This window comes from Brevundimonas sp. (assembly GCF_031412435.1).
Classification (GTDB): domain Bacteria; phylum Pseudomonadota; class Alphaproteobacteria; order Caulobacterales; family Caulobacteraceae; genus Brevundimonas.
On sequence record NZ_JANODA010000058.1, the window covers coordinates 1 to 56,922 of the forward strand.

A 56,922-nucleotide genomic window follows, 5' to 3' on the forward strand; every position below is an offset into this window, starting at 1 on the left:
GAGCACATCCAGACCGTCGGCGACGCGGTGAAGTTCATCGACGAGAAAACCGCGGCCTAAGCCAAGGTCCCAACGGCATTCAATGGCCGCCCGGCCCTCCTAGCGGAGAGGCCCGGCGGCCATTACTGTTTCTGATTCAGAGTTTCCTGGAGCTGGAGCCCGACATCATGCGTCGCGTCGTCGTCACCGGTCTCGGCCTTGTCACGCCCCTGGGCAACGGGGTCGAGCACAGCTGGAAGGGTATCGTCGAGGGCCGTTCGGGCATTCGGCCTATCACCGCATTCGACACCGAGGGCTATGGCTGTACGATCGCCGGCGAGGTCCCCAGCGTGGACGGGCGTGGCGGCGGTGGTCCCGACATCCCGGGCAGCTTCGATCCCGACGCCATCATGTCCGCCAAGGACCGGAAGCGCGTCGACGACTTCATCCTGTTCGGTATCGCGGCGGCCGATGAAGCCCTGAACGACGCCAACTGGCATCCCGAGACCGACGAGGACAAGGAACGCACGGGCGTGATGATGGGCGCCGGAATCGGCGGCCTGGGTCCCATCGCCGAGAGCGCACAGATTCTGGCGACCAGCGGCCCGCGCCGCATCAGCCCCTTCTTCATCCCCTCGGCCCTGATCAACCTGGCCTCGGGCCAGATCTCGATTCGTCACGGGCTCAAGGGTCCGAACCACGCGGTGGTCACGGCCTGCGCCTCCGGAGTCCACGCCATCGGCGATGCGGCGCGGATGATCATGCTGGACGACGCCGACGTCATGGTCGCGGGCGGGGCCGAAAGCTCCATCGTGCCGATCGGCATCGCCGGCTTCCTGGCCTGCAAGGCCCTGTGCACCGCCTACAACGACACGCCGGAGAAGGCGTCGCGCCCCTATGACCGCGGCCACGCCGGCTTCGTCATGGGCGAGGGCGCGGGCGTCGTCATCCTTGAGGAATACGAACACGCCAAGGCGCGGGGCGCGAAGATCTACGCCGAGGTCATCGGCTACGGCATGAGTGGCGACGCCTATCATATCACCGCTCCGTCCGAGGACGGCGACGGCGCCTATCGCGCCATGAAGGTTGCGGTGAAGCGGGCCGGGATCGCAATCGAGGACATCGACTACGTCAACGCCCACGGCACCTCGACCATGGCCGACTGGATCGAACTGCGCGCGGTCGAGCGGCTCGTCGGCGACCACGCGAAGAACATGGCCATGTCCTCGACCAAGTCCATGACTGGCCACCTGCTCGGCGCCGCCGGGGCCATCGAGGCGGTGTTCTCGGTGCTGGCTATCCGCGACCAGATCGCCCCGCCGACGATCAACCTCGACGATCCGGAACACGAAACCGCCATCGACCTCGTGCCACACAAGGGCAAACCGATGGAGATCGACGTGGCCATGTCCAACAGCTTCGGGTTCGGCGGCACCAACGCCTCCATCATCTTCCGCAAGGTCGTCTGATCGTGACGAGCGCCGGGGGGGCGCCGAAACAGAAGCGTCCGGGTCTCGTCGTGGCGCTGCTGGCGGCGTCCGCGACCTTCAGCCTGTTCCTGATCGCCGCCCTGGCCTGGGGCTGGAGCGTCTATTATTCGCCCGGCCCGACGGCGCGCGAGGGCGACACGACAGTGGTCACCCTGCCCAGCGGCTCGGGGGTCTCGACCATCGCCGCGACCCTGAAGCGCGCGGGCGTGATCCGTTCGGTCGATATGTTCAAGGCCGCCGCCACCCTGACCGGGGCGGATCGTCGGCTGCGGGCCGGCGAGTATGAGGTACCGACGCGGGCTTCGCTGAAGGCCGTCCTCGGCCTGCTGACCGACGGCCGGGTGGTGCGCCATTTCGTGACCATCCCCGAGGGCTGGTCCTCGGCCCAGGCGGTGGACATCCTCAATGGCGAGGCGATCCTGACCGGGACCATCGACGAAGTGCCCGAGGAAGGCTCCCTGTGGGCCGACACCTACGAGATTTCGCGTGGAGAGACCCGCGCCTCGGTCATCGCCCGCATGCAGCGCGACGCAGCCGACAACCTGGCCGCACTCTGGGCCGCGCGCAGCCCCAACACGGTGGTCCGCACGCCCGAGGAGGCCGTGATCCTGGCCTCCATCGTCGAGAAGGAGACGGGTCTGGCGCGGGAGCGGCCCCGGGTGGCGGCCGTGTTTTCGAACCGCATCCGGCTCGGCATGCGGCTGGAGAGCGACCCGACCATCATCTACGGCATCACCAAGGGCCGTCCGCTCGGCCGTGGCATCCGCCTGTCGGAGCTGCAGCGCGATACCGGCTGGAACACCTATCTGATCGACGGCCTGCCGCCGACGCCGATCGCCAATCCGGGCCGTCAGGCGCTGGAGGCTGTGCTCAATCCGCCGGCGACCCAGGACCTGTTCTTCGTCGCCGACGGCACGGGCGGCCACGCCTTCGCCCGGACCTACGAAGAGCATCTGATGAATGTCTCACGCTGGCGGGCGATCGAGGCGGGCAAGGCCCCGCCGGCCGAAACCCTGCCGCCCGGCGCGGTCCCCGGCGCCCCGCCGCCCGGACAGGGCACGCCCGAGGGCGCGGCGGTCGCCCCGCCGACCGTGACCGGCGAGGCTGTCATCACCATGCAGGCGCCGGGAACGGTGACGCCGTCGCGAACCCTGCGTCCCGCGACGCCCGCCGTGCCCGCCACCCCGGCGGCGGGTCAATGACCGTCTTGTCCGGCCCCATCCTCTCCGGAATGACCGGCTTCGGCCGGGCCGATGGCACGCTCGACGGCTGGACCTGGTCGGTCGAGGCGCGCTCGGTCAACGGCCGCAATCTGGAAGTCCGCTTCCGGGGACCGAACGGGTTCGACAATCTGGAACGGCTGGCCAAGGCCGCCGGTCAGGCGCGCCTCAGCCGGGGCCAGGTCACGATCGGCATCCAGGCGCGCAGGGCTCCGGGCGACGCCTCGGCCCTGAAGGTCAACGAGGCCGTTCTGGCCCGCTATCTCCACCTCGCCAACCAGCTGGCGGAGGAGGGGGCGACCCCGCCGTCGGCCGACGGCCTGCTGGCCCTGCGCGGCGTGCTCGACATCGACGAGGAGGCCGAGGATCCCGAGGCCCGCGCCCCGATCGAGGCCGCCATGGCCGCCACGGTGGAACAGGCGCTGGACGCGCTGAAGATTTCCCGCGAACGCGAGGGCGCCCAGTTGCGCCCGGTGATCGAGGACTTCGTCTCCCGCATCGAAGGCCTCGTCGCCACGGCCGAAACCGAGGCCGCCGCCCAGACCGAGGCCGTGCGCGAACGCTTCGCCCGTCGCATGGCCGAACTGGCCCCCGACGCACCGGGGCTTCAGGACCGGATTGTGCTTGAAGCCGCCGCCCTCGCCACCAGGGCCGATGTGCGCGAGGAACTGGACCGGCTGACGGCCCACGTCGCCTCCGCCCGCGCCCTGCTGGATCAGCCGCCCGCCGGCCGCAAGCTAGACTTCCTGATGCAGGAGTTCATGCGCGAGGCGAACACTCTCTGCTCGAAATCGGCTACGACCGCCCTGACCGCCACGGGCCTCGACCTGAAGGCCGTCATCGAGCAGCTCCGAGAACAGGTCCAGAATGTCGAATGAACGCACGCCCCGCCGGGGCGTCCTCCTGATCGTCGCCAGCCCCTCGGGGGCCGGCAAGACGTCGCTGTGCCGTCGCCTGATGGCCGATCACGGCGGGCTGGAGCTGTCGGTCTCCATGACCACGCGCGGCATCCGCCCGGGCGAGGTGGCCGACCGCGACTATCATTTCGTCTCGCCGGAAGAGTTCCAGAAGGGGATCGACGAAGACGCCTTTCTCGAATGGGCCGACGTGCATGGCAACCGCTACGGCTCACCCCGAGGGCCGGTCGACAAGGCCTTGGCCGAGGGCCGCGACGTCCTGTTCGACATCGACTGGCAGGGCGCGCGCGATATCGCTGTGAAATGCCCGGAAGACGCCGTGCGGGTCTTCATCCTGCCCCCCAGTCTTGAAGAGCTGAAGCGCCGTCTGGTGACCCGCTCGCAAGACGCCGACGACGTCATCGAGCGCCGGATCGCCAACGCCAAGGGCGAGATCGAGCACTGCGGGGAGTTCGACTACGTCTTCGTCAACGACGACTTCGACCGCTCCTATGCCGAGCTGGCCCACATCTATCACGCCGAGCGCAGCCGCCGGTTCAGGAACGTCTGGGTCCGCGACTACCAGTCGGCCCTGCTGGCCGAAGACGTCTGACGCGCCGTCAGGCCGGAACGTAGGTCAGCCTGACCACCGACTCCCCGATCAGCTGGTTGCCCACGAGCCGTAGCGGTGGCCTGGCCGCCTTGAAGAAGGGCGTTCCGCCGCCCAGCACCACCGGGTGCAGGTAGATCTGATATTCGTCGATCAGGCCCAGCGGGGTCAGGATGGCGGCCAGGGCCGGACCCGCGACCTCGATCTCTCCGTCCTGTTCCGCCTTCAGCGCGCGGATCGCCGTCTCAAGGTCGCCCATCAGCAGGGTCGCGTTCGGCCCGACCGAAACGTGCGACCGGGACGCGACCCACTTGGGGCTGTCGCGCCACGCTCTGGCGTAGTCCCGCTCGGCATCGCCCCACTCGGGCCGGTCCTCGTCCCAGTAGCGCATGATCTCGTACAAGCGGCCGCCGTAGAGGCTGCCGGTCACGCGGCTCATGTGGTCGATGAAGTGGCGGAACAGCACGGCGTCGGGCCCGAAGCCGTCGTGATCGACGTAGCCGTCCAGCGACTGGTTCAAACCGTAGATCAGCCTCGCCATCTCGCCCTCTCCCTGGGTGGCGAAACAATAGCCCTGGCATTGGCGGAGTCCATGCGAGCGCCCGCCGCGTCACTCAGACGATGGGGGAGTCCAGAAGCGTCGCAGGTCGCAAGATGGGAATTGTCTGCAACCTGTTGTAATTGTTAATTTGCATTCTGTGCACCCAGTCCCTTGGGAGTGCAATTCCAGATCAGCCTGATCTCCCCTCGAACCACGGGGTGATGCGGCCCAGGGCCTCCTCGATTTCCGGCGTCGAGACGGCGAAGCTGAAGCGCATGAAGCGGTGGCCGTCGACGGGATCGAAGTCCACGCCGGGCGCCGTGGCGACGCCCGTGTCTCTCAGAAGCTGCTCGCAGAAGGCCACGCTGTCGTCGGTCAGATGGCCGATGTCGGCCCAGATGTAGAAGGCGCCGTCGGGCGGGGCGATCGACTTCAGGCCCAAGACCGGCAGGGCCTCCAGCATCAGGGCGCGGTTGCGGGCATAGGTCTCGATATGGCCTTCCAGCACCGCGTGCTGGTCCATGGCCACCAGACCCGCGTGCTGGCTCAGCGACGGCGGGGTCAGGAACAGGTTGCCGATATAGGCCCGGGCCGTCTCGATATGGTCGGGCGGGACCAGCAGCCAGCCCAGCCGCCACCCGGCCATGCTCCAGTATTTGGAGAAGCTGCTGATCACCATGGCCCCGGGCGCGAACTGCAGCAGCGAAGGCTGGGGCCCGACGTAGGAGAGACCGTGGTAGATCTCGTCGGACAGGATCTGCATCCCCTTGCGGCCGCAGACTTCGGCGATGGCGGCCAGTTCCCCGGCGGCGATGACGGAGCCGGTCGGGTTCGCAGGGCTGGCGATGATCACCCCGGCGGGCGCCGGCTCCAGCGCATCCAGGGCGGCGGCGGTCAGCTGGTAGTGTTCGTCGGGACCGCAGGCGATCTCCACCGGAATCATCCGCAGCGCCTTCACCGTGTTGCGGTAAGCGACATAGCCCGGGCGGGCCATGGCGATCCGGTCACCGGGCGCGAACCGCGACGACAGGCCCAGGACAAGGGCCGGCGAGGCGCCGTTGGTCAGCAACAACTGGTCGGGTGAGACCGTGACGCCATAGCGCTCGTCGTACAGCCGGGCGATCCGGGCCTTGAGCGGGGCGCTTTCCCAATAGCCCATGCTGTCGGTATCCAGCACCCGGTGGGCCTCGGCGATGGCGGCGGGCGGGGCGCCGGTGGACGGCTGGCCGAACTCCATATGGATGACCGACCGCCCCTCCGCCTTCAGGGCGTGGGCCAGACGGCTGATGGTGATGGCGCGGAACTGGTCGATGTCGGCGGTCATGGTGGGGTGTCTAGGGCCTTCGCTCGCCTTTCGACAGGGCGATGTTCTGCCCCGTTGCCCGCATCAACCCGCGACGGGCGATCGCGTGTGTTCATAGAACCACTGCAGCGTCCGGTCCCAAGCCTGGGCGGCTGTGGTGGGGTTGTAGCGCTCCGGCGTCGCGTCGTTGAAGAAGCCGTGGACCGAGTCCGGCCACAGATGGCCTTCATGGCGAACGCCGTGACGCTCCAGTTCGGCGATCTGGGCCGGATAGGCCTCGGCCAGCCGCGTATCCAGCGCCCCATGGTGGATCAGGATGGCGGCCTTGATCGCGGGCACCAGCTCCGACGGCGTGGCCCCGCCGTAGAAGGGCGCAGCGGCGGCGAGATCCGGGCCCATCAGCCCTGCGAGCAGGTTCGACTGTCCCCCGCCGAAGCAGAAGCCGGTCGCCGCGATCCGCCCGTTGCAATCCGGCCGGGCCTTGAGCCAGCGGGCCGCGGCGACGAGATCCTGGGTCATCTTGTCCCGGTCCAGTGCTGCGAACAGCTGACCGCCCTTGAAGTCATCGCCCGGGTAACCCCCGACGCTGGTCAGGGTGTCGGGCGCGAAGGCCATGAAGTTCGCAAGGGCGAAACGACGCGCCACGTCCTCGGTATGCGGGTTCAGGCCCCGGTTCTCATGGATCACGATCACGCCGGGCAATAGGGCGGGCTCGGCGCTGCGCGAATCGGCGCTGAACGGGCGGACCAGATAGCCCCGGATGGAGCCGTTGCCGTCCGGGGACGGCACGGTCACATAGTCCGCGCGGATGCGCTCATCGTCCCTCGCGACCTGCTGGCCCAGCGCATAGTTGGGCATCAGGGCCTCGACGATCACCGAGGCGCTCAGGCCCGCGACGGCATAGCGGCTGACACCCCGGACGAAGGCACGTCGGTCGATCTCACCGTGAATGAAGCGGGTGTAGAGATCCACCGCCCCGGCCGGAATCTTCCTGTTGTCGTCGCCCATGTCCGCCTCCCGTTCCGTCTCTCCGGAGCGGAGAGGCCCGCAGTCTGGATCAAGGCGCGCGCCGACGCTACCGGGTCAGGAACCGCAGGCGGAGGCCAGCCGCAGGAAGCCGGCAATGTCGATGGTCTCGGCCCGCGCATCCGGGTCGATGCCGGCGGCCTCGCACAGGGCCCCGCCGCCGAGCTGTTTCAGGCTCGACCGCAGCATCTTCCTCCGCTGGCCGAAGGCGGCGGCCGTGACCCGCTCCAGCCGTTTCAGGGTGGCGGCGTCGGGCCGGTCGGGGCGGGGGACCACATGGACGACGGCCGAGGCGACCTTGGGCGGCGGGGTGAAGGCTGCGGCCGGCAGGTGCATCACGATCTTCACCTCGGCCACGGCCTGGGAGATGACCGCGAGGCGGCCATAGGCGTCGTCGCCCGGCGCGGCTGTGATCCGCTCGGCGACCTCCTTCTGGAACATCAGGGTCATGGCCACAGGCGTCCACGCTCCCGTCAGCCAGTCGATCAGCAGCGGCGTACCGACGTTGTAGGGCAGGTTGGAGACGACATGGGCCGGACCCTCGACCAGCGTCCCCTGATCGATCTTCAGCGCGTCTGCCTCGACGATCGTCAGCCGCCCGTCGCCGGTGTCCAGCTCGTTCAGCAGGGGCAGGAAGCGCGGGTCCTTCTCGATCAGGACCACCGTGCCGGCGTCGCTCTCCAGGATCGCGCGCGTCAGGCCACCCGGTCCGGGCCCGACCTCGATCACGGCGCGGCCTTCAAACGGCCCGGCGAGGCGGACGATCTTGCGCGTGATGTTGAGGTCGAGCAGGAAATGCTGGCCGAAGCTCTTTTTGGCCAGCAGGCCGTGAGCTTCGAGGGATTCCCGCAAGGGGGGGAGGTCGGTGGGATTCAAAGTGATTCCGCTCATCCCCGCGAAAGCGGGGACCCAGTTCTTTTTTGAGGCTCGGTGGCCGGGATCGCGGGCCAGACCTAGCACTGACCGGCGTCGCGCCCAAAGGCCTGGGTCCCCGCTTTCGCGGGGATGAGCGGAAATCAGTGGGAACTGCGCCGGGCCGCCATCGCCGAGGCCAGACGGATGGCGGCGATCAGGCTGTCAGGCCGCGCGATTCCCTTTCCGGCGATGTCAAAACCGGTCCCGTGGTCGGGAGAGGTGCGGATGACGGGCAGGCCGAGCGTGGCGTTCACCCCGCCCCAGAAGTCCAGCGTCTTCACCGGGATCAGGGCCTGGTCGTGATAAAGACAGATGGCGGCGTCGTAGCCGGCACGGGCCTCGTCATGGAACATGGTATCGGCGGGCAGGGGGTCTGTGATGTCGATCCCCTCTGCGCGCAGGGCCTCGGCGGTCGGCCTCAGGACCGTGATCTCCTGCAACCCCAGCGCGCCGCCCTCGCCCGCGTGCGGGTTCAGGGCGGCGAGCGCCAGACGCGGCCGGGCGATGCCGAAGTCGCGACGAAGGACCTCGTGAACCACCCGCGCGGTGCGGGCGACCCGTTCTTCGGTCACCAGTTCGGGCACCTGATCGAGGGCGACGTGGATGGTGACGAGGCAGGCACGGAGGTCCTTCGCGGTCAGCATCATCACCGGGCCGCGCGTCCCGGCATAGGGGGCGTCGGCCGTCAGTTCGGCGATGAACTCGGTGTGGCCGGGGAAGCGGAAGCCCGCTGCGTAGAGCGGGGCCTTGGCGATCGGGGCGGTGACGACGCCGGAGGCCTCTCCCGAGAGCGCCAAGGCCACGGCGCGCTCGATCCAGTCGGCGACGACGCCGGCGTTGCGCGGGTCTGGCTTGCCCGGCTCGATCGGCTCAGGAGCCGGGTGGTTGAGGACAGGCAGGGCGCGGGTGAAGAAGGTTCCCGCATCGGACAGGTGGCCAATCTCCCGGACCGGAACGCCTTGCGCCTCCAGCAGCCGCGCATCGCCGATGACAGCGAACGGCGCCTGTTCCGACCGGGCGATCCAGGCCTTGGCGATGATCTCCGCGCCGACGCCGGCGGGTTCGCCGAGCGTCAGAACAAGAGGCGCGGAGCCCACCCGGTCACTTCATTTCGATCAGGGCGTCCGCACGCAGGTCGCGGATGTAGCGGCGCGCCAGCATGGCAAGGTTCTGGTTCTGCAGCCGGCCCTCGACCTCGCGCGCTGACGGCACGTCGACGCCGCCGACCCGACGACCGCAGACGGCCAGCAGGTGGATGCCCAGGGGGGTGCGGACCGGGTTGGAGACCGTGTTCACCTCGGCCGAGCGAGCGACCTGCTGGAACTGGGGCGCGAGGTTGGCCACGTCGCTTTCGCCGAGGTCGGAGCCGAGCAAGCCCGCTTCCGACGTCGCGCGTTGCAGGATGTTGTCGCAGGTCAGGCTGGGGCGGATCGCTTCCAGACGCTGGGTAGCGGCGGCGACGTCGGCTTCGCTGGCCGTCTCCGGCAACTCGATCATGGCCTGTTTCAGCGTGACCAGGCTCGTCGCCGCGCCCGAACGCTTGTCGCGCATATAGATGATGTAGACCCCGCCCTCGACCGGGATGGCGCGCGACAGCTGACCGACTTGAAGGGCGTCGAGCGCGGTCTGCAGGGCGGGCTGCACAGTGCCCTGGACGATCCAGCCGGCGTCGCCGCCGCGTGCGGCCGACGGGGCGGCCGAGAATTGGCGGGCCACGGCCTGGAAGGGTGCGCCCTGGACCAACTGTGCGACAAGCTGCTCGGCGCCGTTCATGGCCGCCTGCTGGCCGCCGACGCGGTTGGCCTCAAGGTAAATCTCCCCGATCAAGTACTGGGGCTTTGACGCAGCTTCGGTCAGCTGGCGAACGGCCTGCTCGACCTGGGCGCGGCTGACGCGGGCGCGGCTGTTGAAGCGACCGCCGACCAGTTCACGCCAGCCGATCTCGGTGCGCAGCTGTTCGCGCATGGAACTGGGGCGGATACCGCCCTGGGCCAGGAAGGCCATGTAGTTCTCGGGCGTCGTGCCGGCATCCTGCGCCATCGCCGCGATTTCCTGATCCACCTCTTCGTCGGTGATCTTCAGGGTCTCGTAATTGGCGATCTCCTGCGCCTGCAAGCGTTCCTCGATCAGGGCCTGCAGCGCCTGCTGCTGGATCGCCGGGATGTTCTCCTCGGTCGGCTGCACCTGGCTCATGGCGATGACCGCCAGCATGCGCTGGCGCAAGTCGAAGCCGGTGATGATCTGATCGTTGACCGTGGCGACGATGCCGTCGGCGAGGGTGAACTCCGGCTCCTCAGCGGCGGCGGTGGCGGGCGCCTGTTCGGCGGCCGGATCCAGTGTGCCTGCCGCCTGACCCGCAGGCGCCGTCTGGGCGATCGCCGAACCCGCGACCAGCGCGGCCATCGCGACCCCGGCCGTAAAACGCATCAAACGCATGGTCAGTCCTGATTCCTTCGAGCCTGCTGCCCCGATTCCCCACCGGGTTGGCGCACGCCTTTACGCGTCATGCCTAACGCAAGCCGTTTGATCCATAGCCTGACCCTCCAAAAGTGGCGAGGTTTAGACGGAAGTAGACGCCTTCCGACGGCCCGGTGGGGCTCACGCGAGTGTTGTCGCGCCGATAACCCACCTCAATGCGGAAACAGTCGTCGTCGAACACCACGCCGACTTCGGAGCGGGTGATCAGGTCGCGCTCCAGATCGGCGATGCCCGCGACGGCCACGCCCCAGTTGCCGGCGACGAACTGCTGGCCGGCCAGCTGGACGAATTCGTAGTTCCGGTTGAGCGGGCCATCCAGCGGATTGGAGCGGTCGACGATGTAGCTGACGGTCGCCAGGTTGCGTCGACCCCAGCGACCGTCGAGGGCCATCTCTGCCCGGCGAATGTCGCCCGATCCGTCCACCGTCGCGTGACCCCAGCCGCGGATACGGTCGGAGGGCTGGAAGCTGCCCTGAACCACCCAGTCGGAGGTCTCGGCGGCCAGGCCGGACGGGTCGTAGAGATTGTTCGGCGCGTCCGGAACGGGAATGCGTAAGGTGTCCTGCTCTGCGTCCCGCATACTGCGTCCCACGAACAGGCTGGCGGTCCGGCCCTCGCTCCAGCGCAGTGTGGTACGCACGCCGGCGGTCAGGCGGACGCCGCCCTCCAGCAGGTCATATCCGGGGAAGCGATCGACCCGGAACAGTGACGATTCGTCGAGTTCCACCGTCTGAGCGTCCTCGACGGGGATCCGGAAATCCAGGTCAGGGTCCGTGGAGATCGAGATCTGGCCGAGCGGCTCCACGATAATGTCCGCCCCGTCGCCCAGGCGGCGGATAAGGGGATAGCTGACGTCCAGACCCACGGTGGCGCGACCGCGTGTGATCGTCTCGTCCTCCAGGCCGAGAACCGGCGGCAGGTCCGCGACGGAATAGAGGTCGACGCGACCGTCGACGAACGGCTCGTAGCGAATGCCCGCCGGGGAGGTGAAGCTGCGGCGCCAGTCGAGCTGACCGCTCACGCGTCGGCTGTCGACGCCGGGCAGGCCCAGGGTGGTCCCCGCGGTCGGAATTATCTCTGGCCGCAGGACCGGGCTGCCGAAATAGTCATCGCGGTAGAGGGAGACGGCGGAGCCGCGCAGACGCAGGCGGCCGCCCAGAACCGGGCTCGAAGGTTCCCAGCGAGCGTCGATCAGGGGTGCGACGAGCGGAAGGGTGCCGTCGGACTCAAAGATGTTCAGCGCCGGTGTCACGTCATTGAACAAGGCGACGCGCAGACTCTGGATCGAGAAGGCTGCGATCGACAGATAGGAGCGCTCGGTCTGGCGCTCGGCGTAGACCTGGCTGATCAGACGGCGTTGGTCGCCGTAGTAGAGGCCGTTGTCCTGATAGGGGTCAATGATGTCGTAGCGGTCGAAAAGGGTCTTGTCCGAGGTCCGCTCGGCCGTAAAGCCCCAGCGCCATGGACCTGCGGGATCGAATTTGCCGTAGCCCAGGAAATAGCTGCGGCTGGTGCGGTCGCCGAAGTCGACGTTCGATTCCGCACGGCCGTCGCCGTTCAGGTCGAAGTCGCCGAAGTTCTGGGCGTAGGTGTAGCCGCCCCGGGCAACGATGGTCCCGTCGGCGAAGCGGCGACGCCATTGCAGGTTCAGGAAAGGCAGTACGCGGGTGTTGAACTGGGGGCTGATCAACCAGTCCTCGGACGGCGAGATGACCTTCAGATAGGGCGTCTCCACCGACACGCCGCGGCCGTCGTCATAGTTGAAGATCGGGACGAGGAAGCCCGACGCCCGCTCCACGGTGGGATCGGGATGGGCGAAGAACGGCGTCCACAGCACCGGTACCCCGCCGACCTTGAACACGGCGTTGCGATACAGGATCGCCCGCAGTTCCTCGTCCTGCACCACCTTTTCGGCCTGGATCGAGATCGAGGGCGTCTTCGGATTGCCCTCGGCGTCGCAGATCGGGCAGGGCGTGAAGAGGGCGTAGTTGAGCTCGTTGACGTTCTCGGACCTCCGCACGGCGGTAGCCGCCATCAGGCTGGCGCCGTTGGTCATGCGAGTGGCGAAGTCGACGGCGACGCCGGCCCGCAGATCCGAATCGAGCTCGAGATGGCTGGCGAATACGGTGTTGCGGTCGGGATCGACCAGTTCGACGTCGCCGTCCGCCGTGCCGATGCCCTGGGCGATGTCATAGGTGACCGCGCGACCGCGCAGGGTGTGGCCCTGGAAGCGGGCATAGACGCGGTCCTGTTCGCCCGTCGCGCTGATGACGTCGCCCTGACGCCCGGCGGCGTCGGCCTCGATATAGATGGCGTCCGGAGTCAGGCCGTCGGCCTGGACTGTGGGGGGCGAGGTTGGCGCGGGCGGAGGCGCCGTCTGGGCGAGAGCGGGCAGGGGCGCGCAGGCCAATGCGGCCGCTCCGGCCAGGAGCCGGTTCCGCAGCCGGGTCTTGCGAGAGACGGCGCCTTCAGCCCGCATCGATTTCAACCGTTCCTTCAGGCCCCCGCCGGAGGTCGCTTAGCCGTCTTCGGTATAGAACAGCAAGGTGAAGGCGGCGAGCGCCGTGAGGATCGCCGGTAGCCAAGCCGCGACGAAGGGCGGCACCACTTCGGCCGAGCCCATGGCGGCCGAAAACTGGTTCAGGAAGAAGAAGGCGAAGCCCAGCACAACGGCAGCCACGGCCATGCGGGCGAGATCGCCCAGCCGCATCAGTCGCAGCGAGAAGGCCGCAGCCAGTATGGTCATGGCGGCGAAGGCCAAAGGCGTTGACAGCAGCGACTGGAGCCTCAATCGATAGGCGGTCGAGGAGAAGCCTGCGTCCTCAATGCGCTGGATCTGGCCGGGCAGGGACCAGAAGGGCGTCGACTGGGGCCGGGCGAACCGCTCGAAAGCCTCCTCGTCGGCAAGGGCGGAGGGCAGGTCGAGGGTGGCGTAGCGGACGGCGCGCTGGCCGGTCTGGGCTCCGACCGCGTCGAACAGCCGCCAGCGGCCGGCGCTGAGGCTGGCCGAAGGGGCGTCGATCCGCTCGGTGAACTGGCGCCGGCCCTGCGGATCGGTTGCGTAGATGAAGAAGGTAACGTCCAGCAGCCGGGCGTTGGCGCGGTCCTGACGGCCGGCGCGGATGACCATCTGGCGGGGGCCCTCGCCCTCGCGCAGCCAGATCGCCTGTTGCTCCTCAGCCCCCAGCACGGAGCCGGAAATTCTGGCGCGCTCGCGCTGGAACAGGCCGTCGGCTGAGGCCGCCACAGGGCCGATCACGGTCACTGTCAGGATGCCGAGCACGAGCGCGGCGCCGGCGGCGGGCAGGACGAAGCGCCAGGCCGAGACGCCGGCCGCGCGCATGGCCACCAGCTCCGATCGCCGGTTCAGGCCGACGAAGGCCCCAAGCGTGCCGAACAGGAAGACGAAGGGCAGCAACTGCACGATCACTGCCGGCGACTTCAGTAGCATCAGTCCGAGGATGCGCAGGCCCGACAGGTCGGTGTCGGATCCCAGGCCGCGTGAAATCTCCACGAAGTCAATCAGCATCACCAGAGCAGCGATGACCGCGAGCGCGACGCCCAGCGAGCGGGCCAGCTGGATCAGGACGTAGCGCTCGATCCGCCCGAGGCGCAGGGCGCTCAGGACATGCCGGGGCGCGTCGGCGATGGAGCCGAAGCCGCTCATGCGAACCGCGCCTTCAACTGGGCCAGAGGCGACCGGCCTTTCGAGCGGCGCGGCTTCAGCGCCCGGAAAAGGAAACGCAGGGCGAAGGCGGTGGCCGCGATGGGCAAAAGATACTGGAAGACGTTCAGCCAGCTGTTCCAGGCACTGGCGGCGACGACCGCGTAGCCGAAGATGCGCACCAGGAGGAATGCGGCCGATGCCTTGGCGATACGCGAGCCATAGCCCGTGCGGCTGAAGGCCCCGCCCATGATGGCGGCCAGGGCCATCGCCATCGCCGTCAGGGCATAGAGGGGCGAAGACAGACGGCTATGCGCCTCTGCCAGCAGTTCGCCGCGCGGGGCGGTGTCGCGGATCAACTCGGGCGTGGGGTCGAACAGCTGGGTGATCCAAAGGTCGGCGGGTTTGTAGCGAATGCGTTCGGTGTCGCTGACGTACTGGCCGAGCGGAAAGACATAGCCGTCGAAGGACAACTGCTGCAGGACGCCCTTGGAATCGTACTGCTGCCACGAGCCCTGTTTCATCGTCAGGACGGGCTGGCCGTCGACGCGGCCGAAGCGCGCCTCGGACGCGTCCCAGGTCGTCACCGTGTCGTCGTCCTCGATGTAGATGAAAAGGTTCTTCAGCAGGCCGTTCTGTTCGATCTGCTGGACGTAGACGGTCAGGCCATTGGGGCCCTGAACGAAGCGGCCTTCCTCCACCAGCAGGGCGGCGAGGTCGGTCCGGATTTCGAATGCCTGTTCGCGCGAGGTGCGCTGGGCCCAGGGCTGGATCACGACGTTGGTCGCGAGGGTCACCAGGGCGACTGCAAGGGCCAGACGCGCTGAGGGTGCGATCATCTGCCAGCGCGACATGCCGCTGGCGTAGGCGGCGGTCAGTTCCTGCTCGCGCTGCAGCCGGGTCAGGGCGATCAGGGCGCCGACGAACAGACCGATGGGCAGGATGACGCCCAATAGCTGGGGCACCGCCAGCAGGGTCAGTTTCAGCATGACCCAGACGCTCTGACCGCGTTCCACGATGACTTCGAGCTGGTCGAGACTCTGGCTCAGGAGGCCGATTCCGGCCAGCGAGCCGCAGGCCGCGAGGACGGGCAAACTGATCTGGCGGAAAAGGTAGCGTTGAATCAGGGTCATGCGGGCGATGAAATCACCCGGTTGCGGGCGCGGACGTTGCGGCGCATCTAATACACGTCCGGGCGCGCCGCCGACAATGGCGGCCGTGGCCACCCACAGTTCAATGACCGGGAGTCTACCCCGGCCGGAGTATGCGTTTCCATGAAGATCGATTTCGTCGCCGAAACCGGCGCAGCCGGCGTTCTCGCCATCCTCGTCCATGACGGCCGCAGCCTGGCCGGCGAGGGCGGACAGCATGACGCCGCCACCGGTGGGGCCTTGGCCAGGGCGATGGGGGTCAGCCGCTTCACCGGCGGCGCCAACTCCAGCCTGATCGTCGCCGCGCCGTCGGGTGTGAAGGCCGACAGCATCGTGCTGGTCGGCGCGGGCGAGGCCGGCAAGTTAGACGACCTGGCGCTCGAGACCGCCGCCGGCGCCGCCTACAACGCCGTGAAGCTGTCGGGCGCAGAGACTTTGACAATCGACCTTGGGCATCTGTCCGGGGCGGAAGCCGCGCGCGCCGCCTTCGCCGTCCGTCTGGCCGCCTACCGGTTCGACAAGTACCGGACCAAGGAAAAACCGGACAAGATTCCGTCGATCAAGACGGTCAACATCATCACTAAGGACGTCGCAGGGGCCAAGGCGGCGCTGGAGCCGCTGAACGCCGTCGCCGACGCCGTCTATTTCTCGCGCGATCTGGTCGCCGAGCCCGCCAACATCCTCTTCCCGGCCGAGTTCGCCCGGCGGGTCAAGGAGCTGGAGCGTCTGGGCCTGAAGGTCGAGATCCTGGGCGAGAAGGAAATGGAAGCCCTCGGCATGCACGTCCTGCTTGGTGTGGGTCAGGGTTCGGTTCGCGAGAGCCAACTGGCTGTGATCCAGTGGAACGGCGGCACGCCGGGTGACCAACCGATCGCGTTTGTGGGCAAGGGAGTCTGCTTCGACACCGGCGGCATCTCGATCAAGCCGGCCGCCGGCATGGAAGACATGATCTGGGACATGGGCGGCGCAGCCGCCGTGGCCGGACTGATGCACGCGCTGGCGGGCCGCAAGGCCAAGGTCAACGCCGTCGGCGTGCTGGGCCTGGTCGAGAACATGCCCGACGGCAACGCCCAGCGCCCGGGCGACATCGTCACGTCCATGTCCGGGCAGACGGTCGAGATCATCAACACCGACGCCGAAGGTCGCCTCGTCCTCGCCGACGCCCTCTGGTACACGCAGGATCGCTTCAAGCCGAAGTTCATGGTCGATCTGGCGACCCTGACGGGCGCCATGATCGTCGCCCTGGGCTTGGACTATGCGGGCGTGTTCTCGAACTCTGACGAACTGGCCGACGCCATTCTGGCGGCCGGTCCCAAGGTCAACGAGAACGTCTGGCGCATGCCGCTGCCGCCGCAGTACGACAAGATCATGGACAGCGTGAACGCCGATGTGAAGAACTCGGCCGGGCGCGACGGCGGGTCGATCACCGCCGGCCTGTTCCTGCAGCGCTTCACCAACGGCGTGCCGTGGGCCCACATCGACATCGCGCCGGTAGCCTGGGTCTCGAAGTCGACGCGGACGACCGTTCCCGACGGCCCGGTGGGCTGGGGCGTGCGTCTGCTCGATCGCATGGTGGCCGACACCTACGAAGGCTGATCGGGTGAGCGGGACCGGTGAAATCTGGTTCTATCATCTGGAGCGGTCCACGCTGGATCAGGTCCTGCCTGAACTGCTGGACCGCACCCTTCAGCGCGGCTGGAAGGCGCGCGTGCGGATCGCGGATGCGGATGCGCGCGACGCCATCGACGAGCGGCTGTGGACCTGGCGGGACGACAGCTTCCTCGCCCACGGCCTGTCTGACCAACCCCATCCCGAGCGCCAGCCGATCCTGCTCACTGCAGGAGACGAGAACCCGAACGGATCTCAGGCGCTGTTCATCGTCGACGGCTCAGCCATGAGCCTCACAGAGGAGTTCGAGCGGTGCTTCATCATTTTCGACGGTCGCGACGAGACCGCGCTGCATCAGGCGCGGGATCGCTGGAAGGCGCTGAAAGGGCAGGGCGCCAACCTCGCCTACTGGAAACAGTCGGACGAGGGGCGTTGGGAAAAGGCGGCCTGATCGCCGCCCTGTTCCTGGCCGCTTGTTCGTCGACGCCGCCACCAGCCAACGAAGCCTCCGGGCCCTCGACGATCGAGAAAGCGGAGGCCAACCAGCCGGTCGGATCGCACATGCCGGACGGCGAGGCCGACCTCTGCAAGGCCGCCGACTTCCAGTACCTGGTCGGCAAACACAGGAACGAGATCCCGGTGCCGGTCGAGGTGGTCAACCGCCGGGTGGTCTGCACGACCTGCCCGGTGACGATGGACTTCTCGCCCCACCGGCTGAACATCTTCTACAACACCCAGTCCGAGATCGTGGAGCAGGTTCGATGCGGATAGTTGCCGGACTGATGCTGGGCGGGGCCTTGCTGGGGGCCTGTGCGCCGACCCCGATGCCGGAGCCGACAGGGCCTCAGCAGTGTAATGCCGAAGCCTCGAAGTCGCTCATCGGGAGCCATCGCGGCGCGGTGGACTTCGCGGCCGGGGCCGATGTGCGGTTCGTATGCACGACCTGTTCGGCGACAGAGGACTATCGCCCCAACCGGCTGAACATCCGCTTCGACGAGGCGACCGGGATCATCCGCAGCGTCGACTGCGGCTGACCCCGGGCCGACCCGGCGCCTACCAGCGCCAGGCGTCGCGGATGACCTCGATGATGTAGCCGTCGTAGCTGTCGATCAGATAGATCGTGGTGTCGACGGCGACCCACTGGGTTCCCGGAGGCGGATAGCCCAGGCCCCAGGTGCGGTAGTCGCTGAGGCTGTAGCGCCAGAAGATCGCGGGCAGGTAGTCGCCCTGATACCAGCGCTGGCCCCAGTAGTTCCTCGGCACCGAATAGTAGCCGTAGTTCGGCGCGAAATAGAAACCGAAGCGGTAGCCGGAGTAGCCCCGGAAGCCGCGATCGTTGCGCCACCAGTCGTTCGAGCGGCTCCGGTTCCAGTCGCGGCGCCAGTCGTTCTGGTTCCAGCGGTTGTTCCAGCCGCCGTAGTCGCGGCGACCATTGCGGTCGTTCTGCCAGTTGCGGCCGCCGTTGTTGCGGTCGCGGTCCCAGCCGCCGTTGTTCCGGCCGTTGTTGTCGTTCCAGCCGCCGTTGCCCCGGCCATCGTTGCCGCGATCCCCGCGGTCATTGCCGCGGTTCCAGTCCTGACCGCGTCCGTCGCGACTCTGGTTGTCGCGGTTCCAGCCGCCGTTGTTGTCCCGGCCGCGTCCATCGTTGCCGCGGTTCCAGTCCTGGCCGTCGTTGCCGCGACCACGGCCGCCACGGTCCTGACCGGGAGTGGGCGCCGGCGGCGTCACGACCGGCGGGTTGTCCCGGTTCCAGCGGCCGGGGCCGTTGCCGGTCTCGGTGTCGCCGCCGCGGTTCCAGCCGCCCTGACCGCCGCGATCACCGCCGCCGTTGTTTCCGTCACGATCACCGCCACGATCACCGCCACGATCACCGCCGCGGTCGCCGCCGCCACGTCCGCCGCGATCTCCGCCCCCGCCGCCGCGACGGTCCTGGACGTCCTGGACCTGCGGGCGCGGCTGGTCGAAGCGAGGCGCGGGCGTGGGAGGAGGCGTGTTCTCGTCCGGCTGGAAGCGGCCGCCGGCGTCGTTGGACGGCGGAGGCGGGGGTGGAGAGGACCCGTCGCTCACCGTGGCCACGTCGTCCTGGGCCAGGGCCAGGGTGGGCAGGCCCGCCGGGATGGCCAGGGCGGCCAGGGCGGCGAAGGCCGTCAGCATGGATTTCATTTCGTTTCTTCCCCGCACGCCGGTTCCCCAGCGGCTCGAAAGTACGGTCGGACTTTGTCCATGAACGGTGGCTGAACGACGATACAGGCGCGGGCGACGGTTCGTGACGGCTTGCAGCCAGGGTTCGGGCAGTCCAGATCAGAGACCTGAACTGTCCGCCGGAGACGCCGCCATGACCGCCCCGATCGAGCTCTGGTACTGGCCTACGCCCAACGGCTGGAAGGTCTCCATCGCCCTGGAGGAGATGGGGCTGCCCTACCAGATGAAGCCGGTGAATATCGGGATCGGCGAGCAGTTCACGCCGGCGTTTCAGGCGATCAGCCCGAACGGCCGGATGCCCGCCATCATCGATCCGGACGGGCCGGGCGGGGAACCGTTGTCGATCTTCGAGAGCGGGGCGATCCTGCAGTATCTCGGCAACAAGTCGGGCCAGTTCTATCCGACCGACGTCCGTGCCCGGGTCGAGATCGATCAGTGGCTGTTCTGGCAGGTGGGGGGACTGGGGCCGATGGCGGGTCAGACGCATCATTTCCGCCAGTACGCGCCGGCGATCATCAAGGACCAGCGCCAGATCGCCTACGGCGTTCGGCGTTACACCGACGAGACCCATCGGCTGTACGGCGTCATGGACAAGCGGCTGGCGGATCGGGAGTATCTGGCCGGCGACTACTCGATCGCCGACATGGCGGCCTGGCCCTGGATCCTGCCGGAGCATCAGGGACAGGACCTGGCGCACTTCCCGCACCTGGCGGCCTGGATGGCGCGGGTCGGGGCGCGGCCGGCGGTGAAGGCCGGAAGGGCGCTGGGCGAGGAGATGCGGCGGAACCTCGCGGCCTCGGGCAAGGGAGCGGAGGAGGCCCGAAAGGTCCTGTTCGGACAGCGCGCGCGTTAGGCTTTCAAGAAGGTCGGTAAACGCCGTCTTGACGGTATATTTCGCAGGTCTGAATCGACTGTGGAGTATTCATTTTCCCTTTACTGAAAAGACTTTGCGCCTCGCTGCGTTGTTAACTTTAACTTCAAACCGGGGGTATTTGATCACGGTCGAAGGGCGGGTCCAGAACGGACGTCCCCCATCGCAAAGGACGACCGTGATGAACGCGCAAGAAACCGCGCCGGAGCTGCACAACGAGGTCGAAGCGGCCCCGTTGCCCCTGCCCACCGCCGACATGGACGGCGACGCCCTGTTCCGGCTGGGCATGATGTATTCGTCGGGATCGGGCGGCTGCCCGATGGACCGGGTCTCGGCCCACATGATCTTCAACCTGGCGGCCATGAAGGGCTCGATCGAAGCCCGGGTCTATCGCCGCGAGATGTCCGAAGAGATGGAACGCGACGAGATCGCCGAAGCCCAGCGCGCCGCCCGCCGCTACATCGACGCCGGCGTGGTCAAGCTGGCGGCCTGAGACTTTCTTTGGTGCGCTAACGCTTGCCGCGCGACGGCTCGCTGCTTGAGCGCATCGGCGAGACGTTTGCACTCGAAAGGACCGAGTGCAAAGTGCAAATCGTCGAGCTTTCGACGCGATCCCGTTGAAATGTAAGCGGATCGCTTGTGAAGGGGAATTGCACTCGAGTGCAATTATTTGGACCCGTTTTGTGCGAGCGTGTCGGCGCAAGAGATCGGCTTTTCAAAGACCAGCCTCTGACATGGGGCGGTCGATACGATGCGCAAGGGCGATAAGAGACTTTTTTCCTAGACGGCGATGCCGACCTAGAACTGCTGGTACTGGCCGTTGATCGAATAGTTGAAGCCGATCGGCAGGGCGTTGCGGACCTGGGTGAAGAAGTTGGCCAGTTCGCCGAGCGTCGAGCGCGGCACGAACAGGATATCGCCGCGCCGCAGGGCGACGACCTCGCCGCGGCGAGGCCGCAGATCCACCACCCGCATCATGCGCACGCCGCCGGGGCCACGGCGGATCAGGGCCACCTGCTGCGACCGCGCGCTGGGCAGGAAGTCGCCGGCCTGGACGATGGCCTGATAGGCGTCGCTGTCCCCGATCAGATCGTAGACGCCGGGGGTGCGAACCTCGCCGGCGACCCAGACCTTCACCGGACCGGCCGTCTTCAGCGTCACCTCGACCACCGGCCGCACCAGTTGTGACGCATAGGCTGAAGAGAGTTCGTACTCGAGTTCCGCCAGTGTCCGGTCCGCCGCCATGGCCTGACCGATCAGGGGCAGGGCGATCCGTCCGTCGGGTCCGACCCGCAGGGTGCGCGTCAGCTCCGTCGCCGTCGGGGTCGCAACCTCGATCTCGTCGCCCGGATAGAGCAGGTATTCCGGCTCGGCCTCGGTCCAGTCGGCGAAGGCGATGTCGTTGAAATCGGCGCGTTCGACCCGCTGGCTGCGAGGCGCGGCCTGGCCCGAGGCGCAGCCGGCCGTCGAGTAGGCCAAGAGGGCCGCGCCCATGGTCCAAAGAATCTGACGCCGATCGAACATAGGGTGACCCTCGCCAGTTATGGGTAATGGATGGTTAACGCGGACAGGCGAAGGATCGCAGACGGTTCACTCTCCCACGGATTCGCCAGTTCCATGCGTTCGGCCTCAACGACAGCCTATGTCTCGGCGCGACCGCGCTACGGGCTGTTCGATGTGATCGGCCTGCTCTTCCGCGAACTGCTGGTGATGATCCTGGTGTTCGTGCTGGTGCTGGCCCTCGGCGCTGCGGCCGTGATGACCCTGAAGAAGACCTACACGGCCGGGGCGAGCCTGCTGGTCAACGCCGGTCAGGAATATGTCTATCAACCCCGCGTGGGAGGGCTGGCGGATCGCCAGTCCCAGCCGCCGGCCGTGGGCGAGGTGGCACAGGCCGAGGCCAACATCATCGGCACGCGGGAGGTGAAGCTGAGGGCCGTGCGCGCGCTGGGCCTGCCGTTCTTCCAGAAGCCGGGCAAGGTCTCGACCGATCCCGTCGCCAAGCAGGAAGGCGACGCGATCAAGTTCATCAATGACGGGCTGAGCATTTCGACCACGCCTCAGGGGGCGACCATCGGCCTGGGCTTCGAAAGCGACAGCGCCGAGAAGTCGGCGCGGGTGCTGAACGCCATCATCGACCAGTATCTGATCTATCGTCGCGAGGTGTTCCAGGACCGCTCAACCCCCGCCATCCAGACGCAGCGCCGGGTGTTCGAGGACGAGCTGGCCGACGTGGACCGCGCCTATGAGCAGTTCCTGGCCACCAACGACATCGGCGACTTCGCGGCGACCAAGGCGGCGCTGGCGGCGACCTATCAATCGACCCTGACGGAGAAGTTTTCGGTCGAGAACCAGTTGAACCAGGCGGCGCGGCGGCTGCAGACGCTGGAGGCGCAGCAGGACCGCACGCCCGCCGAGGTGACCCTGCAGCAGGACCTGAACGTCTCGGCCAACGACCAGATTTTGCAGTTGCGGACCGAGCGCGAGCAACTGCTGGCCCGCTATCAGCCGGACAGCCAGCCGATCCTGGACATCGAGGCCCGGATCGCAGGCCTGCAGGAATACGTCGCCTCAGGCACGACGGTGGGGGCCAAGGAAGTCCGCCTTGGGCCAAACCCGGTCTGGACCGAGCTGGAGACGACGCGGATCACGACCCAGGCCGAGCGAGATTCGCTGAGCGCGCGGTTGTCGTCGGTGAACCGGCAACTGGCCGAGATACTCGATCGGCAGGCGCAGCTGACCCGCGAGGAGTCGCAGAACTCCACCCTGACATCCAATCGCGACGTGCTGACCGCCTCCATCCGCGAGTTCCAGCAGCGGGAGACCCAGAGCCGGGCCGACAATGGACTGGTCGCCGCAGGGGCCGATAATGTGCGGGTCATCGAGCGGGCGGCGGCGCCGACGCGGGGGACGAGCATGAAGCTGCCTCTGCTGGCCCTGGTCATCCTGTTCGCCGGGTTCACCGCCCTGTGCGTCGGCCTGCTGCGGGTGTTCACGCGGCGGGGCTATGCGACGCCGGCGATCGCCGGGCGGACGCTGGAGATGCCGGTGCTCGCTGTCGCCCCCATGAAGGCCCATTGAGATCATCGTGTTAGCCTTCGGGCCAAGTTGCAGCGCGTAACCGATTCGTATGGTCGATCTCACATCAGAAATGGCGGGCCTCTGGGCCGCGCTGGGATCGGCCCCCGCTCACCGTGGACGGGTCATCCAGTTCGCCTGCGCCAACACCGGAGAGGGTGCGTCAACGGTCGCGCGGGAGTTCGCACGGCTGGCGGCGGTGCGGGCGAGGAAGCCCGTCTGGCTGATCGACGCGGACCTGGCCCAGCCATCGCAACAGGAGGCCGTGGCCTCTGAGCCGGAGCGGTTTGGACGGCTGGGGGCCGCGGCGGCCTCGTCGCCGAACGGGGCGAGCTTCTTCGCCGTGACGCCTCCGGTCATGGGCAGGGACCAGAAGCCGATCGCCCCGGCGCGGCTGATGACGGCGCGACCGTGCCTGGGCGGGCGGCTGTGGATCACGCGGTTCCGGGCCGAGGTATTGCGGTCGGGGCAGAGGGCCGAACCCCTGTCGGATCCGCGTTACTGGGATGCGATGCGCAAGCATGCCGACACCGTGGTGATCGACGCACCGGCGGCGGACCGCAGCGATCTGGCGATCATGCTGGCGCCTTTCGTCGACGCGACGGTGCTGATCGTGGCGGCTGAGAGCACGGCGGCGAACGAGCCGTTGATCCTGCGCGACGAGATCGAGGCGGTCGGCGGCCGGATCGCGGGGGTGGTGGTCAATCGCTCGACCTATACGCCGCCGGCCTTCCTCAGGCGGCTGACGGGCTGATCCGGTCCAGGCGGGCGAGTTCGCGCGCGCCGTAGAAGTGGGGCTCGAACCCCTTCATCCAGAAGATCTTTCCGAGACCGCGCGCGGCCCTGTCCATCATGCGGGCGCGCGACGGATGGGCGATGACCGTCAGGGCGATGGCGGCGAGGCCCCAGACGAAGGCCTGAACCGCGCCGACCAGCATCCAGCGGGCGACGCCGGGCCAGTTCCGGGCCTTGGCGGCGGTCTGGCTGGGGCCCTGGCCGTAGGCGAAGGCGCGGGACAGGGCGTAGCGCATGGTGGCGCGGTGGGGCGGAGCGAACTCCTCGACCCAGGCGTCTGCGGCCCAGCCGAAGGTTCCGCCCCGGGCTTCGAGAGCTGCGAACAGGGCGTCGTCCTCGCCGCCGGACTGGTCAGCCGAGGCGTCGAACGGCGCGGGGCCGGGCAGGGCCGTGGCGCGGATCATCAGGGAGTTGCCGCAGCCCCAGGGCTTGTCGATGCGCTGTGTGGTGGTCGGACCCCTGCGGCCGAAGAAGGCTTCGAGGTAGGGCGTAGCCCAGCCGATGTTTTCGGGCACGCGGCCGGCGATGGGGCCGAAGACGACGTCGGCCTTCGTCTGGTCGAGGGCGGCGAGGAGGGCGGCCAGCCAGCCGGCCGAGGCGGCCTCGTCGTCGTCGAGGAAGGCGATCAACGGGGCGTCGGTCATCGACAGGCCGGCGTTGCGGGCCGTGGCGACGCCGGGGCGCGGCTCGTGCCGATAGATCAGGGGGCAGGGGCTGTAGGGAGTCAGTCGGGCGACCGTGTCGCGCGCCGTTCCCGACGGGTCGTTGTCGACGACGACGATGGAGGCGATCGGTGCGGTCTGGGCGAACAGGGAGCGCAGGGCGCGTTCGAGGCTCTCCGGGCGGCGCATGGTCGGCACGATGACCGACACGGGTTGCATCACACGGCTCCGGCATAGAGGGCGGCGCGGTAGAGGCGGAGCGAGAAGGCGCGGGCCTTGGTCGGCATCCAGGTCGTCGTCGCGGCGCGCTTGATCCAGGGGCGGATGGCGCCGATGGCGGGGACCTTCTTCAGCAGGCGGGCGGCCTTGTAGCTGGGGTAGGTCCCGACGATGTCGGGGTGGCGGGCGACGACGCGGGCGAAGTTGCCGGCGGACTGTTCGTACTTGCCGGCTAGAGCCTCGACCGTGTCCAGACCCATATGGGTGGCGGGGTTGTCGACGTGGACGACGGTGAAGCGGCGCGAGACGCGCATGGCCCATTCGACGTCCTCCCAGCCCCAGCCGGAGAATTCGGCATCGAAGGTCTCGGCCTCGAAGACGTCGCGGCGGACCAGAAGGTTGGAGGTGAAGACGTATTTTTCCGGCGTGCGGGCGCGCTCCTGATACGGGACGCAGTCGCTCCTGGCGGCCATGGAGCGGTGGACCTGGAAGCGGGCGTCGGTCGGAGCCTGCAACAGGGAAAAGCCGCCGAAGGCCACGGCCGGGTCCTCGCGCGCGACGAGGTCGGCCCAGGTCCAGAGGAAGCGGCGGTGGTCGGGGCGCATGTCGCTGTCGAGAAACAACAGGGACCCGCCGCGCGCGGCGTCGGCGAGGCGGTTGCGGCCTTTGGAGCGGCCTTCGTTGGACTTGAGTGTGATCAGACGGGAGGGGAGGGCCATGGCCCTGATCCGGGCCTGCAGGCGGGCGGTGAGGTCGGGGTCGTTGGTGCCGTCGTCCATGACGATGACCTCGACGGCGCGATCGACGGAGCCGGCCTCCTCGTCGAGCAGCTGGAGCAGTTCGGACGGGTCGTCGCGCAGGAAGGGGATGAGGACCGAGACGGCGGGCTTCGCGCTGCGACGCCGGGCGTTGTCGGTGATGACGGGACGGCTCATGCGGTCGCTCTCCGGGACAGGCGGGCGCCGATCAGGCGGGAGGCCAGGTCGCGGACGCCGGCGGCGTTCAGGACCATGGCGACGACGCCGTAGACGACCGCGCCGACCCCGGCCTTGAGGATCAGTTCGGCGACGCCGCCGAGGGCCGGTAGCGGCAGGACGGCGGCTGCCATGGCGGCGGAGGCGACGCCGCAGCGGGCGAGGGTGTCCCAGGGGATGGGCATCTGGACGATGTTGCGGCCCATGCCGATGGAGGCGAGAACGCCGATGCCGAAGCTGGTCGCCGTGGCGATGGCGGCCCCGTGGACGCCCATGATCGGCACGAGGATCAGGTTAAGGATCACGTTCGCGCCGGCCGGGATGCAGAGGGTCAGCAGCAGGCGGTCGGTGCGGCGCCCGAGCACGAAGGACTGGCTGAGGTAGTAGGCGGTCGCGCCGGACAGGAGGGCCGACAGGGCGATCCAGGGGGTGACGGAGGCGGCGACGGAGCGCAGGTCCTCGCCGATCATGAAATCTGCGAGCGGACGGGCGACCAGGGCCACACCGACGGCGGCAGGCAGGCCGATCAGGATGAAGGTCGCGGCCTGTTCGCGGGCGGCGGTCATGAAGGCCTCGCGGCTGCCGCGCTCCCAGGCCATGATCAGGGCGGGGGTGCCGGCTGCGCCCAGCCAGATGAACAGGACGTCGAGGGTGCGGTTGGCGAGGCTGTAGCCTGCGTGATAGGCGCCGACGGCCGCCGGACCCAGGTAGATCTCCAGCAGGAAGCGGTCGGTCGAGGCCATGATCAGCGACAGCCCGAGGCCCGCCGCGATCGGATAGCCGTAGCGGGCGTAGGAGCCGAGCCGGTCTCGGTAGAGGACGCCGCCGCGGGCCTGTTTCAGCTCGTTGGGCAGGACGAAGGGCAGGACCAGCAGGGGACCGACCGCGAGACCGATCAGGGGGGATGCCGCGCCGAGGCCCTGGAAGGCGCAGAAGGCCCCGATGGCGAAACCTCCGAGGGTGACGGCGATGTCCATGGCGGCCGATCTGGTCACCTCGCCGGACGCGCGGAACCGCTCCTGGGCCAGTTTGGCGAAACATCGGATGGGGATGCCGACGAGACCGGCGGCGATGGCCAGCTTCAGCCCCGGCCCAATGGGGACGGCCCACAGGATCAACCCCGCGACCGGCAGGACGGCGAAGGTGACGACGGCGGCGGTACGGTAGAGCGTCAGGAAGTGGTCGGCCAGCGACTGGCCTTCCTCGGCGGCCCAGAAGCGCGCCATGGCGGCTTCCAACCAGCTGAAGGTCCCGACATGGACGAGCGTCATGATCGAGAAGGCGATGGCGTAGCGGCCGAAATCCTCGGCCGACAGCAGGCGGGTGAAGACCACGATGGCCCCGAACCCGACCAGGCCCTGGATGATGTTGGCGGGCAGATAGCCCCAGACCCCGCGCCAGAACATCAGCGTATCGCGGCCCGGTCGCCCAGAAGGACGGGGACGGTCACGACCATGATCCAGAGGTCGAGCCACAGGGACTGGCGTTCGATGTATTCGATGTCGAGCTGGACCCGGCGGCGGACGTCCTGGGCCGAGTGCAGAGGCCCGCGCGAGCCCTTGATGGCGGCCCAGCCTGTCATCCCGGGCTTCATGCGGTGGCGGTGGGCGTATTCGGCAACGAGGCGGGCGGATTCGACGGCGCCGGTCTTCATGCCGATGGCGTGGGGGCGGGGACCGACCAGCGACATCTCGCCCTTCAGGACGTTGAAGATCTGGGGCAGTTCGTCGAGACTGGTCGAGCGGATGATCCTGCCGACGCGGGTGACGCGGTCGTCGTCGGTCGTGACCTGACGGCTGGCGGTGGCGTCGGCGGCCTCCTGGCGCATCGAGCGGAATTTCCAGACCACGATCTCCTCGTGGATGAAGCCGTGGCGACGCTGGCGGAAGAAGATCGGGCCGGGGCTATCGAGGCGGATGGCGAGCGCTGTCAGGGCCATGACCGGGGCCAGCAGGATCAGGGCGACCGTGCCGATGACGATGTCCTGGATGCGCTTGTTGAAGGCGCGGCGGTCGTCGTCGACGCGACCGTCCAGCGAGGCCAGGGGCGCGCTGGCGAGGCGGTCGAGGGCGGCGCTGCGTTCCTGCTCGTCCACCGGATCGACCAGCAGGGTCACTTCGTTGGGCAGTGCGGACAGGCGGGCGGTCAGTTCGCGAACGCGCTTCTCGGCCCTGGGGTCGATGGCCAGGACGATCTTGTCGACATAGGGCGTCATTCGGTGCGTCATCAGAGCCTCGGCGTCGCCGAGCACGGGAACGCCGACCACGCTGTCGGGCGAGCGGGCCAGACGGTCGTCGAACACGCCCAGCACATTGATGTCGCGGCGCTTGAGCGCGTCCTTGATCAGGGTCTCCGCATGGCGAGTGGCGCCGACCAGCACGATGTTGGGCGTCAGGGCGCCCTTGCCGCGCCAGCCGGAGACGAGGTCGCTCCAGCCCATGTGCAGGACGTAGAGGCTGACGGTGATCAGGGCGGTCCAGATGATGTAGGCGGACAGGATCGCGCCGCCTGCCAGAATGGCGTCGAGGACCAGGGCGGAGGCCCCGCCCATCAGGGCCAGGCCCGCCACGGCCGCGAGATGCAGGGGTGTCTTTTGACCCCGTGCGAAACGATAGAGGCCCAGCGATCGCATCAGGCCGAGGACGACCACGGCGCCGACGACCAGCGGCAGGACGGCCGACAGCGGCGCGGCGAGGAGGTCGCCGGGCGTCATGGCCCAGACCATGGCGACGGTGATGATCGAGACCGCGGCGACGTCGGCGCTGCGGAACCAGTGGACGGCGAGCCGCGAGGCGTGACGCTGGCGAGCGTTCAGCCAGACCTCGGGGCGGAAGGGTCCGCGTCGCGCGGCCCCGTCGGATTTCGGCGCACTCACGGACCGGGCGGCCAGAGCCTGCAGGCCCGGCGCGTCGAGCCGCACGGCGGTGTCGCCCGCGTCGGAACGCGCCGTCGCCCGGCCGATATCGATGGCGCTTGTCATGGCGTCAGTCTGCACAGGCGCCGTGGATGTCACGTTAACGCGGAGCTCGATGCTACGGGCGCGACCGGGCGCTTGATTGAAGAGTCGGTATGGGGCAAGTGTGAACGTTGATCAGATGCGTTGTGTATCGGCCTCAGCCGCCGCATCTTCGCCTCGGCCGGGGTCTTTGATCCGGCGTCACAGTTGAGAGCCGCACAAGCGGCCATACCGAGGAAGCATACATGAACGACGCGGTCGATCAGGCCCGGCCCATCCCCGCAGGCTGGCCCGCCTTGGGTCTGGCCGAGGCTACGGCCCTGCTGACCCAGCCGGGCACGCTGTTCGAGATCGAGACGGTCGAGATCGACGGGCGTCCCGTGAAAGCGTGGAAGAATGCGCCGCCGACCCTGATGCACAGCTTCCTCGCTGGCCGCGCGCATGGGGCGAAGACCTTCATCGTCTATGGCGACGAACGGGTGACCTTCGAGGCCTTCGCGCGTGCGACCCTGGCCTTCGCCGCCGAACTGAAGGCTTCGGGCGTCGTCGCGGGGGACCGCGTGGCCGTGGTTATGCGGAATCTGCCGGAATGGCCGGTCGCCTTCTTCGGCGCGGCCCTGCTCGGCGCGGTCGTGACGCCGCTGAACGCCTGGTGGAGCGCCGAGGAGCTGGCGTTCGGGCTGAAGGATTCGGGCAGCAAGGTCGCGGTGGTGGACGCCGAACGGCTGGCCCTCATCCAGCCCGCGCTGGACGGTTTGCCGTATCTGGAGCGGGTCTTCGCCAGCCGGACCGCCGCTGTGCCGGTCGATGCTCGGGTGACGACGCTGGAGTCTGTGATCGGCGCGTCCGGAACCTGGGCGGACCTGCCCGAGGGCGTCATGCCGGGCGTCGCGATCGGACCGGAGGACGCGGCGACGATCTTCTACACCTCGGGCACGACGGGTCTGCCGAAGGGGGCTCTGGGAACCCACAGGAATGCCGCCTGCAGTCTGGTCGCCGGCCTGTTTTCGCTGAGCCGCAGCTATGTCCGGCGGGGCGAGGCGCCGCCGCAGATGGACCCGGACGCGCCGCAGAAGGTCGGGCTGGTGTCCATTCCCTTCTTCCACACGACGGGGTGCAACGCCGTGCTGCTGCCAGCGCTCGTCATCGGGCACAAGCTGGTCTGCCAGCGCCGGTTCGATGCGGGCGAGGCGCTGATGCTGATCGAACGCGAGCGGATCAACTCCATCGGCGGGGTGCCGACCGTGGCGATCCAGCTGTTGCAGCATCCGGATCGGGCCAAATACGACCTGTCGTCGCTGGAGCTGGTCGCTTACGGCGGGGCGGCGGCGCCCAGCGCCCTGGTCGGGGAGATTGCGAAGAAGACCACGGGCCGGCCGGGCTCGGGCTGGGGCATGACCGAGACCTCGGCGACCCATACCCATCATCTGGGCGAAGACTATCTGAACCGGCCGGACAGTTGCGGTCCGTCGATCCCTGTCGGAGAAATCAGGATCGTCGATGCGGACGGGCGGGAGGTTCCGACGGGCGAGGTCGGCGAACTGCTGGCCTACGGCCCGAACATCGTGCGCGGCTACTGGAACCGGCCCGAGGAGACGGCCCAGACCTTTGTCGACGGCTGGGTGCGGACGGGTGATCTGGCAAAGGTGGACGACGAGGGCTTCTGCTTCATCGTCGATCGCAAGAAGGACATCATCATCCGGGGCGGAGAGAACATCTACTGTCAGGAGGTCGAGGCCATCCTGTTCGAATATCCGGGCGTGGCCGAGGTCGCCCTGGTGGCGCGGCCTCATCCGGTGCTGGGCGAAGTGCCGGTGGCCTTCGTGTCGGTGGCTCCGGGCAAGACGCTCGATGTCGAGGCGTTGCGCAATCTGACGGTGGGCCGTCTCGCCGCCTTCAAACGACCCGTGGACATCTATGTGATGGACCAGCCCATGCCGAGGAACGCCGCCGGCAAGGTGCTGAAGAACGACCTCAAGGCGATGCTGACCCCGGAGACCGACGCATGAATCTCGACTTCTCGCCCGAGGACGTCGCCTTCCGCGACGAGGTCCGCGCCTTCATCGCCAACGACTATCCGGCCGACATTCGCGCCAAACAGGATGCCGGTACCGACCTGGACAAGGACGACTATCTGGCCTGGCACCGCGTCATGGCGAAGAAGGGCTGGGTCGCGCCGGGCTGGCCGGTCGAATACGGCGGCCCGGGCCTCAGCGACGTGCAGAAGTATCTGCTGGCCGAGGAACTGGCCTTCGCCGACACCGCGCCAATCCTGCCGTTCGGGCTGAAGATGGTCGCGCCGGTGATCTATACGTTCGGCACGGCCGAGCAGAAGACGCGCTGGCTGCCGCCGACGCTGGCGGGCGACATGTGGTGGTGCCAAGGCTATTCCGAGCCGGGCGCCGGGTCGGACCTGGCCAGCCTGACGACGCGGGCCGTGCGGGGGACGGACGAGGGGGGCGACCACTATGTCGTCAACGGCCAGAAGACCTGGACGACGCTGGCGCAGTATGCCGACTGGGGCTTCTTCCTGGTGCGCACCGACCCGACCGCCAAGCCCCAGATGGGCATCAGCTTCCTGCTGATCGACATGAAGAGCCCGGGCGTGACGGTCCGGCCGATTATCACAATGGACGGTCGCCACGAGGTCAACGAGGTCTGGCTGGAGGAGGTCCGCGTCCCGGTCGAGAACCGAATCCACAACGAGAATGAAGGCTGGACCTGCGCCAAATTCCTGCTGGCGCACGAACGGACCAATATCGCCAATGTCGCGGGCTCCAAGCGGGCGCTGCAGAAGTTGCGCAATATCGCGGAGAAGGAGGGGATCGCCGACGATCCGGGCTTCGCCGCGAAGCTGGCGGAGCTGGAGATCGATTTGATGGCGCTGGAATACACCGAGCTCCGGTCGTTGGCGCGCCAGAGCGCGGGGAGGGGGCCCGGACCGGAATCGTCGCTGCTGAAGATCAAGGGCACGGAGATCCAGCAGCGGCTGTCCGAGCTGACGCTGGAGGCTGTCGGGCCCTACGGGTTGCCGGACGCGCGGGGGCTGGGCAATGCGGGGCCGGTGGGGCCGGACTACGCAGGCCGCGCGGCGCCGACCTATTTCAACGTGCGCAAGACCTCGATCTACGGCGGGTCCAACGAGATCCAGCGCAACATCATCGCCAAACTGGTCCTGGGGCTCTGAGATGAATTTCGACCTGAGCGAAGAGCAGTCGATGCTGGCGGATTCCCTGTCGGGGTATCTGACGGCGAACTACGGGTTCGAGGCGCGCAAAGCCGTCGTGGCGTCGGAGGCAGGCTGGAGCACCGGGGTGTGGTCGGGGTTCGCGCATGAGCTGGGCATTCTTGGCGCGCTGGCTCCGGAGGCCGTCGGCGGCCTGGATGGCGGCGCGGTCGAGGCGATGATCCTGATGGAGGCGGCGGGCAAGGCGCTGGTCGTCGAACCGCTGATGGAGACGGCGGTCGTCGGCGTCGGCCTGCTGAAACGGGCGGGCGGCGAGCGGGCTGACGCGGTATTGCAAAGTATCGTCGAGGGGACGGCGGTCGTCGCCTTCGGCCACGGGGAGCCTCGGGGCCGCCACGCCCTGTTGTCGGTCGCAACGACGGCGGCGCGGAGCGGGGACGGCTGGGTGTTGTCGGGGGCCAAGGCGGTGGTCTCGGCCGCGCCCTGGGCCACGCATCTGATCGTGAGTGCGCGGACGTCGGGCGGCGAAGCGGGCGATCCTGCTGGGTTGAGCCTGTTCCTGATCGAGGTCGCCGCGCACAGGGACAGCGGTCTGTCCGTGCGGGGTTATCCTACCGTGGATGACCGGCATGCCGCCGAGGTCGTGATGGAGCGGCTGGTGCTTCCGGCCGATGCGCTGCTGGGCATCGAGGGCGAGGCGTTCGATGCGCTGATCGCGCCCGTGATGGACGAGGCGGTGGCGGCCCTGTGCGCGGAGGCGGTCGGGGTGCTGCGCGAGTTGCACGGACAGACGCTGGACTATGTAAAACAGCGCAAGCAGTTCGGGCGCCCGATCGGGGAATTCCAGGTGCTGCAGCACCGGCTGGCCGACATGTTCATGGCGGTCGAGCAGGCGGTCTCCTTGACCTATATGGCGACGCTTAAGCTGGGCGAGCCGGCGGCCGAGCGGGGGCGGGCGGTGTCCGCCGCCAAGTTCGGGGTGTCCAAGGCGTTGAGGTTCGTGGGGCAGAACGCGGTGCAGACCCACGGCGGGATCGGGGTCACCGACGAACTGGCGTTGAGCCACTATTTCCGGCGCGCGTCCGCTATCGAGATCCAGCTGGGCAGCGTCGAACAGCACCTGCGCCGGTTCATCGCCCTGGCGGCGTGACCTCTGCGAACAGGCCATCGAACAGGGTGGAGGCGTAGATCTCGACGGCCAGTTCGCGTCCGAGCTTTCCGGCCCAGCCGCGCAGCTCGTAGGCGCCGTTGATGGCGGCCATCAGCATCTGACTGGCCACGACGGGGTCGACGGCCCGGACCGAACCCTCGCTCATGGCGTCGATGACCATGTCGGCGAACCGTCCCGCCGCGCGGTTGGAACGATCGAGCGCCGAACGCAGCATATCGGTCGGCATGCCCTGAAGCGCACTGGTTCGCAACAGCTGGTCCCCGTCGGAAAGCTGCAGCTCCAGCAGGGTGGCGACCGCTGACTGCAGTTTCTCGAGATGCGTTCCAGCCATGCCGTCGGTCTGGTGCTGCGCTCTCGAGATCGTCGCCAGACTGTCGAGGAAACAGGCGGTCACAAGATCGTCCTTGGCCTCCAGGTGGTGGTAGAAACTGCCCTTGGTGACCCTGGCTTCCGAGACGATCAGATCGACGGAGGCGCCATGGTATCCGCGCTGATTGATCAGCCGCGTGGCGGCCATCAGGAAGCCCCGACGCGCGGCGCCCTCCTCGATCCCGACCTCGCCCGCCTCGACCTGCAGCGGCGCCCAGGGGGGGCCTGCCGACAGGCCGTGGGTGAGGATCTCCACGATGCGGTGGTGGACCCGGTCGTAGTCGGCGGCGCTGTATCGGAGGATCCAGGCGGGCAGCCACAGCAGCACCTCGATCAGGACGTGGGTTCTGGCGGTCCGCAGGGCGCGCCCTGTCGTACCCTCGACCGCAGGGAAGAACCCCTTCACCCGCTTGAACAGGGTCATGAACCGGGCGACGAGCAGACCCTGTCCGGGTTCGCTCATGGCTCTGAGGTCGGACAGGGGCGCGAGGGCGGGGACCCGCTTTTCGCGCACGCCCTTCTCGTGTTCGATGGCCAGGCGGATGAAGGTCGAGACCCTGGCGGGGGCGTCCGGTTCACCTTCGGCCTGGTCGATCCGCGCCTCGATATGGTCCATCGTCCGGGACAGGCAGGCGAAGGCGATATCTTCCTTCTTGCGGAAATAGTGGGTGAGGTTGGTGGCCTTCATGCCGGCGCGTTCGGCGACATCGGCCTGGGTCATGCCCTTCAGACCACGCTCCAGCATCAGCAGGGCCGCGACCTGCAGGATCTGCGCGGTCCGGTCCTCTCGACTGGTTCGAGGTCTCGTCGTGGCGGTCGGCGGCGGCATAGCCTTCCCTAGCGTCATCGATGCAGAGCGTCACCGACGGGAGGTCCGTCGGGCGCAAAAAAGCCGCCCCGGCCTTCCGACCGGGGCGGCTGGAGTGGGCTCGGAATCAGTAGGTGAGCCGTAGGGTGACGCCATAGGTTCGCGGGGCGCCGAGGAAGGCGTTGTAGATGCTGACAGAGTCGTTGTTCTCATCGACCTGGAAGGGTCCGTTGAAGCCGACCTGGAGATAGTCGACGTCGGTCAGGTTCTGGGCCCAGGCCTCCAGCATCCAGCGTCCGCTCTCCGAGCCGATGCCGATCCGTGCATTGACCAGGGTCATGGCGTCCTGGGCCTTCGACGGATGCAGATCCGAACCCGTGTTGTACTCGGACGTGTATTTGGCGGACACATTGCTCCGGAACACCAGGCCGGCGCCCATGTCATGCTCGTAGCTCGCCGCCAGGGTGGCGGAGGTCTCGGGCGCGAATGACAGCTGCGCGCCTGGGAGGCGACGCAGGCTGTTGAATCGGCTGGCGACCAGAAGCTGGGAGGCCGTGAACGGGCTGATTGTGGTCTCAGCCAGCGTCACCCCGCCCTGGAAGGTCAGGCCGTCGAGCGGGGTCGCCCAGACGAAGTCGGCGTCGAAGCCCTTGGAGATGACCTCCGGCAGGGTCTCCACGATGAAAGCCGTGCCGACGAAGGTGTTCAGTTGGAAGTCGTCGAACGTCTGGTGGAAGCCGGCGATGTTGAACAGGAGGGAGTTCGAGAATAGCCGCAGCTTGGCGCCCAGCTCGAAGGCGTTGACGTATTCCCCACGGAACTCGGTATCTCGGTCGGCCGTAAAGTTCGGCAGGCCGGAGGGCAGAATGACGACCGCCTGCTCGCGGTCCAGGTTGAAGCCACCGGCCTTGAAGCCGCGGGCGTAGGACCCGTAGATCATGGCGTCGTCCGTGATGTCGTACTTCAGCTTGATCGTGCCGGTGACCGCGTCCTCGGCCCGCTGCTGGCGCGTGGGACCCAGGTCGTCGAAGTCGTTGTTCTCGTTGTTCAGGCACAGGGTGCCGGCGATCTGGGTTGCGGCCGCCGCGCCCACGACCCCGATCAGCGTCGGCAGGGCGCCTTCGGCCTGATCGCAGGACGAGCCCGTGGTCCTGTAGATGGAGTTCAGGTCCTTCTCGTCGTTGGTCCAGCGCGCGCCGATGTTCAGCGATACGCGGTCGTTGAAGCGAAGGGTGTTGTCGGCGAACAGCGCCCAGCTTTCGGTCGACTGGTCGTAGCTGTCGCGGCTGCCGTTTCCGGCCTGGAAGATGTTCGCCGCGGTCAGGCCGATCAGGGCGGGCGCGCCACCCAGAAGGCGACCTGCGATGTAGGCGTAGTAGTCGGTTCCGTAGAGGAGCTGGAAGCCGGCAGTGAGGTCTTCCTTGGCGTAGAAGCCGCCCAGCAGCCAGTCGACGTTCTCGCTCGAACCGGCGATCCGCAGTTCCTGGGAGAACTGCCCGATCTCGGTGAAGTTTGCGCCGTTCGTCGGACGCCAGACGAGGTCGGCGGTGGTGAAGTCGCTGTCCTGGCCGTTCTCGGTCCGCCATGAGCGCGCGGCGGTGATCGAGGTGAGGGTGATCTCCGGCGTCAGGTCGAAGTTGAACTCGGCCGACACACCCTGGTCCTCGATGTTCTGGGAGGTGTCGCGGTTGGAGCGAGCGTTGCGGTCATAGGGCGTGGCCACCGTATCGACCGCGCCGGGCCGGACGACGTTCAGCAGGACGGCGCGCGACGTGGCCGACCCCCCAACGAAGAGCTGGGTGGCGGCGCAGCAGTTCTCTTCGCGCTTCGAATAGTCGGCGATGAAACGGCCCGAGAAGCGCTCGGTGGGCTGCCACAGCAGTTGTCCGCGACCGGTCCAGAAGCTCTGGTCCACATCCTCGTCCAGGGTGCGGGGCCCGGGGCCCGTGGTCACATCGAGGAAGCCGTCTCGCTGGCGTGTCGCGAAATAGACGCTGCCTGCCAGGACGTCTTCCATGACTGGGCCGGTGACATAGACCGAGGCGCCCATCTGGCCGTAGTTGCCGGCAGTCAGTTCACCTTCCGCCCCGAAATCAAAGGACGGCGTCTCGGTGAGGATGTTGAGCACGCCCGCCGAGGCGTTCTTGCCGAACAGGGTGCCTTGCGGGCCCTTCAGCACTTCGATTCGCTGCAGGTTTCCGAGGTCGCCGAAGCCGACGCCGTTGCGAGGGCGATAGACGCCGTCGATCGTCACCAGAACGGACGACTCAAGACCGGGGTTGTCGCCGACGGTGCCGACGCCACGGATGCGAGCGGTCGTGATCGCCTCGTTCGAGGTCGAGGTGACCGTAAGGCCCGGGGTCAGGATCGTCAGTTCCTTGATGTCGCGAACGCCCGCGTCCTGAAGCAGTTCTTCAGACAGGGCGGTGACGACCACAGGCACGTCCTGCAGGTTCTGCTCCCGCTTCTGGGCGGTGACGATGATGTCTTCGACGGTGTTGGTCGCCTGATCCTGTGCCGCCGCTGCCCCCGCCGACGTCAGCAGGCCGAGCCCGGCCAGGATTGCTAGATGCGAGGCGCGCGTCCTCGTCCACTGATATCGTCCCATGTTTCCCTCCCTGGCCCGCCATTGTTGGCGATGCTCGACTGCCTCGATCGGCACTGCCACGCTAAACTGAAACTTCAGTATGCTGCAATCGGCGCGGAAGCGATCGTTGTTATGCGTAACCGGGAAGGCACATTGGGCCGCAGGCTCTGACTCAGCGCACCAGCCAGCGCGATCCGAAATAACCGGCCAGCGCGGCAGTGGTCGCCAGGAACGTTCCCCAGGCCATGTCGATCAGGGTAATCGTCGTCGACCAGCGGGTCAGGGTCGCCTCATTGGTCAGGTCGTAGGTGGCATAGGCGACGAGGCCGAAGACGGCGCCGTTGATGGCCGCGCGCTGCCATGAGCCCTGCTGGAGCGCCGGAACGGTCGCCAGGAAGGTCACGCCGAACAGGAACAGCAGATAGAAGACGACGGCGGGCGGCCAGTTCACGTCGCGACGCATCCAGTCGCCGAGCACCGGGCGATAGAGGCGGTCGCCCATCATCGTCAGCCAGATGGCGTCGAGCACCAGCATGACGATGGCCGATGCCCCGAAGGCGGCAAGGTAACGCATTGGATCAGGCTCCCTTGAGTCGGTAGTGGCTGACGCCCCAGACCGTTCCGTCACTGTCGCCGAACAGGCCAGCCGTCGCCATGAAAAACCGGCGCCAGCGGCGCATCCATAGAGCGTGGTCGACGCCGTAGACGTCCTTCATCAGTCCCCGGATCTCGTCAACGTTGTCGTCGAAATTGTCGAGCCAGTCATCGGCCGTGCGCTGGTAATGGGTCCCGCTCCAGCGCCAGTCCTGCTCGACCTCGAACAGGTCGGCGTACTGGCGGACCAGGTTGTGGCTGGGCATCACGCCGCCGGTGAAGAAATGCTGGGCGATGAAGTCGGCATCGTCGGAGACTTCGAACCGGTAGGGGGCGTCGATGTGGCTGAAGACGTGCAGGAACATCCGCCCGTCGGCCTTCAGCCAGGTCCGGGCGCGGGTCAGCAGGGCGCGCCAGTTGGCCATATGCTCGAACATCTCCACCGAGACGATCCGGTCGAAAGTTCGGTCGATGTCGAAGACGTTCATGTCGGCGGTGACGATGGTCAGGTTCGTCAGCCCGCGCGCGGCGGCCTGGGCGTCGATGAACGCCTTCTGGCTGCGGGAGTTCGACACGGCCGTGATCGTCGAGGCGGGGTAGTGTTCGGCCATCCACAGCGATAGCGATCCCCAACCGCACCCGAGTTCCAGGATCGCCTGGCCGTCATGCAGGTCGGCGTGCTCGCAGGTGATTCGCAGCGCCGAGGCCTCGGCGGCATCGAGCGAGGCGTCCGGCGTCTCGTAGAAGCAGCTGGAGTATTTCCGGTGCGCGCCGAGGCAGAGCTGGAAGAACCGGGCCGGCAGTTCGTAGTGCTGCTGGTTGGCGGCGTCCGTGTGTTCGGCGACAGGCCGTTCGGCCATCTCGCGGGCGAACGCGGCTTCATCCGCCGGGGCGGAAGCGTAGGTCCTGCGCGCGGTCGCGACCAGAAGGGCGATGGCCGGGCGGGTGATGAAGTCGGGGAAAGGCGCGTCCTGAAGCTGGTTCACGCGTTGGGCGAGGAGGCTCATGATTGGGGTCCTTCAGGGTCAGCGCTGGATCAACTGGCGGGTCGGCAGGCCGAGCTCGACCATCCGGTTGCGCAGGCGGGTCTGTTCAGCCGCGCTCATCGTCGGGCTGCGTGAAAGCAGGGCCGGGAACCGGCCGTCGGCCGTCGTGGCGATCATCCAGCTGTAGTCCGGGGCGACGTCGATGACCCAGTAGCGCTGGCGGATCAGGCCGGCGAAGAAGCTGGCCTCGAACTTGGCGTTGGTCGTGGTGTCGGTAACGCGGGCGCGGGTGTTGACGGTCGTGACGCGGCCGTCGCGGGCGCCGCGACGACAGGTCTGGCTGATCGAGAAATCGTTCGGCGCTCGGCGGCTCCAGACCTGGCTGGCGGCCCAGCAGTCGCGTTGATGATCGTTCGGCGTGCGGAGGATCTCGTGCCAGCGACCCATGAAGCGGTCGAGGTCGATCGCGCGTCTGGGTTCCGGCGCCTGGGCGGATACGGCCGTGGCGATGATCAACATAAAGGCCGCCGCGAGCGGCAGGGCGAATCTAGGCATGTCGGGCTCCGGTGGAGGTTTCTGACGGTCCCCCGACCGTGACGGAATGGGCGGGCGTGACCCCGCCGCGCAGGCGCAGACCTTTGAGCAGAAGGCGGATCGCCTCCCAGTGAATCCCGGCGATGACCTTCAAGGTCAGCAGGGGATGGCCCAACCAGGCGCGGCGCAGGTTGGCGTCGGTCATCCCGGAACGGACGCCCGAAAACCCGGTCAGCAGCATCGGGCCGTCGGCGTCGTCGACGGTGATGGAAACGCGGGTTATCTCGTCTGCGACGCCTGCGGGCGGATCGATCTCGAACCGGTAGGTCAGGTCCATGTCCATGAAGGGCGAGACGTGGAAGGCCTTGCCGATCGCCTGCCGCACCGGCCCCGAGGCGGCGCCGACCGGCATCAGATAGGAATGGCGGCCGCCGAAGGTGTTGGACACTTCGTAGAGGACGGCGCTGAGCCGCCCGTTCCGGGCGTGGCAGTAGTAGACGCTGAGCGGATTGAAGCCGTAGCCGAGGATGCGGGGAAGGGTCAGCAACTGAACCCGGCCGCCGGTGGGGATGCCGGCGTCGCCCAGTCTCTGTTCGATCTGCACCTTCAGAGGGATTTCGGAGCCGTCGCCGTGATCGCTCTGGCGCAGCGTCATAAGGCCGAACCGTCCCGCGCCGAGCCAGCGGAGCCGGCCGACAAGGTCGTCCCACTCGTCGAGATCGATCAGCAGCATGAACAGGCGGTAGCGCAGGGCATGGACGCGGGGACGCAGGCGGCGGTGGAACACCGGTCCTGTGTAGATCCCGGATCGCAGGCCCGTGCTCATCAGGCGGCCAGGGTCTCGATGGCGGGGACGGGCAGGGGGATGCGACCGCTTTCGTTCTGTACGCTCCACGGTCTGCGGACGCCGCCAATATCTTCGGCCACGGCGAGGCCGGCCTGCAGTCCATCCTCGTGGAAGCCGGAGCCGAACCACGCCCCGCAAAACCAGGTGTTGTTTCGTCCCTGAAGCGAGCCGAGGCCGCGCTGGGCCTCCATCGCCGCCGCGTTGAATATCGGGTGGTCGAACTCTCGATCGGCGAGGACCAGGGACGGGTCGGGCTCCCGCTCGGCATTCAGGGTGACGAACAACTCCGGCCCCGGCAGCCCCTGCAGAAGGTTCATCCAGTAGGTGACGCTGGCGGCGCCGTCTGAACCCGCCTGACCGGCGCCGACATAGTTCCAGGCGGCCCAGGCGCTGCGGCGGCGCGGCATGAAGCTGCGGTCGCGGTGCAGGACGACCCGGTTGCGGCCATAGGCCATCGGCTGGAGCAGGCGGCGTTCTTCGACGCTCGGCTCGGCCAGCAAGGTCAGGGCCTGATCGGAGTGGACGGCGAGGACGACCGCGTCGAAACGCTCGATGCCATCGCCGGTATGAAGGGTCGCGCCGTCGGCGCCGCGTTCGATGCGGGAGACTGGCGCGTTCAGGCGCACCTGTCCGTGGAAGTCCGCGCCCAGAGCCTCGACATACCGGCGGCTGCCGCCCGCCACGGTTCGCCAGGTCGGCTTCATATCGACCTCCAGCAGGCGGTGGTTGCGATAGAAGCGGATGAAGGCGGCGGCCGGATAGTCGGCCATCTGACCGGGCGTGGAGGACCAGATGGCGGCGGCCTGGGGCAGCAGGTGCAAGTCGCGGAAAGCCTGTCCGTATCTGCGGTCGTCAAGGTAGCGGCCCAGCGAGCACAGGGACCGGTCCAGCTCGGCCAGGTCGCCGGCAGCGGTGCGGTGGAAGCGTTTCAGGTCCATCAGCATGCCCCAGAAGCGGGGGCTGGCCAGGTTGCGCTTCTGGGCGAACAGGCCGCCCGCGCCGTGGCTGGAGTATTCGAAGCCGCCTGCGCTCATCGAGACGGCGAACGACATGTGCGCCGCCTTGCTCTCGACGCCGAGGCAGTCGAGCAGGGCGGTGAAGTTGGGATAGTTGGGCTCGTTGTAGACGATGAAGCCGGTGTCCACCGCGACCGGGCCGTCGGGCGAGGGCGCCTCGACCGTGCAGGAGTGGCCGCCGAGGCGATCCTCGGCCTCGAACAGAACGACGTCGTGGCGGCGTGACAGCAGCCAGGCCGCGGACAGGCCGGCGATGCCCGCGCCGACCACCGCAATGCGCCGCTTCGAGCCGGTCGTTTCGTCGAGTGTGCGGTCGAACATGGATACGCCTGTCGTCGAGCCTGTTAACCCTGCAGCTACGCTTGGACGCAAGCCCCGGATGCCGGTCAGTTGCGGGACAGGGTCATGTGGACGACGTCCGTCCGGCCCGAGCGGAAACCGGCCTCGCAGTAGGCCAGATAGTAGCGCCAGAGGTGGCGGAACCGCTCGTCCTTGCCGCCGGCGGAGCCGGTGTCGAAGGCGATCCGCCAGCGGCGAAGCGTCTCCGCGTAGTCGACGCCGAAGCGGCGAACGACCTGTCCTTCCATGTCGGCGGAGGCGATCGCCCTTCCCAGACGCGGCTCGGATGGCAGCATGCCGCCCGGGAAGACGTACATCTGGATGAAGTCGGGCCGTCGGCGATAGGTCGCGAGCAGATCGTCGCGGATGGTGATGATCTGCAAGCCCGCGCGACCACCGGGCGTGAGCCGGGCGCGAACGGTTTCGAAGAAGGTCGGCCAGTAGGCCTCGCCCACCGCCTCGAACATCTCGACGGAGACGATGCGGTCGAAGGCTCCCTGGACGTCGCGGTAATCGATCAACTGGATCGAGACCCGATCGTTCAGCCTGGCCTCAGCGATGCGCCGCTCGGCGAATGCCTTCTGGGAAGGCGACAGGGTGATGGCGGTGACGCGAACCCCGCGCTCGCTGGCCAGATACTCGGCGAACCCGCCCCAGCCGCAACCGATCTCCAGGACCGACTGGCCCGGCTGGATGTCGGCCGCGTCCGCAAGGGCGGCGTACTTGGCGTGCTGGGCGGCTTCCAGGGTCTGGTCCGGCGCCTCGAACAGGGCGGAGGAGTAGGTCATCCCGTGGTCCAGCCACTGGGCGTAGAAGTCGTTGCCGAGGTCATAGTGGGCGACGATGTTGCGCCGCGAGCCCTTGCGGGTATTCGACGAGAATGCGTGCCGGACCGCATCGATCGCGCGCGCGATCGGGTTGCCGCCCACGAGGCGGCCCAGGTGGTCGTAGTTGTCGGCGAAGGCGAGGAGGAGAGCGGGGAGGTCCGGCGTGTCCCAGTCCCCGGCTACATAGCCTTCGGCAAACCCGATATCCCCGCGCCGGACCATCCGAGAGAAGGCCCGCCAGTTCCGGATACGCCAGACGACCGTCTCTGGGGACGCAGGTCCGACCTCCATTGTGCGTCCCGCCGGATCGACGATCACCAGCCGCCCGACCCGCCATAGCGACGAGAGCGCTCGCATGAGCGGGCCCGCCCAAGGCGGCCTGGCCTCTCCGTATGAAGCGGTCTCGATCACGCCAGGAGTGTCGGTCATCGTCTGTCCCAATCGATCGCCGAAGCGCCGCGATGATCCCATATCACGCCGGGCGTGCGGTTGATCTCGTCACGTCGCCTGTGGCTGAACGGCTGAACTACGCGGGCGCGGGTCGGTCGGATGCGGGTCAGCCGGCGAGATTCCCGTCTGCCGCTCATTCTGCCCCGGTTGTCTTTGCGGGCAGCTTGTTCGGTTCCATTGTCTGCAAAGGCGTTCCGGAATTCGGCGTCGATGCCGGTCGGGCAACGTCGGGCGATTGAGCCCTAGATCCGGGTGGTTGCGAGGAAGCGTTTGCGATCCTGCTCGGTCCGACTGCGCACTTCGGCCATTGCCGCCGTCTCTGTCGCTTCAAGCATCGCTTCGAACAATCGATGGAAGTGATCCCGCATCGCGGCCCGGGATGCCTGGGGATCGCGCCGACGCAACGCGGCCAGGATTTCGGCGTGTTCGTTCGTGCGAGCGTCGCCGTCGTTGTGGCAGACACGGCCGTAGACTTGGCGCACCTGGGGGAGCTCGTTTCGGATCCGCCAGATCAGCGAGACACAGAACTCGACAACCGGATTGCCACCGATCCTGGCGATGGCGAGATGAAACTTCTGGTCTGCCATGGCGTGGTCGTCGTCGGACCCTTTGGGATCGGACATCGAGACGATGAGCTCCTCGAGTTCGACCAGATCCGCTTCCGTGATGTGCTGCGCCGCCAGCGCCGCCGCCTCCGCCTCGATGATCGCGCGGGCCGCGGTCAGGTCAAAGGCGGTGACGTTCGGTAGGGCGGCGACGTTCTCGGGTCGCTGCTGGACATAGACGCCCGAGCCGGTTCGAATGGCGATCCAGCCCTGCGCCTCCAGAGCGATCTCGGCTTCGCGGATGGTCACGCGGCTGACGCCCAGTCGCTCGGCAAGGTCGCGCTCGCCCGGCAAGCGGGAGCCCACCGGAAACTCGCCGGACTCGATCATCGCGCGGATCTGGTTCGCGACCGATTGATAGAGACGCTGCTCCGCCATCCTTGCCTTCTGCCTTCTTGCCTGTTGTTCGGCGAGTCGCAGCCTGCGCCCGATCCGCCGTCGTTTCATCTAGTAGCGGAATCGCATCCCACGATAGTGGCGAGCGCCGTCGCTGCTGTATTCCTGGACGGATCCGGAGACGGGCATGTCGTGGGAGTTGCGGTCGTGGTTCAGCTTCCGGCCGTCGAGCTCGATGAGATCTAGCACAGCCATCTCCTGTCCTCTCCTGACGCTGGGCGACTATAGTCCAACACTGCATACCAATTTGTCAACCAATCGGTATCGGCCGTTCCTGGTCCCGGACGACAGGCAAGGGCTTGGCCAAGCGACGACAGCTTGCGAGCCCAAATTGTCAGGAGAGGGGTCCTGCAGGTCAGCAACGCTCTGACCGCAGCGCCAGCCAATTGTCCAGTTCAAGACCAGTGGTCCTGCCAAGTGGTCTGGGAGTTTACGAGAAGGAGTCTCAAAATGGGTTGAGACGATCACCATGCCAATCCAGCCTTCAGGTAACAAAAAGAATACATTTGGGAGGCTGAGGATGATGCGGTTCAATACCACGCGCGCTCGGGTGGGCGACAAACGACTGGCGACGATTTTGCTCGCGAGCACGGTGATTCTGTCGGCCGGGCCGACCTTCGCCCAGGACGGGCAGGCGGCTGGGCCTCAGACCGATCAGGTCGACGAGATCATCGTCACCGGCATCCGGGCCTCCCTTCAGAACGCACTTTCCCAGAAGCGCAATGCCGACAACCTCGTCGAGGTCATCGAGGCCGAGGACATCGGCAAGCTGCCCGACCAGAACCTGGCGGAGGTCCTCGAAAACGTCACCGGCATCCAGATCACCCGTGAGGCGGGCGTCGGTCGCGGGGTGCAGATCCGGGGCACGGACGCGAACCGCGTCGAGATCAATGGGGTCTCCACGGTCGGCTCCGGCTCGGGCCGCTCGGGCATCAGCTTCGACGACCTGGCCGCCTCGATGATCAGCTCGGTCCAGGTCATCAAGGTGCCGGAAGCGGCCACCATCGAAGGCTCCGTCGGCGGGACGATCAATCTGCGCACAATTCGTCCGCTGGAGCTGACCGAGCCGCTGTTCGCGTTCCGGGCCCAGTCGGAATACAGCGACCTGTCAGACACGGCGACGCCGCGCTACTCCGGCACGATCGGTCGGCGCTGGGACACAGGCATAGGTGAAATCGGCCTGGTCGGGAGCTTCAGCTACGCCGAACAGGACGTCGCCGCCTTCCGACCGCGCGTCGACCGCGACGCTGTCGTGACCCCGACTTCGGGCCGTGCGAGCGCCGAGGCCTTCCCGTTCCTGCGCATCCAGTTCTTCAACCAGGACTACGACAACTTCGAATACGAGACCCAGAACTTCGCCGGCTCGGCGGAGTGGAAGCCGACCGATGGTCTGAAATTCTATGCCGATGTCGTGTTGAACGATCAGGAGCGTGCGGAGCAGAGCTCGACTGTTCAGATCTCGACGGTTTCGGACAACGGCGTCGTCGACAACACAGACAACACATCGTTCGAGACCGTCAACCTTGGCACAGCCAACGGTCCCAACGGGGACATCAACCTGGGAACCGTGCAGGCGGCGCTGACCGGGATCATCCAGCCTCGTCTCACCGGCAACGTGGCGCCCTTCCTGCGCACGACCAGCGACACTGGCTCCCGCGTGACCGAGAGCCGCGTGTTCTCGTTCGGCGGCGAGTGGCAGGGAGAAAGGCTGTCGATCAGCGGCCAGGCGGCGCTGTCGACGTCGGACTCGGTCCTGCCGAGCTTCAACACGACCCTGGAGTTCGTGAACCCCAACTCGCCGCGTCCGACCGCCGGTGTCACGCTCGCCAACGGGGTGCCGATCGAATTCGATCTGCGCGGCGGCACCCTGCAGTTCGGCATAGCCCAGGGACTGGCGTCGACCCCGACCGCGGCGATGTTGCGGGACCCGGCCAACTATCGACTGCAACAGGTGGCCCAGTCGCGGAGCCTGAGGGAGAATGAGGAAAAGGCGCTGCGCCTCGACGCCTCCTACGACACCACGGATATCCTGCCTGTGATCAGCTCGATCGACGCAGGCCTGCGCTGGAACCAGACCAGCGTGCTGAACGACAACGTCACCGGCACGACCGGCTTCACCAATATCACGTCGTCGTTCTTCCGGCCGAGCGGGGACCGGTTCGCCAGCCTTCTGATCCCCGGTCCGGACAACTTCAACGCGGCGGATGACCGGCGTCTGTACTTCCCGGACTTCCTGATCATCGACGGGGCGCGCGCCTTCAGCGATCCGGCGGGAACCCTGGCCGCCCTGAACGCCGCGATCACGGCCAGCAACACGGCAAACGGGTCCAGCATCCCCCTGATCGGCGTGCCGACCTCCCAGGCGAGCGCCTTCTTCGAGATCACGGAGGACACGACGGCCGCCTTCCTGCAGGCCAATTTCGACACCGAGGCCTTCGGCATGCCGGTGCGCGGCAATGCGGGCCTGCGGTACGTCACCACGGACCTGAACTCGGTCGGCAATACGGTCGCGACCGGCGGGACCACGACGCGCGCCGAAAACGACGCCTCCTATGAGTTCTGGTTGCCGCGCTTCAACCTGGTGGCCGAACCGACCGAGGACATCGTGATCCGGGGTGGGATCGCGCGCGATATCCGCCGTCCGGACTTCAACAACCTGTCGTCATCGGTGACCTTCGCGACCAGCGAGAATACGGCCGTAGTCCGGGGCAACCCCGACCTTCAGCCGGAAGCCGTGCTGTCGTTCGACCTGTCGGCCGAATGGTATTTCGCGCCGTCGAGTCTGCTCAGCGTGGGCGTCTTCCACAAGGTGCGTGACAACCTCTTCGCCAGCGTCACCGAAAGCCCGCCCGACAATGCGGTGGGCGGCGTCGTGAACCGCAGCCGCGATCAGGCATGCCCGGGCGGCGGTATCTATAACCCCATCGCCATCATCAACCAGAACAACCCGGCGCGGGGTCAGGTCGGCATCTGCGTGCCGCTGACCTCGACGTTCAACGTCGACGGCGAGACGACACAGACCGGCGTGGAGATGGCCTTCCAGTATGATCTCTCGCAATGGGAAGACCGGATTGGCTGGATGTCCGGCTTCGGCTTCATCGGCAACTTCACCTACCAGGAAACAGGCGGTGACGTCGCCAACTACCGGACCATCGGCCTGACGCGGAACACGACGCGGGATCTCGGCTTCACCACCCTGCCGCAGGACCAGATCGAGCTCGAGAACCTGTCGAAATACTCGTTCAATACGACACTATACTATGAGCGGGACGGGCTGAGCGCACGGATGCGGTACACCTGGCGCTCCGACTTCCTGAACACCGAAGCCTTCACCTCGGCCTTCGACGTGCCCCGCGTCAGCGACGATCGCGGCCAGCTCAACGCCAGCGTCAACTACGACATCACCAGCTGGGCCAGTGTCGGCATCGAAGCGATTAACCTGACCCGGGAAGACGCCAACGAGTTCTGCATCAATGACGACGCGCTGCTTTGCTACAACGGCCTGACCGATCGACGCGTGACGGCGGGCCTGAGCCTGCGTTTCTAGATGATGCCCGGACCGACACAGGCGAACACGGGACGGGAGATCAGATGACGTCGGCCCTGAAGGCGCCTTTCATCGCCATCGTGGCTGCGACCGCGGTGATCGGCGCGCCGCCGTCGCTGGCCGTGGCTGAGTCGGCGCTGGTGCGGACCCAGGCGGAATACGCCTCCGCACTGGGTCGGCTGGAGCCCGGCGACACCCTGACGCTGGCGGACGGGGAGTGGCGGGATTTCCAGATCGTCTTCACTGGGCAGGGGACCGGGAATCGGCCCATCACCCTGACGGCCCAGACACTAGGCGGAGTGACCCTCACCGGTCGGTCGAACCTGAGCCTGGCGGGTGAGCATCTGGTGGTGTCGAACCTGGTGTTCCGAGACGGCTTCTCGCCGACGGGGGAGGTGCTGTCGTTTCGCCGGTCGCTGACCGAGCGTGCGAACTACAGCCGCATCACCAGCGTGGTGGTTGACGGGTTCTCCAAGCCCGACCGCGCCGACTCGGACAACTGGGTCTCACTGTACGGCGAGCACAACCGCTTCGATCACAACCAGCTGACCGGCAAGACCAATGCGGGGGCGACCCTGGTGGTCATCCGCGATCCGCAGCAGGGCGTGGTGAACCACCACCGGATCGACCACAATTACTTCGGCGACCGTCCTGTGCTGGGCTCGAACGGCGGTGAGACGATCCGCGTCGGCACCAGCCACGAGTCGGCCTCGGAGAGCTTCACCACGGTCGAAAACAACTGGTTCGAGCACACCAATGGAGAGGTCGAAATCGTTTCGAACAAGTCGGGCGGCAACACCTATCGCGGCAATGTCTTCTTCGAGTCCCAGGGCGCCATGGTGCTGAGACACGGCGACGGGAATCTGGTCGAGAACAACGTCTTTCTGGGCAACGGCGTGGTGAACTCCGGCGGGGTGCGGGTCATCAATCGCCGCAACACCATCCGCAACAATGTCATGCAGGGGCTGGACGGGGCGGGCTTCGGCAGCGCCCTGACCATCATGTACGGCGTGCCGAACTCGCCGGTGCATCGCTATGTCCAGGTGGACGGGGCGGTGATCGAGAACAACACCCTCGTCGACGCGCGCGAGATTCTGCTGGGCGCCGGGATGGATGCCGAGCGGTCGGCGGCGCCGATCAACAGCAGGTTCGCGAACAACCTGATCGTCAACCGCAATGGGCGCGACCCCGTGCGGGTCCTGGGGGACATGTCGGGCATCGCCTTCGAGGGCAATGTGCAGGCGCCGACGGCGACGGACGATCTGACAGGGGTCCGGTCGGAGACGGTCGCGCTGGTCGAGGGTGATGACGGCGTGCTGCGGCCAGAGGGACTGGAGGGCGTCGGGGCCGCGCGGAATCTGACCTTCATTCCGCGCGAGGCGACCGGCGTCCGCTGGTACCCCAAGACGCGGACGGTTGCGGCGCTGGACAGCGGCGTGGCGCATGCTGTGGCGCCCGGCGAGGACAGTCTGACGCGCGCGATCGCGGCGGCCGGGGCTGGCGACAGGATTCAGCTTCAGGCCGGGACCTATGTGGTCAATCAGACCATCGCTCTGAGCCGCGCGGTGACCGTCGAGGGTCCGGCCGAGGGGCGGGCGGAAATCCAGTTCTCGCGACCGACCCTGTTCGAGATCCAGCGTGGCGGGGCGCTGCGTCTGTCGCATGTCGTCGTGTCGGGCGCGCTGACACCGGATATCGCGGGAGCCGCCGTGATTCGGGCGGCCCAGGGAGCGGCGGCCTATTCCCTGATTGTCGAGGATGCGACGTTCGAGGATCTGACCGTCAATCGAAGCTTCAGCGTCTTCACCGCCGGGCCGGGCAGCCTGGCCGATCGTATCCGGTTCGAGCGGGTGACGGTGGACGGGATCACCGGATCGGTCATCTCCGGCCATACCGAGACGGCGGACCTGGGCACCTACAACGCCGAGGTGGTGGAGGTCGTCGACTCGACCTTCCGCGCCGTCACCGGGCCGGTCATCGACCTTTATCGCGGCGGAACGGACGAGAGCACATTCGGGCCGCGCCTGACTGTGACCGGTTCGACCTTCGAGCGCAGCGGGCGAGGCGAGGACGCCGGAGCGCTGAAGCTCTACGGCGTGCAGCGGACCGAGGTGCGGGACAACCGCTTCGTCGAATCGGGTGCGCCGAACTTCTTCAAGCGGGTGGGGGAGCCGGTGTTCGTCTGGGCCGACAACGCGCTCGAGAACACGCCCGACCTGATCACCAACGTCACGCCCATGGAGGTCGCGCCATGACCCGTCCGGTCCTGCTCGCCGTCCTTGCGACCCTGGCCGCCGGTGCGCCGGGTGCGGTTCTGGCCCAGTCCGCCCCAGTCGCCGCCAGAGCGCGGGCCGATGACGCGACGCCGGTGCTGGTCTCGATCGACCAGTGGCGCGCGATGGCGGAGGCCGGCGACCGCTACCCGATGTTCGCCGCCGAGCGGGCGCGGGTGGAGCGTGAGGTCCGCGCCGCCATGGCCGCCGGCATCAACGTCCCCCAGCCGCGCGATCCGGGCGGCGGGGTCACCCATGAGCAGCACAAGGCCAACTACAAGGCCATATACGGAGCCGGCGCCCTCTACCGCCTGACCGACGACCGCGCCTATGCCGATTTCGCGCGCGACATGCTGCTGGAATATGCGCGGCTCTATCCGACCCTGTCGAACCATCCGGCGGGGAACTCGCCGGTCAAGGGGCGGCTGTTCTGGCAGGCGCTGAACGACTCCGTCTGGCTGGTCTATTCGGCGCAGGGGTATGACGCGATCCGCGACACCCTGACGGCGGACCAGCGTCGCACGATCGACAACGACGTCTTCCGCCGCATGACCCGCTTCCTGTCGGAAGAGAACGCACCCTATTTCGACCGCATCCACAACCACGCGACCTGGGCCACGGCCGGGGTGGGGATGACAGGCTATATGCTGCGTGATCCGGACCTGGTCGACCGGGCGCTGAACGGGACCGCTCACGACGGGGGGGCCGGATTCCTTCGTCAGGTCGACGAACTGTTCTCGCCGGACGGCTACTATGCCGAGGGTCCGTATTACCAGCGCTACGCCCTGGCGCCGTTCGTGATCTTCGCCCGGGCGATCCAGCAGAACGAGCCGCAGCGCGACATCTTCGGGCGACGCGACGGGGTGCTGCTGAAGGCCGTCGACGGCGTGATCCAGTCCTCCTATGCGGGCCTGTTGTTCCCGATCAATGACGCCATGCCGGACAAGGGCCTGGATACCGAGGAGATCGTGACCGGCGTCGCCGTCGCCTATGCCCAGACGCGTGACCCGGGACTGCTGTCGATCGCCGAAGGGCAGGGGCGGACGATCCTGTCGCCGGACGGTCTGGCGGTGGCCGAGGGCGTGGCGGACGGTGCGGCGCGGCCGTTCGACTTCCGCTCCATGCAACTGCGCGACGGGCCCAACGGCGACCTGGGCAACCTCGTCTTCCTGCGTCACGGCGGGGCGGAGGGCCAGGCCCTCGTGATGAAGAACACCCAGCAGGGTCAGGGCCACGGCCATTTCGACCGGCTGGAGATGCTGTTCTATGACGACGGCCAGCCGATCGTGCGGGACTACGGCGCCGCGCGGTTCCTGAACGTCGAGGCCAAGGGCGGCGGCGGTTACCTGCCCGAGAATGATAGCTGGGCCATGCAGACGGTGGCGCACAATACGCTGGTCGTCGGGCACGCCAGCCAGTTCGGCGGCGACTTGCAGAGGGGGGAAGAGCATCCCACGACGCCCCTGTTCTTCGAGGTCGATGACGGGCTGCAGATCGCCTCGGCGCGGCTGGAGAACGGCTATGACGGGGTCGTCCTGACCCGGACGCTGGCGATGGTCGAGCATCCGGACCTGACCTATCCGGTCGTGATCGACCTGTTCCGCGCGGATGGAACGGCGACGACGACCTATGACCTGCCGCTGCATTTCAATGGCCATATCGTGACGGCGTTCGAGGCCGAGCATTCGGTGCGCGAGCGGCCGGTGCTTGGCGATGCGAACGGATACCAGCATCTGTGGGTTGATGCGGTCGCCGCGCCATCGGGCGAGAGCCGCAGCCTGACCTGGCTGCTGGGCGGACGGTTCTACACCTATCGCTTCGGAGCCTCGTCGCCGATTGGGGCGATGCTGGTCGAAAGCGGCGCCAACGACCCCAACTTCAACCTGAGGCGCGAGCCGGCGCTGATCCAGCGGATGCAGGGCCAGGCCGACGCCAGCTTCTTCTCGGTGCTGGAGCCGCACGGCGCCTACGACGGCACGGCCGAGACGGTATCGGGCGCGACGAGCCGCATCCGCGACATCGCCCGCGTTCGCGGCGCGGGGGCCGAAGTGATCGTGCTGACGCTGGCCTCAGGCCGCACGCTCGCCCTGGGCGTCGCGGACGACGTCGCGCCCGGCGCGGCGCACTCGGTCCAGGCGAACGGACAGACCTGGGAATGGACCGGCCCCTACGCCCGGTTCGATCGCTGAGGAGATGACGATGAAGTCCAACATGAGATGGGTCATCATCGGCCTGATCGCGATCGCCACGGTGATCAACTACATCGACCGCAACGCTCTGGCGGTCATGTGGCCCGAGATTGCGCCCGAGATCGGTGCGACCAAGGAGGACTACGCCCTCCTGGTCACCGTCTTCATGCTGTTCTACGCCCTGGGCCAGTTCGTGTTCGGCAAGGTGTTCGACGCGATCGGCGTCCGGCTGGGCTTCGCCTGGTCGATCGGCATCTGGTCGATCTCGATCGCGCTGCACGCCTTCGCCAACTCGATCCTGTCGTTCAGCATCTTCCGCGCCATGCTGGGGATCTCGGAGGCCGGCGCCTGGCCGGGCGCGGTCAAGGCCAATGCCGAGTGGTTCCCGGCCAAGGAACGCGCCTTCGCCCAGGGCATCTTCAACGCCGGGGCCTCGGTCGGCGCGATCATCTCCGCGCCGCTGATCGCCCTGATGTTCGTCGGACTGGGATGGAAGGGGACCTTCCTGCTGGTTGGGGCGCTCGGCTTCATCTGGGTCCTGCCGTGGCTCATCATCTATCGCGCCGGTCCCGACCGTCACCCCTGGGTCAGCGCCGCCGAGCGCGCCCTGATCCTGGACAAGCCCGAGGCTCAACCGACCGAGGGGCCGCTGGCTCCGCCCTATGTCCCGACGATGCGCCAGTTGCTGAGACACCGCGAGAGCTGGGGCCTGATCCTGTCGCGGTTCTTTCTCGACCCGATCTGGTGGCTGTTCGTGTCCTGGCTGCCGATCTACCTGGCTGAGACCTTCGACTTCGACATCAAGCAGATCGGCATCTTCGGCTGGGTGCCCTATGTCGGGGCCATGATCGGCAGCCTGTTCGGCGGCTGGTTGTCGGGTCAACTGATCAAGTCCGGCCGTTCGCCCGGCATGGCGCGCAAGCTGTGCGTGACGCTTGGCGGAGCGGTGATGATGCCGTGCCTGATGGTTGCGCCGAACATGACCGACCCGACCATGGCGGTGCTGGTCATTGCGGGCATCCTGTTCGGCTTCCAGGTCGCCATCGGCAATATCCAGACCATCCCCGGCGACCTGTTCGACGGGCGGTCCGTCGGATCGCTGGCCGGCATAGGCGGCATGGCGGCCGTGGCCGGCACCCTGATCACCACCTGGCTGGTGCCGGCGATGACCAAGGTCTCCTACGGGCCGATCTTCATCCTGGTCGCCGCCCTGGTTCCTCTTTCCCTCCTCTCCCTGTGGTTCGTCACCGGTCGCATCGCGCCGGTCCAGCCGACCACCTCCAATGCTCTGAAGGATAACTAATGCGCCTCAAGGACAAGGTCGCCATCGTCACCGGCGGCGGCCGCGACATCGGCCGCGACGTTTCGCGGGTACTCGCCCGCGAAGGGGCGAAGGTCGTGATCAACTTCGCAAACGACGAGGCCAGCGCGGCCGAAACGCTGGAGAGCGTGAAGTCGGCGGGCGGCGAGGCCATCGTCTGCCGCGCCGATGTCACCACGGCCACGGGCGTGGCGACGCTGGTCGCCGCGGCGAAGGAAGCCTACGGCGCGGAGGTCCACATCCTGGTCAACCTGGCCGGCGGCATGGTCGAGCGGCGTCCCCTGGCGGACATCGACGAAGCCTTCTTCGACAAGGTCATGACCCTGAACCTGAAGTCGGCATACCTGATGACGCGGGCCGTCGCGCCCTTGATGTCGGAAGGCGCCTCCATCATCAACTTCTCGTCCGTGGCCGGTCGCGACGGCGGCGGGCCGGGCGCATCCATCTATGCGACGTCGAAGGGCGCGCTGATGACCTTCACCCGGTCGATGGCCAAGGAACTGGGGCCGAAGGGCGTGCGGGTGAACAGCCTGTGCCCCGGCATGATCGCCACCAGCTTCCATGACACCTTCACCAAGCCGGAAGTCCGCACGGCCGTCGCCGGCAGCACCCCTCTGCGTCGTCAGGGGAACTCAGGGGAGGTCGCCGAAACCGTCCTCTATCTGGCTTCGGACGATGCGTCGTTCGTCACCGGGGTGAACCTGGACATCAACGGCGGACTGTTCTTCTCGTGATGCGCGGCGGGCGGGTCGCGATCGCGCTTCTGCTGGCCCTGTCGGGTTTGCCCGCCGTCGCACAGGAGGCGCCTGTCTGGAGGCCGGCGTGGACGGCTGCTGCCGCCCCGGCGCGCTTCGACGGCCCGCCCGAGGCGCCGCTGGGCTATCTGAACCAGACCATCCGCCAGGACATCCGGGTGGGGGTGGCGGCCGAAGCCGTCCGCCTGCGGGTCAGCAACGAGGTGGGGCTGGAGCCGCTGACGCTCGAGAATGTCACGGCCGCCGGGCCGGACGGGCGGGTGCTGCCGGTGACGTTCAGCGGACTGAGCGACATCGTCATTCCGGTCGGGGTGGCACTGCTCAGCGATCCCTTGCCGATCGCGCTGGATCGGTCCGACCTGCTGACGGTCAGCCTGCATGCGCCCGGCCCGACGCGCGGCGTGGTCCGGCGCGTGGCGGTCCGGCTCGGCGAAGGCGAGGCGGCGGTCTCATCCGATGCGCCCCTTGTGCGCAGACAGAGCTTCATCTCCGCCGTCTACGCCCTGACCGACGAACCTCCGTCGGTGATCGTGGCGCTCGGCGACTCCATCACTGAAGGTTCCAGTTCGACCCTGGGAGCCGAGGCGGATTGGCCGTCAGTGCTTGATCGTCGACTCGAGGCGGCCTGCCCGGGCGCCTTCGTCGTCGTCAACGCAGGCATCAGCGGCAACCAGGTCGTCCGTGATGGACGCAGTCCGAATGTCCGCGCCCGACTGGACCGCGACGTTCTCTCCCTGCCGGGTGTCACCCATGTCCTCCTGATCGAGGGGGTCAACGACATCCGCCACGACGGCAATCCCGCCAATGTCGGCCGGACCCCGGAAGAGGTCATCGCCAGCTATCGTCAGGTCATCGCCCGCCTGCATCTGCGCGGGATCAAGGTCATCGGGGGGACGCTGACGGCCTTCGGCGGCTCGGAGCGGTTCGACGAACGCTCCGAAACCGCGCGCCAGACCATCAACGCCTTCATCCGCGACAGCGGCGAGTTCGATGCCGTCGCCGACTTCGACCTGGCGACCCGGGATCCGGCTCACCCCGAGGCGATGCAGGCAGACCTCGTCGGCAACGACCGTCTGCATCCGAATGACCAGGGCTATGCAGCGATGGCCGGGGCTGTAGACCTGACGGCCTTCATCGGCGAGCCTGCGAGCAGGCTCGCCTTACGAGGCGGCTGCGCGCTGAGCGGCTTTCTCTTGCCACACGGTTAGCAAGCCAAAGTAGGCGGCCAAGACAATAAAAATTATGAAGCCTGCCGCCACTTGGGGGCTCGGCAGCAGCGGCCACGCTGCAGCGAAGAATCCCGCAATCAGCAAATTCGCCGTCACGACCGCCCACCGAGTCAACGGTGGGCTGCTTTGCAGAGCGACAACGTTCATGAGTGCACAGCAGACGACGGCGAGGCCGCTTCCGGCGAACCACAACGCCTCCAGCGAAAGGCGTCCGTAGATCGGGAGCGTGAGGGTCAGATGCAGGACGCCCAAGAGAAGACCCAACGAAGCCAGCAGCCACATAGCCTTCCGGGTCATGCGCTGCGCTCAAGGCGACGGGCCAAGACATGAGCAAGGGCAGCGATGCCCAGGAATGACGCCAGGATCAGATATGCCTCTAAGGACAAGGCGCGGACAAACCCCGGCGGCTCCGCGGCGCCACCCGCCCATGTGATCACAAACAGGGTGTTCAGCGCCATACCGCCCAGTGCGAAGACGGACATGCCGCGAAGACCCCACCGAGCCGTTGCGACGGCTCCCGCCGCATAGGTGAACCCGAGCACTGTCATCATCGGATCAAGCGGCCCAAATGTCCCGAGCAGGGCATGGATCGTGACCAGCCCGGCAAGCGACGCGCTCGCTGCGACAAGGCCGCCCTGGGTTACCTTGCGCACCCCATTCGGCGTCCAAATTCGCCAGACAACCGCCGCCGCGAGACAGCCACTTGCGAAGCGAAGTCGCTGCGGAGCCGGAATGAACTCGAACTCCGTCTGCATCGCTCTAAACCAGATCTCACGGTCGGCAGGGCCGACCTTAACGGCGAAGTCGAACAGCAGGGCGGTAAGGTCGATCATGCCGTAGCCTCTCCGGAACGCGACTTGGACGCCGTGACCGGCTGAGCGGATTGGGCTCGGGCGAACTCGATCCCTGCACTCGTAAGCCGATAGGCATGCCTGGGGGGGCGACCCGGCTGCAACGATGGCCTCCATTCCGACTCAAGGAGACCTTGTTCCGAAAGGCGGGCGAGGGTGGGGTAGAGGGTGCCTGACCCAAGCCCGGTCAACTTGCTCAACTCATAGCCATACTGCCACGCCTGAGGCTGGTCGGCGAAGCGGGCGAGCAGGACGCGGGTCTGGCTGGAAGCGTTTGCGGGGCGTGTCATTTGCATAACTCGCCATATGTCGAGTTATGAGTCAAGCGTCATTGGTCGTGACCTCCCATCCACCTGTGGGGGATGGGGTCAGCGTCCGCCTTGTGTCGAGAGCCGGCATCGGCAGCTGCCGGGAAGTTCGACAGTCGGCGGCGTCGAGCCGTTAGCTGGGGCTTTTGGGGTCGCCGCCATCCAACAGCTGCCCGATCGCCTCGATCAAGGTCGCGGGTTTGACCGGTTTGGCGATGTGCGCATCAGCCCCGGCATCCATCGCCGCTGCGACATGGTCGGCCATGGCATTGGCGGACAGCACGGCAATCGGCACGCGATCCCGGCCGAGCTCGCGTTCGAGTTTTCGGATTTCCCGGATCGCAGTCAGACCATCCATGACAGGCATTTGCATATCCATCAGGATAGCATCGAACCTGCCCGTTCGGAACGCGTTCACCGCTTCAAGACCGTTCTCCACCGCCAGGCTTTCAACGCCCGCCTGATCGAGGATGAGAGCCACGACCTTCAGGTTCGTGGCGTGGTCGTCGGCGACAAGGACGCGGACGGATCGATCCATGGGCAAGCCCTGATCGTCCTCTACGCGTTCGGATCGACCCGTGTCGGCCGCCACGAAGGGCAGGTCCGCCCAGAATTCGGACCCCACGCCCGGGATGCTCGAACAGCCCATGGAGCCGCCCATCAGCTCGACCAGATTCCGGGAAATCGACAAGCCCAGCCCGGTTCCGCCAAATCGACGCGTGATCGACCCGTCCGCCTGCTGGAAGCGAGCGAATAGGTCGGCGCCTTTGCCTGTATCGAAGCCGATGCCTGTATCCGACACCTTCAGGCGGACCCGCCCTCCGGGCGTGAGCCGGGCGCTTACGCTGACCCGGCCGATGGAAGTGAACTTCACCGCATTCGCGATCAGATTGCTGACCACCTGCCGGGTTCGCCCTGCATCTCCCACCATCATGCGGTCGAGATCCTCCGGCAGATCGAGCCGGAGCGAGACGTTCTTTTCTTCGGCTCTCAGGGCGAATAACGCGCACGCGGCGCGGAGCATGTCACCCAGATGATAGGGCGCCTCCTCCAGAGCCACCTCGCCGGCTTCGATCCGGGCCATGTCGAGGATGT

Annotated in this window: 50 protein-coding genes (1 of these 50 only partly in view); 21 read left to right on the top strand and 29 right to left on the bottom strand. The window is 67.3% G+C overall.

The features are described 5' to 3' along the window. The first annotated feature begins 167 nt into the window (after positions 1-167). From fabF to gmk, 4 genes are read left to right on the top strand one after another with little or no spacing between them, the layout of a single operon-like run. Positions 168-1,448 carry a beta-ketoacyl-ACP synthase II gene (fabF, locus tag RMO01_RS11445; RefSeq protein ID WP_309629185.1) on the top strand — a complete coding sequence of 427 codons (1,281 nt, stop codon included), beginning with the start codon at positions 168-170 and terminating at the stop codon, positions 1,446-1,448. Further along, positions 1,445-2,671, top strand: a complete 1,227-nt coding sequence (mltG, locus tag RMO01_RS11450) for an endolytic transglycosylase MltG (protein WP_409013073.1) — start codon at positions 1,445-1,447, stop codon at positions 2,669-2,671. Before fabF ends, mltG begins: the two co-directional genes overlap by 4 nt. Further along, positions 2,668-3,567, top strand: a complete 900-nt coding sequence (locus RMO01_RS11455; protein ID WP_309629187.1) for a YicC/YloC family endoribonuclease — start codon at positions 2,668-2,670, stop codon at positions 3,565-3,567. Before mltG ends, RMO01_RS11455 begins: the two co-directional genes overlap by 4 nt. After that, a complete protein-coding gene (gmk, locus tag RMO01_RS11460; protein ID WP_309629188.1) occupies positions 3,557-4,198 on the top strand; it encodes a guanylate kinase in 642 nt (213 codons plus the stop codon). Before RMO01_RS11455 ends, gmk begins: the two co-directional genes overlap by 11 nt. Before the next feature lie 7 nt (positions 4,199-4,205). Here the strand turns inward: gmk and RMO01_RS11465 are convergent, their stop codons facing one another. The 9 genes from RMO01_RS11465 to RMO01_RS11505 form a co-directional block, all read right to left on the bottom strand. Further along, a complete protein-coding gene (locus RMO01_RS11465; protein WP_309629189.1) occupies positions 4,206-4,736 on the bottom strand; it encodes a dihydrofolate reductase family protein in 531 nt (176 codons plus the stop codon). Positions 4,737-4,926: 190 nt separating this feature from the next. Next, a complete protein-coding gene (locus RMO01_RS11470) occupies positions 4,927-6,060 on the bottom strand; it encodes an aminotransferase class I/II-fold pyridoxal phosphate-dependent enzyme (RefSeq protein WP_309629190.1) in 1,134 nt (377 codons plus the stop codon). Positions 6,061-6,123: 63 nt separating this feature from the next. Beyond that, positions 6,124-7,047, bottom strand: a complete 924-nt coding sequence (locus tag RMO01_RS11475) for a dienelactone hydrolase family protein (RefSeq protein ID WP_309629191.1) — start codon at positions 7,045-7,047, stop codon at positions 6,124-6,126. 75 nt (positions 7,048-7,122) lie between these two features. Continuing rightward, positions 7,123-7,956 carry a 16S rRNA (adenine(1518)-N(6)/adenine(1519)-N(6))-dimethyltransferase RsmA gene (rsmA, locus tag RMO01_RS11480; protein ID WP_309629192.1) on the bottom strand — a complete coding sequence of 278 codons (834 nt, stop codon included), beginning with the start codon at positions 7,954-7,956 and terminating at the stop codon, positions 7,123-7,125. Between the two features lie 125 nt (positions 7,957-8,081). Continuing rightward, positions 8,082-9,077 carry a 4-hydroxythreonine-4-phosphate dehydrogenase PdxA gene (gene pdxA, locus RMO01_RS11485; RefSeq protein ID WP_309629193.1) on the bottom strand — a complete coding sequence of 332 codons (996 nt, stop codon included), beginning with the start codon at positions 9,075-9,077 and terminating at the stop codon, positions 8,082-8,084. Positions 9,078-9,081: 4 nt separating this feature from the next. Continuing rightward, positions 9,082-10,416, bottom strand: coding sequence for a peptidylprolyl isomerase (locus RMO01_RS11490; protein WP_309629194.1), 1,335 nt, complete (start codon positions 10,414-10,416; stop codon positions 9,082-9,084). A gap of 73 nt (positions 10,417-10,489) precedes the next feature. Next, positions 10,490-12,937 carry an LPS assembly protein LptD gene (locus tag RMO01_RS11495; RefSeq protein WP_309629195.1) on the bottom strand — a complete coding sequence of 816 codons (2,448 nt, stop codon included), beginning with the start codon at positions 12,935-12,937 and terminating at the stop codon, positions 10,490-10,492. 39 nt (positions 12,938-12,976) lie between these two features. Then, positions 12,977-14,125 carry an LPS export ABC transporter permease LptG gene (gene lptG / locus RMO01_RS11500; RefSeq protein WP_309629196.1) on the bottom strand — a complete coding sequence of 383 codons (1,149 nt, stop codon included), beginning with the start codon at positions 14,123-14,125 and terminating at the stop codon, positions 12,977-12,979. Beyond that, positions 14,122-15,255 carry an LptF/LptG family permease gene (locus RMO01_RS11505; protein ID WP_309629197.1) on the bottom strand — a complete coding sequence of 378 codons (1,134 nt, stop codon included), beginning with the start codon at positions 15,253-15,255 and terminating at the stop codon, positions 14,122-14,124. Before RMO01_RS11505 ends, lptG begins: the two co-directional genes overlap by 4 nt. Positions 15,256-15,396: 141 nt before the next feature. Between RMO01_RS11505 and RMO01_RS11510 the strand changes: the two genes are divergently transcribed. Genes RMO01_RS11510 through RMO01_RS11525 form a run of 4 tightly spaced genes read left to right on the top strand, consistent with a single transcriptional unit; the run spans position 15,397 to position 17,915 of the window. Next, positions 15,397-16,869: a leucyl aminopeptidase gene (locus RMO01_RS11510; protein WP_309629198.1), complete on the top strand. Its 1,473-nt coding sequence runs from the start codon at positions 15,397-15,399 to the stop codon at positions 16,867-16,869. 4 nt (positions 16,870-16,873) lie between these two features. Beyond that, positions 16,874-17,332, top strand: coding sequence for a DNA polymerase III subunit chi (locus RMO01_RS11515; RefSeq protein WP_309629199.1), 459 nt, complete (start codon positions 16,874-16,876; stop codon positions 17,330-17,332). Further along, a complete protein-coding gene (locus RMO01_RS11520; protein ID WP_309629200.1) occupies positions 17,314-17,652 on the top strand; it encodes a hypothetical protein in 339 nt (112 codons plus the stop codon). Before RMO01_RS11515 ends, RMO01_RS11520 begins: the two co-directional genes overlap by 19 nt. Continuing rightward, positions 17,643-17,915, top strand: coding sequence for a hemolysin (locus RMO01_RS11525; protein ID WP_309629201.1), 273 nt, complete (start codon positions 17,643-17,645; stop codon positions 17,913-17,915). Before RMO01_RS11520 ends, RMO01_RS11525 begins: the two co-directional genes overlap by 10 nt. Before the next feature lie 19 nt (positions 17,916-17,934). Here the strand turns inward: RMO01_RS11525 and RMO01_RS11530 are convergent, their stop codons facing one another. Further along, positions 17,935-19,044, bottom strand: a complete 1,110-nt coding sequence (locus RMO01_RS11530; protein ID WP_309629202.1) for an RcnB family protein — start codon at positions 19,042-19,044, stop codon at positions 17,935-17,937. 172 nt (positions 19,045-19,216) lie between these two features. Between RMO01_RS11530 and RMO01_RS11535 the strand changes: the two genes are divergently transcribed. Both RMO01_RS11535 and RMO01_RS11540 read left to right on the top strand, forming a co-directional pair. Next, positions 19,217-19,936 carry a glutathione S-transferase N-terminal domain-containing protein gene (locus tag RMO01_RS11535; protein ID WP_309629203.1) on the top strand — a complete coding sequence of 240 codons (720 nt, stop codon included), beginning with the start codon at positions 19,217-19,219 and terminating at the stop codon, positions 19,934-19,936. A 199-nt stretch (positions 19,937-20,135) separates the two neighbouring features. Next, positions 20,136-20,447, top strand: coding sequence for a sel1 repeat family protein (locus RMO01_RS11540; protein ID WP_298163465.1), 312 nt, complete (start codon positions 20,136-20,138; stop codon positions 20,445-20,447). A 305-nt stretch (positions 20,448-20,752) separates the two neighbouring features. Here the strand turns inward: RMO01_RS11540 and RMO01_RS11545 are convergent, their stop codons facing one another. Beyond that, entirely contained in the window at positions 20,753-21,478 is a 726-nt protein-coding gene (locus RMO01_RS11545; RefSeq protein ID WP_309629204.1) for a polysaccharide biosynthesis/export family protein, read from the bottom strand. Positions 21,479-21,571: 93 nt separating this feature from the next. Between RMO01_RS11545 and RMO01_RS11550 the strand changes: the two genes are divergently transcribed. After that, positions 21,572-23,035 (top strand): Wzz/FepE/Etk N-terminal domain-containing protein, encoded by a 1,464-nt coding sequence (locus RMO01_RS11550; protein WP_309629205.1) that lies wholly within the window; start codon positions 21,572-21,574, stop codon positions 23,033-23,035. 70 nt (positions 23,036-23,105) lie between these two features. After that, on the top strand, positions 23,106-23,786 hold the full coding sequence (locus tag RMO01_RS11555; protein ID WP_309629206.1) for a hfsB: 681 nt from the start codon (positions 23,106-23,108) through the stop codon (positions 23,784-23,786). On the opposite strand, the gene RMO01_RS11560 is transcribed toward RMO01_RS11555, so the two are convergent. The 4 genes from RMO01_RS11560 to RMO01_RS11575 are packed head-to-tail and all read right to left on the bottom strand — an operon-like array spanning position 23,767 to position 28,662. Next, complete coding sequence (locus RMO01_RS11560; protein WP_309629207.1) at positions 23,767-24,708, bottom strand: glycosyltransferase family 2 protein; 942 nt, start codon at positions 24,706-24,708, stop codon at positions 23,767-23,769. The genes RMO01_RS11555 and RMO01_RS11560 overlap by 20 nt on opposite strands. Continuing rightward, positions 24,708-25,643: a glycosyltransferase family A protein gene (locus tag RMO01_RS11565; protein WP_309629208.1), complete on the bottom strand. Its 936-nt coding sequence runs from the start codon at positions 25,641-25,643 to the stop codon at positions 24,708-24,710. Before RMO01_RS11565 ends, RMO01_RS11560 begins: the two co-directional genes overlap by 1 nt. Continuing rightward, positions 25,640-27,088 (bottom strand): polysaccharide biosynthesis C-terminal domain-containing protein, encoded by a 1,449-nt coding sequence (locus RMO01_RS11570; RefSeq protein WP_309629209.1) that lies wholly within the window; start codon positions 27,086-27,088, stop codon positions 25,640-25,642. The genes RMO01_RS11565 and RMO01_RS11570 overlap by 4 nt, the downstream gene beginning before the upstream one ends. Continuing rightward, positions 27,088-28,662, bottom strand: a complete 1,575-nt coding sequence (locus RMO01_RS11575) for an exopolysaccharide biosynthesis polyprenyl glycosylphosphotransferase (RefSeq protein WP_309629210.1) — start codon at positions 28,660-28,662, stop codon at positions 27,088-27,090. The genes RMO01_RS11570 and RMO01_RS11575 overlap by 1 nt, the downstream gene beginning before the upstream one ends. 221 nt (positions 28,663-28,883) lie before the next feature. Here RMO01_RS11575 and RMO01_RS11580 point away from each other — a divergent pair, with 221 nt between their 5' ends. The 3 genes from RMO01_RS11580 to RMO01_RS11590 are packed head-to-tail and all read left to right on the top strand — an operon-like array spanning position 28,884 to position 32,975. Continuing rightward, positions 28,884-30,647 carry an AMP-binding protein gene (locus RMO01_RS11580; RefSeq protein ID WP_309629211.1) on the top strand — a complete coding sequence of 588 codons (1,764 nt, stop codon included), beginning with the start codon at positions 28,884-28,886 and terminating at the stop codon, positions 30,645-30,647. Next, a complete protein-coding gene (locus tag RMO01_RS11585; RefSeq protein ID WP_309629212.1) occupies positions 30,644-31,825 on the top strand; it encodes an acyl-CoA dehydrogenase family protein in 1,182 nt (393 codons plus the stop codon). Before RMO01_RS11580 ends, RMO01_RS11585 begins: the two co-directional genes overlap by 4 nt. 1 nt (position 31,826) lies before the next feature. Next, positions 31,827-32,975: an acyl-CoA dehydrogenase family protein gene (locus RMO01_RS11590; protein WP_309629213.1), complete on the top strand. Its 1,149-nt coding sequence runs from the start codon at positions 31,827-31,829 to the stop codon at positions 32,973-32,975. Here RMO01_RS11590 and RMO01_RS11595 read toward each other — a convergent pair. The 10 genes from RMO01_RS11595 to RMO01_RS11640 form a co-directional block, all read right to left on the bottom strand. Continuing rightward, entirely contained in the window at positions 32,956-34,194 is a 1,239-nt protein-coding gene (locus tag RMO01_RS11595) for a TetR family transcriptional regulator (RefSeq protein ID WP_309629214.1), read from the bottom strand. The genes RMO01_RS11590 and RMO01_RS11595 overlap by 20 nt on opposite strands. 106 nt (positions 34,195-34,300) lie before the next feature. Then, positions 34,301-36,781: a TonB-dependent receptor gene (locus RMO01_RS11600; RefSeq protein ID WP_309629215.1), complete on the bottom strand. Its 2,481-nt coding sequence runs from the start codon at positions 36,779-36,781 to the stop codon at positions 34,301-34,303. Positions 36,782-36,932: 151 nt separating this feature from the next. Beyond that, positions 36,933-37,334 (bottom strand): DUF2177 family protein, encoded by a 402-nt coding sequence (locus RMO01_RS11605; RefSeq protein ID WP_309629216.1) that lies wholly within the window; start codon positions 37,332-37,334, stop codon positions 36,933-36,935. 4 nt (positions 37,335-37,338) lie between these two features. Beyond that, positions 37,339-38,361, bottom strand: a complete 1,023-nt coding sequence (locus RMO01_RS11610) for a cyclopropane-fatty-acyl-phospholipid synthase family protein (protein ID WP_309629217.1) — start codon at positions 38,359-38,361, stop codon at positions 37,339-37,341. Positions 38,362-38,379: 18 nt separating this feature from the next. Continuing rightward, entirely contained in the window at positions 38,380-38,895 is a 516-nt protein-coding gene (locus tag RMO01_RS11615) for a lipocalin family protein (protein WP_309629218.1), read from the bottom strand. Further along, a complete protein-coding gene (locus RMO01_RS11620) occupies positions 38,888-39,700 on the bottom strand; it encodes a DUF1365 family protein (RefSeq protein WP_309629219.1) in 813 nt (270 codons plus the stop codon). Before RMO01_RS11620 ends, RMO01_RS11615 begins: the two co-directional genes overlap by 8 nt. Beyond that, complete coding sequence (locus RMO01_RS11625; RefSeq protein ID WP_309629220.1) at positions 39,700-41,058, bottom strand: FAD-dependent oxidoreductase; 1,359 nt, start codon at positions 41,056-41,058, stop codon at positions 39,700-39,702. The genes RMO01_RS11620 and RMO01_RS11625 overlap by 1 nt, the downstream gene beginning before the upstream one ends. A gap of 65 nt (positions 41,059-41,123) precedes the next feature. Beyond that, positions 41,124-42,332 carry a cyclopropane-fatty-acyl-phospholipid synthase family protein gene (locus RMO01_RS11630; protein WP_309629221.1) on the bottom strand — a complete coding sequence of 403 codons (1,209 nt, stop codon included), beginning with the start codon at positions 42,330-42,332 and terminating at the stop codon, positions 41,124-41,126. A 263-nt stretch (positions 42,333-42,595) separates the two neighbouring features. Next, positions 42,596-43,405, bottom strand: a complete 810-nt coding sequence (locus tag RMO01_RS11635) for a FadR/GntR family transcriptional regulator (protein WP_309629222.1) — start codon at positions 43,403-43,405, stop codon at positions 42,596-42,598. Continuing rightward, positions 43,406-43,543, bottom strand: coding sequence for a hypothetical protein (locus RMO01_RS11640; protein WP_309629223.1), 138 nt, complete (start codon positions 43,541-43,543; stop codon positions 43,406-43,408). A gap of 331 nt (positions 43,544-43,874) precedes the next feature. Here RMO01_RS11640 and RMO01_RS11645 point away from each other — a divergent pair, with 331 nt between their 5' ends. From RMO01_RS11645 to RMO01_RS11670, 6 genes are read left to right on the top strand one after another with little or no spacing between them, the layout of a single operon-like run. Then, a complete protein-coding gene (locus RMO01_RS11645) occupies positions 43,875-46,901 on the top strand; it encodes a TonB-dependent receptor (RefSeq protein ID WP_309629224.1) in 3,027 nt (1,008 codons plus the stop codon). A gap of 44 nt (positions 46,902-46,945) precedes the next feature. Continuing rightward, the gene (locus RMO01_RS11650) at positions 46,946-49,156 is read left to right on the top strand and encodes a polysaccharide lyase 6 family protein (protein ID WP_309629225.1); all 2,211 of its coding nucleotides are present in this window, start codon (positions 46,946-46,948) and stop codon (positions 49,154-49,156) included. Further along, positions 49,153-51,363, top strand: coding sequence for a heparinase II/III family protein (locus tag RMO01_RS11655; protein WP_309629226.1), 2,211 nt, complete (start codon positions 49,153-49,155; stop codon positions 51,361-51,363). Before RMO01_RS11650 ends, RMO01_RS11655 begins: the two co-directional genes overlap by 4 nt. 10 nt (positions 51,364-51,373) lie before the next feature. After that, positions 51,374-52,666, top strand: a complete 1,293-nt coding sequence (locus tag RMO01_RS11660) for an MFS transporter (protein ID WP_309629227.1) — start codon at positions 51,374-51,376, stop codon at positions 52,664-52,666. Continuing rightward, entirely contained in the window at positions 52,666-53,418 is a 753-nt protein-coding gene (locus RMO01_RS11665; protein WP_309629228.1) for a glucose 1-dehydrogenase, read from the top strand. Before RMO01_RS11660 ends, RMO01_RS11665 begins: the two co-directional genes overlap by 1 nt. Next, positions 53,418-54,647 (top strand): SGNH/GDSL hydrolase family protein, encoded by a 1,230-nt coding sequence (locus RMO01_RS11670; protein ID WP_309629229.1) that lies wholly within the window; start codon positions 53,418-53,420, stop codon positions 54,645-54,647. The genes RMO01_RS11665 and RMO01_RS11670 overlap by 1 nt, the downstream gene beginning before the upstream one ends. Here RMO01_RS11670 and RMO01_RS11675 read toward each other — a convergent pair. The 4 genes from RMO01_RS11675 to RMO01_RS11690 form a co-directional block, all read right to left on the bottom strand. Then, positions 54,600-54,965: a hypothetical protein gene (locus RMO01_RS11675; RefSeq protein WP_309629230.1), complete on the bottom strand. Its 366-nt coding sequence runs from the start codon at positions 54,963-54,965 to the stop codon at positions 54,600-54,602. The genes RMO01_RS11670 and RMO01_RS11675 overlap by 48 nt on opposite strands. After that, a complete protein-coding gene (locus RMO01_RS11680) occupies positions 54,962-55,501 on the bottom strand; it encodes a hypothetical protein (RefSeq protein ID WP_309629231.1) in 540 nt (179 codons plus the stop codon). Before RMO01_RS11680 ends, RMO01_RS11675 begins: the two co-directional genes overlap by 4 nt. After that, positions 55,498-55,815, bottom strand: coding sequence for a PadR family transcriptional regulator (locus tag RMO01_RS11685; RefSeq protein WP_309629232.1), 318 nt, complete (start codon positions 55,813-55,815; stop codon positions 55,498-55,500). Before RMO01_RS11685 ends, RMO01_RS11680 begins: the two co-directional genes overlap by 4 nt. A 145-nt stretch (positions 55,816-55,960) precedes the next feature. Next, a protein-coding gene (locus RMO01_RS11690) for a response regulator (protein ID WP_309629233.1) crosses the window boundary here: on the bottom strand, positions 55,961-56,922 show its 3' portion. Its footprint extends 766 nt past the window's final position; only the last 962 of its 1,728 coding nucleotides appear in the window; its start codon lies off the right edge, out of view — the gene reads right to left on this strand; its stop codon occupies positions 55,961-55,963.

Bases quoted from the DNA above. Each gene is read 5' to 3' on its own strand.
- fabF (WP_309629185.1), top strand. From the start codon at position 168: ATGCGTCGCGTCGTCGTCACCGGTCTCGGCCTTGTCACGCCCCTGGGC.
- RMO01_RS11455 (WP_309629187.1), top strand. From the start codon at position 2,668: ATGACCGTCTTGTCCGGCCCCATCCTCTCCGGAATGACCGGCTTCGGC.
- gmk (WP_309629188.1), top strand. From the start codon at position 3,557: ATGTCGAATGAACGCACGCCCCGCCGGGGCGTCCTCCTGATCGTCGCC.
- RMO01_RS11465 (WP_309629189.1), bottom strand. From the start codon at position 4,736: ATGGCGAGGCTGATCTACGGTTTGAACCAGTCGCTGGACGGCTACGTC.
- RMO01_RS11470 (WP_309629190.1), bottom strand. From the start codon at position 6,060: ATGACCGCCGACATCGACCAGTTCCGCGCCATCACCATCAGCCGTCTG.
- RMO01_RS11475 (WP_309629191.1), bottom strand. From the start codon at position 7,047: ATGGGCGACGACAACAGGAAGATTCCGGCCGGGGCGGTGGATCTCTAC.
- rsmA (WP_309629192.1), bottom strand. From the start codon at position 7,956: ATGAGCGGAATCACTTTGAATCCCACCGACCTCCCCCCCTTGCGGGAA.
- RMO01_RS11490 (WP_309629194.1), bottom strand. From the start codon at position 10,416: ATGCGTTTGATGCGTTTTACGGCCGGGGTCGCGATGGCCGCGCTGGTC.
- RMO01_RS11495 (WP_309629195.1), bottom strand. From the start codon at position 12,937: ATGCGGGCTGAAGGCGCCGTCTCTCGCAAGACCCGGCTGCGGAACCGG.
- lptG (WP_309629196.1), bottom strand. From the start codon at position 14,125: ATGAGCGGCTTCGGCTCCATCGCCGACGCGCCCCGGCATGTCCTGAGC.
- RMO01_RS11505 (WP_309629197.1), bottom strand. From the start codon at position 15,255: ATGACCCTGATTCAACGCTACCTTTTCCGCCAGATCAGTTTGCCCGTC.
- RMO01_RS11510 (WP_309629198.1), top strand. From the start codon at position 15,397: ATGAAGATCGATTTCGTCGCCGAAACCGGCGCAGCCGGCGTTCTCGCC.
- RMO01_RS11525 (WP_309629201.1), top strand. From the start codon at position 17,643: ATGCGGATAGTTGCCGGACTGATGCTGGGCGGGGCCTTGCTGGGGGCC.
- RMO01_RS11530 (WP_309629202.1), bottom strand. From the start codon at position 19,044: ATGAAATCCATGCTGACGGCCTTCGCCGCCCTGGCCGCCCTGGCCATC.
- RMO01_RS11535 (WP_309629203.1), top strand. From the start codon at position 19,217: ATGACCGCCCCGATCGAGCTCTGGTACTGGCCTACGCCCAACGGCTGG.
- RMO01_RS11540 (WP_298163465.1), top strand. From the start codon at position 20,136: ATGAACGCGCAAGAAACCGCGCCGGAGCTGCACAACGAGGTCGAAGCG.
- RMO01_RS11545 (WP_309629204.1), bottom strand. From the start codon at position 21,478: ATGTTCGATCGGCGTCAGATTCTTTGGACCATGGGCGCGGCCCTCTTG.
- RMO01_RS11550 (WP_309629205.1), top strand. From the start codon at position 21,572: ATGCGTTCGGCCTCAACGACAGCCTATGTCTCGGCGCGACCGCGCTAC.
- RMO01_RS11555 (WP_309629206.1), top strand. From the start codon at position 23,106: ATGGCGGGCCTCTGGGCCGCGCTGGGATCGGCCCCCGCTCACCGTGGA.
- RMO01_RS11560 (WP_309629207.1), bottom strand. From the start codon at position 24,708: ATGCAACCCGTGTCGGTCATCGTGCCGACCATGCGCCGCCCGGAGAGC.
- RMO01_RS11565 (WP_309629208.1), bottom strand. From the start codon at position 25,643: ATGAGCCGTCCCGTCATCACCGACAACGCCCGGCGTCGCAGCGCGAAG.
- RMO01_RS11570 (WP_309629209.1), bottom strand. From the start codon at position 27,088: ATGTTCTGGCGCGGGGTCTGGGGCTATCTGCCCGCCAACATCATCCAG.
- RMO01_RS11575 (WP_309629210.1), bottom strand. From the start codon at position 28,662: ATGACAAGCGCCATCGATATCGGCCGGGCGACGGCGCGTTCCGACGCG.
- RMO01_RS11580 (WP_309629211.1), top strand. From the start codon at position 28,884: ATGAACGACGCGGTCGATCAGGCCCGGCCCATCCCCGCAGGCTGGCCC.
- RMO01_RS11585 (WP_309629212.1), top strand. From the start codon at position 30,644: ATGAATCTCGACTTCTCGCCCGAGGACGTCGCCTTCCGCGACGAGGTC.
- RMO01_RS11590 (WP_309629213.1), top strand. From the start codon at position 31,827: ATGAATTTCGACCTGAGCGAAGAGCAGTCGATGCTGGCGGATTCCCTG.
- RMO01_RS11595 (WP_309629214.1), bottom strand. From the start codon at position 34,194: ATGCCGCCGCCGACCGCCACGACGAGACCTCGAACCAGTCGAGAGGAC.
- RMO01_RS11600 (WP_309629215.1), bottom strand. From the start codon at position 36,781: ATGGGACGATATCAGTGGACGAGGACGCGCGCCTCGCATCTAGCAATC.
- RMO01_RS11605 (WP_309629216.1), bottom strand. From the start codon at position 37,334: ATGCGTTACCTTGCCGCCTTCGGGGCATCGGCCATCGTCATGCTGGTG.
- RMO01_RS11610 (WP_309629217.1), bottom strand. From the start codon at position 38,361: ATGAGCCTCCTCGCCCAACGCGTGAACCAGCTTCAGGACGCGCCTTTC.
- RMO01_RS11615 (WP_309629218.1), bottom strand. From the start codon at position 38,895: ATGCCTAGATTCGCCCTGCCGCTCGCGGCGGCCTTTATGTTGATCATC.
- RMO01_RS11620 (WP_309629219.1), bottom strand. From the start codon at position 39,700: ATGAGCACGGGCCTGCGATCCGGGATCTACACAGGACCGGTGTTCCAC.
- RMO01_RS11625 (WP_309629220.1), bottom strand. From the start codon at position 41,058: ATGTTCGACCGCACACTCGACGAAACGACCGGCTCGAAGCGGCGCATT.
- RMO01_RS11630 (WP_309629221.1), bottom strand. From the start codon at position 42,332: ATGACCGACACTCCTGGCGTGATCGAGACCGCTTCATACGGAGAGGCC.
- RMO01_RS11635 (WP_309629222.1), bottom strand. From the start codon at position 43,405: ATGAAACGACGGCGGATCGGGCGCAGGCTGCGACTCGCCGAACAACAG.
- RMO01_RS11645 (WP_309629224.1), top strand. From the start codon at position 43,875: ATGATGCGGTTCAATACCACGCGCGCTCGGGTGGGCGACAAACGACTG.
- RMO01_RS11650 (WP_309629225.1), top strand. From the start codon at position 46,946: ATGACGTCGGCCCTGAAGGCGCCTTTCATCGCCATCGTGGCTGCGACC.
- RMO01_RS11655 (WP_309629226.1), top strand. From the start codon at position 49,153: ATGACCCGTCCGGTCCTGCTCGCCGTCCTTGCGACCCTGGCCGCCGGT.
- RMO01_RS11660 (WP_309629227.1), top strand. From the start codon at position 51,374: ATGAAGTCCAACATGAGATGGGTCATCATCGGCCTGATCGCGATCGCC.
- RMO01_RS11665 (WP_309629228.1), top strand. From the start codon at position 52,666: ATGCGCCTCAAGGACAAGGTCGCCATCGTCACCGGCGGCGGCCGCGAC.
- RMO01_RS11670 (WP_309629229.1), top strand. From the start codon at position 53,418: ATGCGCGGCGGGCGGGTCGCGATCGCGCTTCTGCTGGCCCTGTCGGGT.
- RMO01_RS11675 (WP_309629230.1), bottom strand. From the start codon at position 54,965: ATGACCCGGAAGGCTATGTGGCTGCTGGCTTCGTTGGGTCTTCTCTTG.
- RMO01_RS11680 (WP_309629231.1), bottom strand. From the start codon at position 55,501: ATGATCGACCTTACCGCCCTGCTGTTCGACTTCGCCGTTAAGGTCGGC.
- RMO01_RS11685 (WP_309629232.1), bottom strand. From the start codon at position 55,815: ATGCAAATGACACGCCCCGCAAACGCTTCCAGCCAGACCCGCGTCCTG.